This window comes from Sphingomonas sp. 2R-10 (assembly GCF_030062225.1).
In the GTDB taxonomy this organism is placed as follows: Bacteria; Pseudomonadota; Alphaproteobacteria; order Sphingomonadales; family Sphingomonadaceae; genus Sphingomonas.
Genome location: NZ_JASCXF010000011.1, coordinates 1 through 57,671, shown reverse-complemented (window position 1 = coordinate 57,671; position 57,671 = coordinate 1). Strand labels below are relative to the sequence as shown.

Sequence of the window (57,671 nt, the reverse complement as noted above, 5' to 3'; positions counted from 1 at the left end):
GGCGATGGTCAGGCCCGACAGCGCAACGCGGGCACGGGCGCCCGGCGGCTCGTTCATCTGACCATAGACCAGCGCGACCTTCGAACCCTCGCTGGTCGGATTGCCCTCGGCATCCTTGGCGATGACGCCCGCGTCGAGGAATTCGTGGTACAGGTCGTTGCCCTCGCGGGTCCGCTCACCCACGCCGGCGAACACCGACGTGCCGCCATGGCCCTTGGCGATGTTGTTGATGAGTTCCTGGATCAGCACCGTCTTGCCGACGCCCGCGCCGCCGAACAGGCCGATCTTGCCGCCCTTCGCGTACGGGGCGAGCAGGTCGATGACCTTGATGCCGGTGACGAGGATCGCGCTCTCGGTCGACTGGTCGACGAACAGCGGGGCCGATGCGTGGATCGGGGCGGTGGTTTCGGCACCGACCGGACCGCGCTCGTCGATCGGCTCGCCGACGACGTTGAGGATGCGGCCGAGCGTCTTGGGGCCGACCGGCACGCGGATCTGCGATCCGGTGTCGCGCACCGCCTGGCCACGGGTCAGGCCCTCGGTCGCGTCCATCGCGATCGTGCGCACGGTGCTCTCGCCCAGATGCTGCGCGACTTCGAGGACCAGCCGGTTGCCGTTATTGTCGGTTTCGAGCGCCGACAGGATCGCGGGCAGTTCGCCGTCGAACGTCACGTCGACGACCGCGCCGATGACCTGGCTGATCCGGCCGGTATGGTTGGTGCTGCCCTGCGGGGCGTAGGTGTCTGCGGCGGTTGCCATTACGGGTTCCTCGGGTGGCTGTCCCCGGCCGATGGCGCGGGACGGGTAAAGGTCACGACCAGACGGCGACCGCCGTCGATCGGTTCACGGGTAATCTTGTAGTCCGCGCCGGGCAGGGTGCCCGATGCGGGGCTTTCGGTGCGGATTGCCTTTTCGACAACGTCCTGCCCCGGCAGCGCCATCGATGCCAGCGGCCGGTTCACCCAGCGGATGAACTGGTCCTTCGCGAACGGGCTGGAATCGAGGTTCACGATGTCGAGCGTGAAGCGCAGCTCGCCGATCCGCTGGGCATCGCCGGTCGCGGTCAGGTTGGCGGTGTTGACCGGCTTGACCGACGGATCGCCCATCGGCGTCGGCTGTGCCGTCGCGACGAACGCGCCGCCCTTCGGCGTATAGGCCGACAGGCGGAAGCCCATGCCGTTCAGCAGCTCGATCGTGCGCGGTGCATCGCCCAGCACCGTCGCCCAGCCGCCGGTGACGAACGGCGTCGGCGTCGCGCGCGGCTTGTCCGCCGCCTTGTCGGCAGCGGGCTGACCACAGCCGGCCAGCGTGGCGACGAGCGCCAGCAGGACGGCGGCGCGGATCACAGCGCTTCGGCGCCCGAGATGATCTCGACCAGCTCGGTCGTGATCGCGGCCTGGCGGGTGCGGTTATATTCGATGGTCAGGCGGTTGATGAGGTCGCCGGCATTGCGCGTGGCATTGTCCATCGCGGTCATCTTCGACCCTTGCTCCGACGCCGCATTTTCCTTCATCGCGCGATAGATCTGCACGGCGATGTTGGTCGGCAGCAGGCTGTCGAGGATGGCTTCCTCGCTCGGCTCGTACTCGACCACCGCATCGGCGGCGGGCTGCGCCGACTGGGCGGGGATCTTGACCGGGATCAGCTGCTGCTCGGTCGGCTCCTGCGTCAGAACCGTCTTGAACGTGGCGTAGAACAGGTGCGCGACGTCGAAATCGCCCGCGGTGAAGCGGCGGATCAGGTCGTCGGCATAGCCCTTGGCATCGGCGAAGGTCAGCTTGCCGAGATCGCCGGGTTCGACCGCATGGACGAAGCCTTCGCGGAACTGGCGGGCGAGCACCGCGCGACCCTTGCGGCCGATCGTCAGGAACTTGACGGTCTTGCCCTGCTCCTGCAGCTCCAGCGCACGGCGACGCGCGAGGCGGGCGATGTTCGAGTTGAACGCGCCGGCCAGGCCCTTGTCCGACGTCGCGACCACGAACAGGTGGACCTGATCGCGGCCATGGCCGGCGAGCAGCGGCGAACTGCCCTCGGTGATCTGCGCGGTGCGCGCGAGGCTGGCGACGACCTGCTCGACCCGCTGCGCATAGGGACGGCCGGCCTCGGCCGCCTCCTGCGCACGGCGCAGCTTGGCGGCGGCGACCATCTTCATCGCCTTGGTGATCTTCTGCGTCGACTTCACCGAGCCGATGCGCAGTTTCAGGGCCTTGAGTGACGCCATGTTCTTCTTCCTGCTCCCTCTCCCCTTCAGGGGAGAGGGTCGGGGAGAGGGGGCTTCGTTACCGAGCGGCCCGTACTTCCCCTCTCCCAACCCTCTCCCCTGAAGGGGAGAGGGCTAGTGGATGTTACGCGAAGGTCTTCGCGAAGTGGTCGAGCGCGGCCTTGAGCCCCGACTTCGCCTCGTCGCCCAGGTCCTTGGTGTCGCGGATCTTCGCCAGCACCTGCGGGTGGTTGGCGCGCAGGTCCGACAGCATCGCCTGTTCGTAGCGGGTGACGTCGTTGACCGGAACGGTGTCGAGATAGCCCTGCGTACCCGCAAAGATCGACGCGACCTGCTCCTCGAACGGCATCGGCGAGAACTGTGCCTGCTTGAGCAGCTCGGTCAGGCGCGCGCCGCGGTTCAGCAACTTCTGCGTGCTGGCGTCGAGGTCCGACCCGAACTGCGCGAAGGCGGCCATTTCGCGATACTGCGCCAGCTCCAGCTTGATCGAGCCGGCGACCTTCTTCATCGCCTTGGTCTGCGCGGCGGAACCGACGCGGCTGACCGAGAGGCCGACGTTGATCGCGGGGCGGATGCCGGCGAAGAACAGGTCTGTTTCGAGGAAGATCTGGCCATCGGTGATCGAGATCACGTTGGTCGGGATGTAGGCCGACACGTCGCCCGCCTGCGTCTCGATGATCGGCAGCGCGGTCAGCGAGCCGCCGCCATTGGCGTCCGACATCTTGGCGGCGCGCTCCAGCAGGCGGCTGTGGAGATAGAACACGTCGCCGGGATAGGCTTCGCGGCCCGGCGGACGGCGCAGCAGCAGCGACATCTGGCGGTACGCGACGGCCTGCTTCGACAGGTCGTCGAACACGATCAGCGCGTGCATCGCGTTGTCGCGGAAATATTCGCCCATCGCGGTGCCGGTGTACGGCGCCAGATACTGGAGCGGGGCGGGGTCCGACGCGGTCGCGGCGACCACGATCGAATATTCCATCGCGCCGTTCTCTTCGAGCGTGCGCACCAGCTGGGCGACGGTCGAGCGCTTCTGGCCGACGGCGACATAGACGCAATAGAGCTTCTTGCTCTCGTCATCGCCCGCATTCGCGGTCTTCTGGTTGATGAAGGTGTCGATCGCGACCGCCGACTTGCCGGTCTGACGATCGCCGATGATGAGTTCGCGCTGGCCACGGCCGACCGGCACGAGGGCGTCGATCGCCTTCAGCCCCGACTGCATCGGCTCGCTGACCGACTGGCGCGGGATGATGCCCGGCGCCTTCACGTCGACGCGGGCGCGACGGTCGGACACGATCGGGCCCTTGCCGTCGATCGGGTTGCCGAGGCCATCGACCACGCGACCCAGCAGCCCCTTGCCGACGGGAACGTCGACGATGGTGCCGGTGCGCTTGACGGTGTCGCCTTCCTTGATCGACGAGTCCGACCCGAAGATCACGACGCCGACATTGTCGGCTTCGAGGTTCAGCGCCATGCCCTGGATGCCGCCACCGAACTCGACCATTTCGCCCGCCTGGACGTTGTCGAGCCCGTGGATGCGGGCGATGCCGTCACCGACCGACAGCACCTGGCCGACTTCCGAAACCTGCGCTTCGGTGCCGAAATTGGCGATCTGGTCGCGGATGACCTTCGAGATTTCTGCGGCGCGGATATCCATGTTCAGCCTTTCATCGCGTACGCGAGCGTGTTCAGTCGGGTCTTGATCGAGCTGTCGATCATCTGGCTGCCGATCTTGACGATCAGACCGCCCAAAAGCGTGGGGTCGACCTTGAGGTCGATCGCGACCTCGCGGCCGACGCGGTGGCGCAGCTGCTGCTTGAGCGCGTCCACCTGCGAATCATCCAGCGGATGCGCCGAGACGACCTCCGCATTGGTCTCACCCCGGCTGCGCGCGGCAAGGTCGCGGAACGCGCGGATGATCGCCGGCAGGTCGCCCAGCCGGCGGTTCTGCGCCAGCACGCCGAGGAAATTTGCGGTCAGCGGATCGAGGCCCAGCACCGGGACCAGCGCGGTCAGCGCGCGGCTGGCATCGTCGCGGCCGACCAGCGGGCTCTTCACCAGTGCCGCCAGATCGTCTGATTCGGCGATCGCCGCCGACAGCGTCTTCAGGCTCGATTCGACCGTGGTCAGCTGACCCTGCTGCTCGGCGAGACCGAACAGCGCGGTCGCATAGCGCCCGCCCAGGCTCGCCTGGATGGTACCGCCAGTAGTTCCGCTGGATGTCTCCACGCGCGCGTCCTTGTGAGGGGTCAACTTCAAAGTCCCATGCCGATGAGGGAGCCGCATTCCCAACCGCCGTCGCGAACCGATGTCGCGCCGCTGACCGGCCCATGCGCCCCCCGATGGGTCGTGGGGCCGCTAGCATCGGTGTCACGATTTCGCAAGCTTTGTGGGACGGTGGGCGGCGGGTTGTGATTCGTACCGAAGCTGAACGGGGGGTGACGGAAACCACGGCCCGTTCGTCCTGAGTAGCTGTTGAGCCTGTCGAAACAGCGTATCGAAGGACCGCCACGATGCTTCGATACGGGTCTTCGACTGCGCTCAGCCCCTACTCAGCACGAACGGATCGTGCAAAGATTATGGGCGATCGGCCTACTTCGCCGCGGTACAGCGATACACCAGCCGTTCGTTGGCCTGCGTCGGCAGCGCGGTGCGAATCGCCGATTGCTGCGTCGCCAGCGCGGCGCGGCCGCCGGTATCGGTGGCGCACGCCTTTTGCTGCACCTGCCCGCGCAGCGATCGCGCGCGCGTCATCGCGTCGGCCGACAGCAGGTAGCGGGTGTTGGTATAGCTGCCGCTGACCGGATCGAAGCGCAGCACCGATACCGTCGCGTCCTCGCTCGGCACGAGGATGCGTTCCCAGCCGCCGCCCGGCGCCTCGGCATATTGGGTGCGACCGTTCATGCAGCCGTCCTTGCGCCAGTCGAAGCGGACGGTTTCGACCGGCGACAGGATGATGCGGCTGCGTTCGGGCACCAGCGTGCAGGACAGCGCACCGGTGAGCGGCGCCACGCGGGTCGCGGCGGTCTGGCCCGATTCGTCGGCGGCGGCGACCGATTCCGGATCGAAATCGGGCCGCAACACGAACGTCGCGACCGCGCCGAGCAGCAGCACGCCGCCGCCGATCCCGGCGTACAGCGCCGGCCGCTTCTGCCCCCGCGTCGCCAGCAGCCCGGCCCCGCCCGCCGCCAGCACCGACAGCGCCAGCAGCAGCGCGGCCAGCGCGATCATGTTCTCGCGCGTCTCGGCATTGTCGGCGCGCGCCTGTTCCAGCGCGGTTTCGCGTTCGTCGCGCGCGCGTTCGGCGGCGGCGCGGGCGCGTTCGCGATCCTCGACGCCCTGTCGCTCGGCATCGGCACGGTCGCGCGCATCGGCATCGGCCAGCGTCAGGCAGGGGGTGGCGATGGTCGACACCGGCTGGCCCGCCTCGCGCAGGAAGGCGATCAGTTCGGAATCGGCGATGGCGAAGGCGAAGCTGGCGTCGCCTTCCTCGCCACGGGTCAGCGCCGAATTGACGCCCAGCACCCGGCCGCACCGGTCGAGCAGCGGGCCGCCCGAATTGCCGCGCGCGATGCTGGCGGTATGGACCAGCACCGCCGTCCCCTCCAGCGTGCGGTTGCCCGACATCACCCCCTGCGATCGCACCGGCGCGGTCGGCGTCACAAAGTCGTCGGCCGAGCGCGCGGTGGCGAGGTCGACATTGCCGGGATAGCCGAGCGCGATCAGCGGGTCGCTCTCGCCCAGCGCCCCGGTATAGAGGGTCAGCGGCGGCAGGCGCACGCCGCTGACCTCGATCAGCGCGAGGTCGCGCGATTTGTCGAGGCGCAGCACGCGGCCTTCGAACGACTTGTCGCCCTCCGACGGGACCACGCCGACCACCGCTTCGCCCGGATAGCGTTCCAGCAGTTCGACGACGTGCGCATTGGTGACGATCCGGCCGGGCGCGACCGCGAAGCCGGTGCCGTGCTCGACATCGACCATCTCGCCGTCGACCGTCGCGATCACCACCACGCGCACCACCCCGCGCGCCGCCGCCGATACGTCGTCGGCCCGCGCCGGCGTGGTCGACACCAGCAGCGCGGCGAGCGCCGTCAGCCAGCAGGTCAGCAATCGCATGATCGGCATTCCGTCTTTCCCCATGACCGCCGCCGTTTCGGGCAAAGCGCCGCGCGGGGCAAGGGGGGCGCGTGCCGGATACCCGTATGATCCTGCCCATCCTGCGTCATCCCGGCGGAGGCCGGGATCTCCCCGTAACGGAGCGCGCGCCCCGCCGCGCGAGATTCCAGCCTTCGCTGGGGGGACGATTCACTACGAAGGAGGCGTGGCGGGAGGTTGCTTCGTTCGACCTATGGCGCCCGTCCTCACACGAAGCTGTACGGATCGACGTCGACCGCCACCCGGACCTTCGGCCCCCATTCGACGCCGTCCAGCCAGTCGCGGATCACGTCCTGCACGTCCAGCGCGCGCGTGGCGTGGACCAGCAGGCGGAAGCGGTGGCGTCCGCGCAGCATCGCCAGCGGGGCGGGGGCGGGGCCATAGACGTGGCAGCCGTCGACCTGCGGCGCGGCGCGGCCGATCGCGCGGGCGGTGGCGTCGGCCGCGCCCTTGTCCTCCGACGACACGATGATCGCGGCATAGCGGCCGAACGGCGGCACCTCCGCCTCGCGCCGCGCCTCGGTCTCGGCGGCATAGAAGCTGTCGGCATCGCCCGAGATCAGCGCCTGCATCACCGGCGCATTGGGCTGCGTCGTCTGGATATAGACATGGCCGGGCTTGGTGCCGCGCCCCGCGCGCCCGGCGACCTGCGCGATCTGTTGAAAGGTGCGTTCAGACGCGCGCAGGTCGCCGCCCTGCAACCCCAGATCGGCGTCGATCACCCCGACACAGGTCAGGTCGGGGAAATGATATCCCTTGGTCACCAGCTGCGTGCCGACGACGATGTCGATGTCGCCCGCCTCCATCCGCCCGACGAACTCCGCCGCCCTGGCCGGGGACCAGATGGTGTCGGAGGTGACGATGGCGATCTTTGCGGTCGGCCACAGCGCGGCGGCCTCGTCGGCGATGCGTTCGACGCCGGGGCCGCACGCGACCAGCGCATCCTCGGCATGGCATTCGGGGCAGGCGCGCGGCGTCGGGATGACATGGCCGCAATGGTGGCACGACAGCCGGTGGATCAGCCGGTGTTCGACCATCCATGCGGTGCAATTGGGGCATTGGAAGCGATGCCCGCACGACCGGCACAGGGTGAGGGGCGCATAGCCGCGCCGGTTGAGGAACAGCAGCGCCTGTTCCTTGCGGCCGAGCGTCTCGTCGATCGCCTTGACCAGCGGCGCCGCGATCCAGCGGCCGCGTTCGGGCGGTTGTTCGATCAGGTCGATCGGTTCGATGGTGGGCAGCTGCGCCTTGCCGTAGCGGCCGGGCAGCTTCACCTCGGTATAGCGGCCCTGCGCGACCTGTTGCCGCGTCTCGATCGCCGGGGTCGCGCTGGCGAGGATGACTGCGCATTTCTCGAACAGCCCGCGCATCACCGCGACGTCGCGGGCGTGATAATGCACGCCCTCTTCCTGCTTGAAGCTGGTCTCGTGCGCCTCGTCGACGACGATCAGCCCCAGATCGGCATAGGGCAGGAACAGCGCGGACCGTGCGCCGACCACGACCTTCGCCTGACCGCTGGCAATCGCGCGCCACGCCCGGCGGCGCTGGGTCGAGCGCAGGTCGCTGTGCCACGGCACCGGCTCGCAGCCGAAGCGCGCGGTGAAGCGTTTCAGGAACGGTTCGGTCAGCGCGATCTCGGGCAGCAGCACCAGCACCTGCCGCCCCTGCCGGATCGCGGCTGCTACGCCCTCGAAATATACCTCGGTCTTGCCGGAGCCCGTGACGCCGTCGAGCAGGAAGGGGTGGAAGGCCCGGGCATCGACCGCCGCCGTCAGCTGGTCCGCCGCCGCCTGCTGGTCGGCGGACAGGGCGGGCTGGTGGTGATCGGGGTCGGGCACGGGATAGGGCTGGTCGATATCGACCGACACCGCCTCGATCGCGCCGAGCTTCACCAGCCCGCGGATCACCGCGTCGGACACGTCGGCGATGCTCGCCAGTTCACGCACCAGCCCGCGCCGCTCGCCGATCCGCTCCAGCGCCTGTTCGCGCTGCGGGGTCATCCGGTCGGGCACCACGCCGGTCGCGCGATATTCGATGGCGAGCTTCGCCCCCTCCAGCGCCGAATTGGACGCGAGGCACATGCGCAGGACGGAGGCGGGGGCGGCGAGATAATAGCCCGCGGTCCATTCGACCAGCCGGCGCAAGGGCGCGGCGATCGGCGGCACGTCGGCGACGGCGAGCAACGGGCGCAGCCGGTTGTCGCCGACCTCCTCGGTCGCCAGCCGTTCGGCATCCCACACCACGCCGACCAGCTGGCGGGGGCCGAGCGGGGCGGTGACGATCGAGCCCGGCTCGACCGCAAGCCCATGCGGCACACGATAGTCGAGCGGCCCGAGTGCGGCGTTGAGCAGGAGGACGCGGGCGCGGGACATGGAGGGGTAGATAGGGGCTGCCGGGCCGGAATGGAATCCGCCGCTTCCTGCCCGGGGTAACGTACCCCCGCGCAGGCGGGGGTACGATCGACGTCAGGCCGTTACAGCGCCAGCCGCGCCGTCACCCGCACGTCCCGCCCGGCCAGCGGTGCGAAGTCCTTCAGGAAGCTGGCGTGCCGCCGCGCCTCGACGTCGAAGAGGTTGTTCGCCGATACCATCAGCGTCGTCCGGCTGTCGCGGCCGAACGGGCGCAGCGATACCGATGCGTTGACCATCGTAAAGGCCGGCGTCGTCGTTTCCAGGTCGGCGACGCGGTTCTGGCGCGTCACATGCTCGACCTCGCCGCGCACCTGCACCATCCGGCCCTGCGCCTCGATCCCGCCGAGCAGGCGCAGCGGCGGGATGCGCGGGGCGGGGCCGCGGTCGACGATCGTCGCGCGGGTATAGTCGGCGAGGCCGTCGATATTGACTGCCGTCCCGCCGAACTGCGCGAGCCGCGCCGACGCCTCCGCTTCGAAACCCCATAGCCGCGCATCGGCCTGGCTGTACTGGAACACCGGCAGCTCGTCCCGTTCGGCACCGGTCGGGTTCTCGTAGATGAAGTTGCGGAACCAGTTGTGATAGGCCGACAGGCCGAAGCTGTAGCCGTCGCCCGATCCCTTCAGCGTCGCTTCGAGCCCGTCGCTGATCTCCTTGGCGAAGCCGGGATTGCCGACCTCGAACGCCTGCGTGCCGGCATGTGGCCCGTTGGCGAACAGTTCCTCGGCCGACGGCGCGCGCTCGGTATGGCTGGCGTTGATGCCGAAGCGGACATTGCCGACCACCCCGACGCTGCCGCCCAGCGAGCCCGAGAAGCTGTTGAAGCTGCGGCGGATGTCGTCGTTGCCCAGCAATGCGTCTGCGGCGGCGCGGGCGACGGTGTATTCATAGCGTCCGCCTGCTTCGGCCCGGAACGCACCCATGTCGAACGACTGGAGCGTGAAGAGGCCGAATTGCTGCGTCTCGCTCTTGGGCAGGAATTTCTCTTCGCCGACGATGTTCAGGTCGCGGATGAACATCTGCCCGCCGATCGCGCCGCGCCAGCTGCCGCGCGCCGCCTGTACCAGTTCCAGCCGCGCTTCCAGCCCCCGGTTGAAGAAGCTGGTGCCGATTTCGCCGGTATCCTCGATCTCGTCATGCCGGTAATCGGCAAAGCCCGCGCGCAGGCGGATCTTTTCGAGCAGGCCGTCGCCGGTATTCACCTCGGCGCGCATGTCGGCGCGGGTCTGCTGGACGTGCAGCGTCACCTGCTCCGCCTCGCCGCCGTCGAGCGAATAGCGGATCGGCACGCCGTAGCGATTGTCGAGATGACTGACCGAGAAGCCGAGATTGCCGGTTTCGGTGACGATCGCCGCGCCGCCCGCGACCTCCCACATCTCCGACTGCGAATTGGGCAGCTTGCCGCGCAGGTCGGCCAGCGCGCGGGTGTCGGCATTGGCGCTCGCCGCCGCCTGCGCGCGCAAGGGGCGCGAGAGGATGTAGCCGCCGGTGTCGAGGTCGTCGGTCCTGCCATAGGTGCCGTCGAGGTGGAACACGACCTTGTCGGTCACCGGCACGTCGACCGCCGCCGATGCGCTCCGTTCGTTCGCGGCCGAGCCATAGGTGGCGAGCGCGTCGATATGGACCGGTTCGGTCGGCACCTGGCGCGGGATGCGGCTGTCGATGACGTTGACGACGCCGCCGATCGCCGACGATCCAAACAGCAGCGCCGCCGGGCCGCGCAGCACCTCGATCCGGTCGGCGGTCAGCGGGTTGATCGCCACGGCATGGTCGACCGAGGTGTTCGACACGTCGAAGCTGCCGATGCCGTCGGTCAGCACGCGCACCCGCTCGCCCTGCAACCCGCGCAGCACCGGGCGCGACGCGTTGGGACCGAAGCTGGTGGCCGACACGCCCGGCTGGCGCGCCAGCGTCTCGCCGATCGTCGTGCGCAGCTCGCGGGTCAGTTCCTCGCCGCGCAGCACCGTCGTGCCCGACAGCACATCGGTCTGGTTGCGCTGATAGGGGGCGGTCACGATGATCTCGGCCGGCGCCTCACGGTGATAGCTGTCGCCTGCCGGGGCCGGATCGCTCTGGGCATGGGCGGCGACGGGCAGGATCAGGGCGGTGCTCGACAGCCACAGGGCGGGACGGAACATTGCGGGACGACTCCAAGGTTACACGGACCGGCTGCGCCTAACGTAAGATGATACAACATACCAAGTGTTTTCGCGCGCCGTGGCGGCGGTCGAACGGACGCGGCGTGCCATCGCCTTGCGCCAGCGGACATTTGCGGCAAAAGTCGCCGCCATGACGAGCCAGTTGCCCGCGCCTGCCGCCGACGCCCCCGAGGTCGATACCGCCGACGACCGCCGCTATCGCGCGCCCGCGCTGGAAAAGGGACTCGATATCCTCGAACTGCTCGCCGGCGTCGCGACGCCGCTGACGCTGACGCAGATCGTCCAGCGGCTGGGCCGGTCGCATGGCGAACTGTTCCGCATGGTGCAGGTGCTGGAATATCGCGGCTATCTGACGGCGGAGGCGGGGGGCGAGGGCTACACCCTGAGCGACCGGCTGTTCTCGCTCGGCATGAACCAGCCGCGCACCCGCTATCTGATCGAGGTCGCCTTGCCCGAAATGCGGCGGCTGGCGCAGGAAACGGGCCAGTCGTGCCATGTCGCGGTCCACACCATGGGCGACATGGCGGTGGTCGCGCGGATGGAATCGGCGGACCAGCTCGGCTTTTCGGTCCGCGTCGGCTATCGCCGGCCGCTGTTGCAGGCGGCGTCGGGGGTGGTCCTCTACGCCTTCCAGCCCGCCGACGTCCGCGCCCGCTGGGAAGCGCTGCTCGATCCCGCGCCCAGCGCCGAAGCCCTCGCCGCCTTCCGCGCCCATGCCGGGGAAGTGCAGGTCAGCGGCATCGAACGCACCCCCAGCCGCTTCGTCAGCGGCGTGACCGACCTGTCCGCCCCGATCCTGCGCGGCGGCGCGGCGGCGGCGGCGCTGACCATGCCCTATCTGTCGAAACTGGCGGAGGCGGACGCGATCGACGCCGCAGCGGCGGCGGTGCGGGCGGCGGCGGCGCGGATTTCGGCGCAACTGGTCGACGACGACCATCATCCTTGAAGGGGCACCGGTTTCCGCGCTTTCTCCGTACCCCCGCGCAGGCGGGGGTCCAGGGCGGCTGAGTAGCGACGGGTGTTCTGCTGGGCTCTGGACCCCCGCCTGCGCGGGGATGACGGAAATCGATGGGCGGCGGACATGCAGCGGGGGACATTTTCCACGCGCGTGATCCACGCTTTCCTGTTGCAAGCGAAAATCCGTTCACATATGAAAACCGTTGGGCGTCGGATGCGGCGACCGGGACGGGGCGGATCGATCATCATGGGCGCCCCATGGGGGCTGCACATGACGATCATCACCCGGCTATCGGTTCACGACATCCGGTTTCCGACTTCGGCGTTTCTCGACGGTTCGGACGCGATGAACCCCGAGCCCGATTATTCGGCGGCCTACTGCATCCTCGAAACCGATACGCCCGGCCTCGAAGGGCACGGCCTGACCTTCACCATCGGCCGCGGCAACGACCTGTGCTGTGCGGCGATCGCCACGCTGGCGCCGCTGGTCGAAGGGCTGTCGCTCGACGAGATCCGCAGCGACGGCGCGGGCTTCTGGCGGCGGATGACCGGCGACAGCCAGTTGCGCTGGGTCGGCCCGGAAAAGGGGATCATCCACCTCGCCACCGGCGCGGTGGTCAATGCGGTGTGGGACCTCTTGGCCAAGTCCGCGGGCCTGCCGCTGTGGGACTATATCGGGTCGATGTCGGCCAGCGAGATCGTCGGCCTGATCGATTTCCGCTACATGACCGACTGCATCACCCCCGACGAGGCGGTCGCGCTGCTCGAGGAACGCGCGATCGGCAAGGCGGCGCGGCGCGAGACGCTGCTGGCGGAAGGCTATCCGGCCTATACCACCTCGCCCGGCTGGCTCGGCTATTCGGATGAAAAGCTGGTCCGCCTGTGCCGCGAGGCGGTGGCCGACGGCTTCACCCATATCAAGCTGAAGGTCGGCGGCGATCCGGAGAACGACCGCCGCCGCGTCGCGCTGGCGCGCGAGACGATCGGGCCGGACATCGACCTGATGATCGACGCCAACCAGGTGTGGGAAGTCGACGACGCGATCGCGCGTGTGAACGACCTCGCCTTCGCCAAACCCCGCTTCATCGAGGAGCCGACCTCGCCCGACGATGTCGAGGGGCACCGCACGATCCGCGAGGGCGTGCGGCCAGTCCAGGTCGCCACCGGCGAGATGTGCCAGAACCGCATCGTCTTCAAACAGTTCATCATGCGCCACGCATTGGACGTCGTGCAGATCGACGCCTGCCGGCTGGGCGGCGTGAACGAGGTGCTGGCGGTGCTGCTGATGGCGGCAAAGTTCAACCTGGCGGTGTGGCCGCACGCCGGCGGCGTCGGGCTGTGCGAATATGTCCAGCACCTCTCGATGATCGACTATCTGTGCTTCTCGGGCGTGAAGCACGACCGCGCGGCCGAATTCGTCGATCACCTCCACGAACATTTCGTCGATCCCTGCATCGTCCGGAACGGCGCCTATCGCGCGCCGACGCTGCCGGGCTATTCGATCGAGATGAAGCGCGAGTCGATGGAAGCGCATCGCTGGACGGGCGGCGCGAGGGGCTGATCGACCGAATCGTCGCCCCAGCGCAGGCTGGGGCCTCACGCGGTTCCTGTCCCGCGTCGTCACCGGGAGATCCCAGCCTTCGCTGGGATGACGTTTGATGCTCCCCCCTTCGTAACCCTTCCTTGCCGGTCCGCGACAAATTGCGACAACTAGCGCATTGCGTCGATCGAAGCCGTGCGTATGAAAACATGCAATGAAACTTTCGGATGGGCCGGCGGTTACGCCCCGGCGCATCCGCGCCGTTTTTCCGTCGCAAAGGTTGCCGCCTTGATCCGATCCGCGTCGTCGCGCGTCCGCCCGTTCCTGTTGCTGTCGACCCTGCTGGCCCTGTCGGCCTGTGGCGGCGGCAGTGGGGAAAAGGCGACGAAGAACGGCCGCGGCAACCAGGGGCCGGCGCAGGTCGGCTTCGTCGTGGTGCAGGCGACCAGCGTCGCACAGACCGCCGACCTCGCCGCGCGCGTCGTCGCGTTCCAGCAGTCGGAGGTCCGCCCGCAGGTCGCCGGCCTCATCCGCAAGCGCTTCTTCACCGAAGGCGCGCTGGTCCGCGCCGGGCAGACGCTCTACGAGATCGACCCGCGCCTGTATCGCGCGCAGACCAACGAAGCGACCGCGAACCTGAACAGTGCCCGCGCCAATGCCGAGGCGACGCGGGTGCGCGCCGAACGCTTCCGCCCGCTGGCGGAGATCGAGGCGGTCAGCCGCCAGGATTATACCGACGCCGCCGCACAGGCGAGGCAAGCCGCCGCCGCCGTCGAACAGAGCCGGGCGCAGCTGGAAACGGCGCGGGTCAACCTGTCCTTCACCCGCGTCCCCGCGCCGATCACCGGGCGGATCGGGCGCAGCTATTTCACCGAAGGCGCGCTGGTCACGACCAACCAGGCCGATCCGCTGGCGGTGATCCAGCGGCTCGACCCGATCTTCGTCGATATCCAGCAATCGGCCGCCGACCTGCTGACGCTGCGCCGCGAACTGGCCAGCGGCGGCGTGATCCCGGCCTCCGCCGCGGTCCGGCTGCGGCTGGAGGACGGCAGCGATTTCGGCCAGACCGGCACCGTCCAGTTCGCCGAGGTGATGGTGAACGCGCAGACCGGCACGGTGACGCTGCGCGCCCGCTTCCCCAACCCCCAGGGCATATTGCTGCCCGGCATGTTCGTCCGCGCGCAGTTCGCGCAGGCGATCAACCAGCGCGCGATCCTCGTGCCGCAACAGGCGGTGAAGCGCGATCCCAAGGGGCAGGCGACGGTGTTCGTCGTCGGTCCGAACGACACCGCCGTGCAGAAGGTGATCGAGGCCGACCGGACGCAGGGCCAGTTCTGGGTCGTGACCGGCGGCCTCGATCCCGGCGACAAGGTGATTACGCAGGGGACCGCGAACCTGCGCCCCGGTGCGAAGATCAGGCCGGTACCCGCCAGCGCGCCGCAGTCGATCCAACCCAAGCCTGCCGGTGACCAGCCGTCCGCGCCCGCGAAAGCCGGCTAACCCATGTCCCGCATATTCATCGCCCCGGCCCGGATCGCCTGACGCATGTCACGCATCTTCATAGACCGCCCGATCTTCGCATGGGTGATCGCGATCATCGTGATGCTGGGCGGGCTGGGCGCGATCCTGTCGCTGCCGATCGCGCAATATCCCGACGTCGCGCCGCCACAGGTCAATATCCGCGCGACCTATCCCGGCGCCAATGCCGACACGATCCAGAATTCGGTCACGCAGATCATCGAACAGCAGCTGACCGGCATCGACGGGCTGCTCTATTTCAGCTCGCAAAGCTCGTCGCGCGGGCAGGTGACGATCAGCGCGACCTTCGACAAGGGCGTCGATCCCGACATCGCGCAGGTGCAGGTCCAGAACCAGGTGCAGCAGGCGCTGTCGCGACTGCCGCAGCAGGTGCAGCAACAGGGCATCCGCGTCACCAAATCGAACCCCGATTTCCTGATGATCGTCGGCATCTTCGACGAAACCGACCAGCGCACCAATGGCGACGTGTCGGATTACATGGAGGCGAACCTCGTCGAGCCGCTGGCGCGGATCAACGGGGTGGGCGAGACCAACGTGTTCGGATCGCAATATGCGATGCGCATCTGGCTCGATCCGGCGAAGCTCGCGTCGTTCTCGCTGATGCCCGGCGACGTCGTCACCGCGATCCAGAACCAGAATACCGAAGTCGCCGCGGGCGAACTCGGCGGGCAGCCGACGTCGAACGAACAGCAATTGAACGCCACCGTCACCGCCCAGTCGCGGTTGCAGACTCCGGCGCAGTTCAGGGCGATCATCCTGAAGACGCTGCCCGACGGGTCGACCGTCCGCCTGTCCGACGTGGCGCGGGTCGAACTGGGGCAGGAGAATTACAACGCGCTCAGCCGGGTGAACGCCCATCCCGGTGCCGGCCTCGCCATCAGCCTCGCCCCCGGTGCCGACGCGCTGGAGACGGCGGAACTGGTGAAGGCCGAGGTCGAGCGGCAATCGGCCAAATTCCCGACCGGCCTGACCTATGCCTATGCCAACGACACGACGGCGTTCATCAAGCTGTCGATCGAGGAAGTGGTCAAGACGCTGGTGGAGGCGGTGATCCTCGTCGTCATCGTCATGTTCGTGTTCCTGCAAAGCTGGCGCGCCACGCTGATCCCGACGATCGCGGTGCCCGTGGTGCTGCTCGGCACGTTCGGCGTCTTCTATCTCTTCGGCTTCTCGATCAACACGCTGACGCTGTTCGGGCTCGTCCTCGCCATCGGCCTGCTCGTCGACGACGCGATCGTCGTCGTCGAGAATGTCGAGCGGTTGATGGAGGAAAATCCCGACATGTCGCCGCGCGAGGCGACGATCCAGTCGATGCAGGAAATCCAGGTCGCGCTGATCGCGATCGGCATCGTCCTGTCGGCGGTGTTCCTGCCGATGGCGTTCTTCGGCGGATCGACCGGGGTCATCTACCGCCAGTTCTCGGTCACGATCGTCGCCGCCATGGTGCTGTCGGTGTTCGTCGCGCTGATCCTGAGCCCTGCGCTCACCGCGACTCTGCTCAAGCAGAAGAAGCGCGGCGAGGACGGCAGCATCGAGGGCGGCTGGCTGGAGCGGAAACTGCCCCGCGTGGCCCATTTTGGCGAACGGCTTCGGGGCGGCTTCAACCGCAATTTCGACAAGGGCGTCGACAAGTACGAGCGCGGCGTGATCCATGTCATCGACCGCAAATGGCTGTACCTGCTGCTCTATACCGCGGTGCTCGCCATCCTCGCGCTGCTGTTCTTCCGCCTGCCGACCAGCTTCCTGCCGACCGAGGATCAGGGCGCGGCGTCGATCCGGTTCCAGCTGCCCGCCGGCTCGACCCGCGGCCGCACCGAAGAGGTGCAGCGCGCGGTCGAGAAATACTTCCTGACCTATGAAAAGGACAATGTCCGCACCCTGCTGGCGGTCGCCGGCGGTGGCGGCGGTGCGTCGGGGCAGAATACGGGGCAGGGGTTCATCAACTTCGCCGACTGGGCGCAGCGCCCCGGCAAGGACAATGGCGCCGACGCGATCGTCGCGCGCGCCTCTGCCGCGTTCCGGGGGTTCCGCGATGCGCAGGTGTTCGCGATCCTGCCCCCGGCGGTCCGCGGTCTGGGACAGGCCAACGGCTTCACCATGGAGTTGCAGAACGCCAGCGGGATGAGCGCGGCCGACTTCGCCGAGGCACGCGACAAGCTGCTCGCCGCCGCCAGCGCCGATCCGATGCTGAGCGGCGTCCGACTGTCCGAGCTGCCGGACATCGCGACGCTCAACGTCGATATCGACCAGCAGCGTCTGTCGACGCTGGGGTTGAGCCAGAACGACGTCAACAACACGATCTCGACCGCCTGGGGCGGGCGCTACGTCAACGACTTCATCGATCGCGGCCGGGTGAAGCGCGTGTTCGTGCAGGGCGACGCGCCCTATCGCAGCGAACCCGGCGACCTGTCGCAATGGTTCGTGCGCGGATCCAACGGACAGATGGTGCCCTTCTCCTCCTTCTCGCGCACCGGCTGGACCGTCGCGCCGACCACGCTGTCGCGGTTTCAGGGGCTGCCCTCGTTCGAATTCCAGGGGCAGGCGGCATCGGGCGTCAGCTCGGGCGAGGCGATGGACCGCATCGCCGAACTGGCCGGCCAGATTCCGGGCACCAGCGTCGCATGGGCCGGGCTGTCGTTCCAGGAACGGCTGTCGTCGGGACAGGCGCCTTTGCTCTACGGCCTGTCGATCCTCGTCGTGTTCCTGTGCCTTGCCGCGCTGTACGAAAGCTGGTCGATCCCGATCGCGGTGCTGCTGGTCATTCCGCTGGGGTTGATCGGGGCGATCGCGTTCGTGACGCTCAGGGGGCTGGAAAACGACGTCTATCTCCAGATCGGGTTGCTGACGACGATGGGTCTGGCGGCCAAGAACGCGATCCTGATGATCGAGTTCGCCGAACAGGCGGAGCGCAAGGGCGCGCGCGTCATCGACGCCGCGCTGGAGGCGGCGCGCATCCGTCTCCGCCCGATCCTGATGACGTCGCTCGCCTTCATCTTCGGCGTGTTGCCGCTCGCCATCTCGACCGGGGCGGGCGCCAACAGCCGCATCGCGATCGGCACCGCCGTCATCGGCGGGATGTTCACCGCGACGGTGCTGGCGATCTTCTACATCCCGTTGTTCTTCGTGCTGGTCCGCCGCGGCGTGCGCGACGGCCTCGCCAAACTCCGCCATCACGAGCCAAAGGAGGTCGGGGCATGAGGCGCTTCGCTGGTCCTCTCGCGGCGGCGCTGCTCGCCGGCTGTTCGATGACCCCGACCTATGAGCGCCCGACCGCCGTCGTGCCGCCATCGTGGCCGGTCGGCGACGCCTATCTGCGGCAGAGCGAGGCGAGCCTGCCCGCGCTGACCTTCGAACAGGTGTTCACCGCGCCCGGCCTGCGCACGCTGGTGGGGCAGGCGCTGGTCAACAACCGCGATCTGCGGATCGCCGCCGCCAACATCCGGGCGGCGCGCGCGCAATATCGCATCCAGCGCGCCGACCTGTTCCCGCAACTCGATGCCTCGGCCCGCTACAGCTATCGCGGCACCGGCGACGGCGCGACCACGACGACGATTCCGGGCACGGGCACCGGCGGGACCGGCACGGGTGGCACCGGCACCGGCACGGGTGGCACCGGCGGCACGGTCGTCTCCAGCAGCCGCTCGCCCAGCAGCTTCTCGCTCGATCTCGGCGCCACCGCGTTCGAACTCGACCTGTTCGGACGCATCCGTTCGCTGACCGAGGCCGAACAGAACCGCTATTTCGCGAGCCGTGCCGGCGCGCGTGCCACCCGCCTGACGCTGGTCGGCGACATTGCCGAGGCATGGGCGACGTACGGCGCCGACCGCAGCCTGATGACCGTGGCCGAGGCGACCGCCGCCAGCGCGCGGCGCAGCGTCACGCTGACCCGTGCCCGGTTGCAGGGCGGCATCGCGCCGCGCACCGACCTGCGCCAGGCCGAACAGATCCTCGCCACCGCCGAAAGCGACCTGGCCGAACAGCGCACGCAGCTGGCGCAGGACATCAACGCGCTGCAACTGCTGGTCGGCGCGCCGATCGATCCCGCAATGCTGCCCGGTTCGATCGACGTCGCGCTGCCGACCATCGCGGACCTGCCGGCGGGGATCGATTCGGGCATCCTGCTGCGCCGTCCCGACGTGGTGCAGGCGGAATATGAACTGCTGGCGGCCAATGCCGATATCGGCGCGGCGCGCGCGGCGCTGTTCCCCCGGCTGTCGCTGACCGGGCTGGTCGGCTTCGCCAGCGACGCGCTGCGCACGCTGTTCACCGGCGGCGCGTTCAACTATTCGGTCGCGCCCTCGCTCAGCTATCCGATCTTCCGCGCCGGTGCGGGGCGGGCGGGGGTCGAATTCAGCCGTGCCCAGCGCGACGCCCTGCTCGCCACCTACGAACGCACCATCCAGTCGGCGTTCCGCGAAGTGTCCGACGCGCTCGCCCGCCAGGGGACCGTCGCCGAACAGACCCGCGCCGAACGCGCCAACCTGGTCGCCGCGCAGGACACGTTCCGCCTGACCGAGGCGCGCTATCGCGGCGGCATCGACACCTTCCTCACCAGCCTCGATGCGCAGCGCTCCTATTACAGCGCGCAGCGCCGGCTGGTCGCGACGCAACTGGTCACGGCGACCAACCGCGTGACGCTGTACCGGACGCTGGGCGGCGATTCGCTGCTGGAGGTCGGGCCGAACGGGCCGGTGGCATCTACAGAACCCGTTCGTGCTGAGTAGAGACTGAGCGAAGTCGAAGGCTCGTATCGAAGCACCCGTGATGGTCCTTCGATACGCCGCTTCGACAGGCTCAGCGGCTACTCAGGACGAACGTATTTGGAGATTACGCAGCGATCGCAACCCCGGCCGGGTCGTCGTCATTCGCCGCCTTGCGCGCCATCCGCACGCGCCGCGCCCGCCGGCTGCGCGCGCGGGGCATGATCCGCGCCACCCACAGCCGGAGCGACGCGCCGCGCACCGCACCCATCAGCGCGACCGTCGCCAGCAGCGCGTCGAGATACGCGGCGATATCGACCGCCACCAGCACCCCGACCAGCTCGGGCGTGCCCAGCGCGGACACGACGATCATGTCGCCGCCCATCCACACCACCGTCCCCGCCGCCGCCGACAGGATCACGAACAGCAGCCAGTGTCCCGGCGTCAGCGCGGCGAGCCCGCGCACCACCGGCTGCACCAGCACCGCTGCGATCGCCCGCGCGACCGGCAGGTCGGGCCAGACCCGAACGATCAGGATACAGGCGGCAAGCGTGGCGGCGACGATCAGCATATGTTCCCCTTCCGAAACGACATGGGGAGCCGACCGTCTCGCGTAAAGATCAGCCGCCGTCGACGATCAGGTCGACCGACGTGCCGCGCCCCTGGGGCGACAGGAACACGGCATAGACCGCGTTGCCGCGCGTGCCGCCCAGCACATGCTGGTCGCCCTCGGCCTGATGCTCCGCCGAATAGCCGCCCTTCCGCGCGCGGGTGTAGTACCAGTCGACCATGCGATCGACCGGCTGGGCGATGGTGAAGCTGACCACCCGCATCCGGCAGCCATCGGCGTCGGTACCGGCGGCTTCGGACAGGCGCGCATCGGGATGGAGGGCGAAGGCGGCGGGCAGGCGGGTGGCCCATGCCGCGCTGTACCCGACCTTCGCCGCGCACTGGCGGTTGCCGCCCTTCCGCACTGCGGCCAGTTCGCCCAGCGTCAGCGCCTCGCGGCCGCCCTCGCACGACGGGCACGCACCGGGCTTCGGTGCCGATTGCAGCGATTCGCTGCGCCCCGCGCTGCCCGACGCGACGTCGGCGGCCGGGGCGGCGGCGGTATAGGGCCGGTCGGGCGGGCGGACCGCGCCGTTGCCGGACTGGCCGCTCAGGGACGGGTCGACCATGATCTGGTCCTGCAACGCCGCGGTCACCGCCGGGTCGCCGGCATTGCCGCGCAGCAGATCGGCATCCAGCGTGTCGACATTGTTGGCCGGCGGCGCGCTGCCCTGGTTGCAGCCGGCCAGCAGCGCCAGCGGCGCCACGATGGAAAGGGCACGAATCATCGGCGACGCACTCCGCGAACTTCTATGGGCCGCGCGACGCTACGCCCGCGCGGTTAACAATCCATCGTATCGCAAAAACGCGCATCCGCCATTGCCGTGTGGCGTCGGCGGGGCCATGTCGTGTCCCATGTTGAACATCGTCTCGATCCTGATCGGTCTCGTCGCGCTGGTGATTGCCATTCCCGCGCTGATCCCCGTCGTCTCGCTGATGAACTGGATCGCGTTCCCGATCGCGCTGGTCGGGTTCGTGATCGGGTTGCTGTCGTCGAAGAACACCGGCCGCAACCTGAACCTCGTGATCCTGATCGTGGCCGGCCTGCGCCTGTTCCTGACCGGCGGCCTGATCTAATTCGGTGAGCGAGGGGGCGGACCGGCAGGGGCTGGCGTTCGGCGTCGGCGCCTATGTGCTGTGGGGGTTGCTGCCCCTCTATTTCCGGCTGCTGGGGCCGATCGACGCGGGTGAGATCGTCGCGCAGCGCGTGCTGTGGTCGGCGCTGCTGGTCGCGGGGATCGTCGTCGCCGCGCGGCGGGGGCGCGCCCTGCGTGCCGCCTTCGCCGACCGTCGCGCGCTGCTCAACCTGATCGCCAGCGCTGCGTGCATCGCGATCAACTGGCTGGTCTATGTCTGGGCGGTGCTGCACGGACAGGTGCTCGCCGCCAGCTTGGCCTATTTCCTCAACCCGCTCCTGAACGTCCTGCTCGGCGTCGTGCTGCTGGGCGAACGGATGAACCGGACGCAAGCCGTGGCGGTGGCGCTGGCCGGGGCGGGCGTCGCGCTGTTCGCGTTCGGATCGTCATGGGTGGCGCTGGGCATCAGCCTCAGCCTCGCGATCAGCTTCGCGCTCTACGGGCTGATCCGCAAGACGGTGTCGGTCGGCGCGCTCGAAGGGCTGATGGTCGAAACCACGCTGCTCGCCCCGTTGGCGCTCGGCTATCTGCTGTGGCTGGGGGCGGGCGAGCCGCTGGCGTTCGAACAGGGGCGGGGGATGGCCGGGATGCTGGTGCTGGCCGGCGCGGTGACCACCGCGCCGCTGCTGCTGTTCTCCGCCGCCGCGCGCCGCTTGCGCCTCGCGACGATGGGGATGCTCCAGTTCCTCGCACCCTCGCTACAATTCGTGCTGGCGATCGTCGTGTTCGGTGAACATCTGACGCCGACACGGCTCGGCTGCTTCGCGCTGATCTGGGCGGGCCTTGCCGTCTACATCCTCGGCGGGCGCAGGCCGGGGCGGCGCGAGGCCGCCCCGACCAGGGCTTAGGGATTGTTTGAAAACTCGCGGAAGAGCGAGTTTCGAGGCGGGCCGGCACCGTAAAACGTGCCTCGGGCACGTTTTCGAACAGCCTGTTAGCGGCAGACCACCTGCCCGCGATCGACCGACCGGCCGAGCAGCGCACCCGCACCGCCGCCGATCAACGTGCCCAGCAGCCGCGAATCACCGCCCGCGATCAGGTTGCCGAGCACGCCACCGCCCAGTCCACCGACGATCAGTCCGGTCGTGCCGTCGTTGCGACGGCAGTAATAGCGCCCGTTCTGCCCGCGATAGACGCGGTCGTTGCGGGTCAGCGCGCGCTGCCGGTAATATTGGCCGTCGCGATAATAGCGGTCGGCATAATAGCGGTTCTGCCCGGGCTCGAACCGGTTGTAGTTATAGTTGCGATAGCCGCGCCAGTCGCGCTGATCGCGGCGCAGGTCGCGACGCGCGTCGTTCACGTCGCGGCGATATTCGCGATCGGCGCGGCGCACGTCGCGCCGGCTGTCGGCATTGCGCAGGTCGCGGCGGTAATCGCGGCGCGCATCGCGCACCTCGTCGCGATATTCCTGGCGCGGGGTCTGCGCCATCGCCGGGGCGGCGGCGATCGTCGGCAGGGTAACGGCCGCGACCAGCGCGGCAAGGATCGGGGTACGCATCGTTTCACTCCTAATCCGTCAGGATGAAAGCAGAACGACGCGTACTCGCCCAAGTTGCGTGAACGGAAAACTACTTGCCGTTCATATTCGCGTCATGCGTAGTGCTTGCCCGGATAGGCGAACAACAGGTCGGCATCTTCGCTCGACTGCAACCGGACTTCGCCTTCGAAGGTCAGGCAGTCGCCCGCCGCCCAGCCGGTGCCGTCGGCGCTGCCGCTGCCGGTCACCGGCACGAACCAACCCCTGACGCCGGCCGGCACCGTCACGGTGCGTTCGCCGCCGGTCCAGCGCTCCAGCACGAACTTGGGGCCATCGACCAGGATCGCGCGGTCCGCGGCGATCCGGCCCGGCGCTTCCGGCGCGACGAACGGCCGCGCGTCCGACACCGCGACCCCGTCTTCCAGATGCAGCTCGCGCGGACGGCCATAGTCGTACAGGCGATAGGTGGTTTCCGAATTCTGCTGGATCTCGATCAGCGTGATGCCCGCGCCGATCGCATGGACGGTGCCCGACTTCGCATAGAAGAAATCGCCCGGCTTCACCGGCTTCCAGTCCAGCTTGCGCTCGATCGATCCGTCGAGCGCGGCGTCGCGCAGCTGTTCGGCGGTCATCGGCTCCAGCGTGCCCAGCGCGATCGTCGAATCGGGCTCGGCGGCCAGCAGCGTCCAGCATTCGTCCTTGCCGCGCGGCAGCCCGCGCGCCTGCGCCTGGCTGTCGTCGGGATGGACCTGCACCGACAGCTTTTCCGACGTGAACAGATATTTGACCAGCAGGTCGGGGGTGTCGTCGCCCGGCGTCTTGTACCATATCTCGCCGACCGGATCGGCATCGGCGGGCTGGTCGGCGAAACCGAAGCCGAGGGAATGGCGGCCCCACGGCTTTTCGACGCGATGCATTTCGAGCTTGGTGACGGGCATGAAGTCGCTCCGGAACGTCATTGAACGGGTCCGCGTGCTCATGCGCGAAAGGGACTGTTCGCGCTACCCCTGTGGCAGTAGAAGCATCGCCCATATGCGTACCGTATCGACCCGCGCGTCTGCGCTCATCCTCGTCGCCCTTGCCGGTGTCGGCCTTTCCGCCTGTGCCCGTGGCGGCGCGGGGGCGGGGCGCGACCTGCCCTATGTCGCGCGCGACGTCGGCACGCTGTATTCGGCGGCCAAGAGCCGGCTCGACCGGCACCAGTACAAGGTGGCCGCCGCGCTGTTCGACGAGGTCGAGCGCCAGCATCCCTATTCGGTCTGGGCGCGCCGTGCGCAGTTGATGGGCGCGTTCAGCTATTATCTCGACGCCGACTATACGAAGGCGATCGCCGGGGCGCAGCGCTTCCTGTCGGTCCATCCCGGCAACCGCGACGCACCCTATGCCTATTACCTGATCGCGCTGAGCTATTACGAGCAGATCAGCGACGTGACCCGTGACCAGAAGATCACGATGCAGGCGATGGACGCGCTGGGCGAGCTTTCGCGCCGCTATCCCAACACCTCCTATGCCGCCGATGCGCGGCTGAAGCTCGACCTGGTGCGCGACCACCTGGCGGGCAAGGAGATGGAGATCGGCCGCTTCTACCAGCAGCGCGGCCAGTGGCTGTCCGCATCGATGCGGTTCCGCTCGGTCATCGACCAGTATCAGACGACGACCCACGCCCCCGAGGCGCTGATGCGCCTGACCGAGACCTATCTGGCGCTGGGTGTGCCGGGCGAGGCGAAGAAGTCGGCCGCGGTGCTCGGCGCCAACTATCCCGGCACCGAGTGGTACCAGCGCGCCTACGACCTCATCAGCGACAAGTCGCCGCCGCCGCCCAAGCCGATCCCGGTCACCTATGCCAAGCCCAAGCCGCTGACCGGTGAGGTGAAGCTGGAAGACACCGAGGAACCGCCGGCCCAGCCGACCACGACCCCGCCGCCGGTCACCCCGTCGCCGGTCGGCCCGACCACCGGCGCCACCGGCGGCAGCCCCGGCGCCCCGGGCGGCGTGCCGAACTGACGGGGCGGGTAGGGGCGGCGCAACCCATCGCACTACCCGAACTGGAACGGTCGCGAACTTCCCGAGCGGTGCCTCATCCCACCGTACCCCGGCAAAGGCCGGGGTCCAGTTGGGGGACGTGGACGACGTACGGAAAAAGCCTGCCCAACTGGACCCCGGCCTTTGCCGGGGTACGGTAAGGGGGGCACAGCGGTCCTCTCGAATCCTGCCGTACCCCCGCGCAGGCGGGGGTCCAGAGCCCAACAGAACTACGGGCGCGTGAGCCACCCTGGACCCCCGCCTGCGCGGGGGTACGGCATAATCGATCCGTTCGACCCCCAAAACCCACCCCCCAACGCACGAAGCCATTTGTTCTCCGGCTGTTCCGCGGGTATGGAGGGCGCGATGCTGACGGCGCTTTCCATTCGTGACGTGGTGCTGATCGAGGCGCTCGACCTCGATTTCGCGGCCGGGCTTGGCGTGCTGACCGGCGAAACCGGCGCGGGCAAGTCGATCCTGCTCGACGCGCTGGGCTTGGCCCTCGGCGCGCGCGGCGATACCGCGCTGGTGCGCCACGGTGCGAAACAGGCGGCGGTCACCGCGATCTTCGCACCGCCGGTGCCCGACGGGCCGGTGGCGACGCTGTTCGACGACAACGGCCTCGACCTCGAACCCGGCGAGCCGCTCATCATCCGCCGCATCGTCAAGGCCGATGGCGGCAGCCGCGGCTTCGTCAACGACCAGCCTGCCTCCGCCGGATTGCTGCGCGACCTCGCCCCGCATCTGGTCGAAATCCACGGCCAGCACGACGATCGCGGCCTGCTCAACCCGCGCGGCCACCGCGCGCTGCTCGACGGTTTCGGCCGGATCGACACCGCGCCGCTCAGGAGCACCTATCGCGACTGGCGCGATGCCGAGGCCGCGCTGGGCGCGGCGCTGGCCGGGATCGAGGTGGCGCAGCGCGACCGCGACTGGCTCGAACATGCGGTCGACGAACTGACCGCGCTCGCCCCCGAAGCCGGCGAGGAAGAGACTCTGGCCGAGCGCCGCCGCGCGATGCAGCGCGCCGAAAAGGTCGCCGACGACCTGACCCAGGTCGAGGAGCGGCTGGACGGTCCCAACGGCGCGCTGTCGGCGCTGCGACAGGCGGGCCGCGCGCTCGAACGCATCGCCGAGGCGCATCCCGCGCTCACCGAATCGCTGGCTGCGGTCGACCGCGCGCTGGTCGAGGCGGAGGCGGCCGAGACTGCGTTGCGCGAGGCGACCGATGCGCTGGCGTTCGATGCCGCCGCGCTGGAGGACGACGAATCGCGCCTGTTCGCGCTCCGGGCGATGGCGCGCAAGCACCGCGTCCAGCCCGACGACCTCGCCACGCTCGCCGACGACCTTGCCGCCCGCCTCGCGCTGCTCGAATCGGGCGAGGCCGGGATCGGCGCGCTGGAAAGGAAGGTCGCCGTCGCGCGTGCCGCCTATGGCAAGGAGGCCGACCGCGTCCACGCCGCCCGCCTCGACGCGGCGCAGCGGCTCGACGCGGCGGTCGCGGGCGAACTGGCACCACTGAAACTCGACGCCGCGCGCTTCCGCACCGTCGTCGTCGAACTCGACGACGGCCAATGGTCGTCCGCCGGCCGCGACCGGGTGGAGTTCGAGATTTCGACCAACCCCGGCGCGCCCTTCGCGCCGCTCGCCAAGATCGCTAGCGGAGGCGAACTCTCGCGCTTCATCCTCGCGCTCAAGGTGGCGCTCGCCGAAGAGGGCGGGGCGGCGACGATGATCTTCGACGAAATCGATCGCGGCGTCGGCGGCGCGGTCGCCTCGGCGATCGGCGACCGCCTCCACCGCCTGTCGCGCGCCACCCAACTGCTGGTCGTCACCCACAGCCCGCAGGTCGCGGCGCGTGGGCACCGCCATCTGTTGATCGCCAAGGCGCATGACGGCATCGTCACCCGCACCGGCGTGCGCCCGCTGTCGAGCGACGAACGCCGCGAGGAGATTGCGCGGATGCTCTCGGGCGCCGAGATCACCGACGAGGCCCGCGCCCAGGCCCGCCGCCTGATCGAACCGGCATGACCGAACCGCCCCGCACGCCCGACGGCCGCTACATCGTGGTCGATGGCGTGCTGTGGCGCGCGACCCGCCCCGATCTTACCGAGGCGGAGCGCGAACGGCTGGTCCACGAGCTGATGGACGCGAGGCGCGCGGTCGGTGCCGGCAAGCGCGCGGGCGACGACGCGGCGGTGGCGAAGGCGCGCCGGTCGGTCGACGCGGCCAAGATCGCACTCGGCGAACGCGGCCCGGTCTGGTGGGACGACGGTGCGCCGGACCATGACCGGCATAAGGTGGAGAACACGCCGTACGCCGGTTGGTGGGCGGGGCGGTAGGTGACATACTGATCCCCGCGCCGGATTCAGTCGCTACCGAACGAACGGCCCGCCATCCGTCACCTCGGGCTTGATCGAGACTTCTGCGAAAAGTGCCAACCTGTACCCCGGCCAAGGCCGGGGTACGGGGAGTGCCCTGTGGCAGCGACAAGCCGCTGTCCTACAACGCTACGGTCTGCCACACTCGCCGACGCTCTTTGAAAACCGCATCCCCGCCGACGCCCGGCACGACTTGCGACGCGAAAGCGTGGCGAGTGTGACTTTCGTGACCTTTGGCGGAAAACCGCCGTTTCCGGGCCCGCCACGGGCAAAGCCCGTGCCGTCGGACGGCGCCTGTCGCGCCGCCGGCCGGGCGCGCCTCGTGCGGCTCGATGCAGCTTCGCTGCATCTTGCCCGGCGCGCCCTAAATCGCACTGTTCTTCGCCGCCTTCGTCGCCGGATCGAACATATAATGATGCCACGCGAACACCGTCGCCGCGCTGCGATGCGGACGCCAGTTCTCCGCCAGCTCGCGGATCGTCTTCTCGCTCGGCCGCTCGGGCAGGCCCAGGATGCGCCCGATCTCGACCTGCACCGCCAGGTCGCCTGCCGGCCACACGTCCAGCCGCCCCTCGGCGAACAGCAGGTAGATTTCGGCCGACCACCGCCCGATCCCCTTCACCCGCACCAGCTGCGCGATCGCTTCCTCGTCGTCGTCCGGCAGCTTGGCAAGGTCCAGCCGCCCGCTCAGCACCTCGTCGGCAAGGCTGCGGGCATAGCCGCTCTTCTGCCGCGACAGCCCGGCGGCGCGCAGTTCATCGTCGGTCCTGGTCGCGATGCGCGCCGGGTCGGCGGCATCGCCCAGCGTCGCCTCCAGCTTCTTCCACACCGCGTCCGCCGCCTTGTAGCTCACCTGCTGCCCGACGATCGTGCGCAGCAGCGTCACATAGCCGCGCTCGCGGATGCGCGGTTCGGGATAGCCGGCATAGGCGAGCGCGGTCGCGAAGCCCGGTTCGATGGCGGCAAGCGCGTCGAGCGAGGTGCGCAGCTGATCGGCGGAAAGGCCCATGGGCGGTCCTTGAAAAGCGTGCCGCCCCCCGGCATGGGACGGCGACAGGAGAATGAACGATGCCCATGCTTACCGTCGTCGACCGTGCCGGGGAAGAACGAACCGTGGACGCGGAGGTCGGGCTGTCGGTCATGGAGGTGTTGAAGATCAACGGCTTCGACGAACTGCTCGCGCTGTGCGGCGGCTGCTGTTCGTGCGCGACCTGCCACGTCCATGTCGACCCGGCCTATCTGGACCGGCTGCCGGCGATGAACGCGGACGAGGACGACCTGCTCGACGTGGCGGACGACCGCGACGCGACGTCGCGGCTGTCGTGTCAGGTGCGGGTGACGGCGGGGCTGGATGGGATGCGGGTCACCATTGCGGCGGAAGATTGAAGACGAAGCAGCGAAGCTGGTTCGCATCAATCTCCGCCCGGCCGGCGGGGCATCGCCCCGACCGACGACATGGGCTTTGCCCATGTCGGGCCATCGCTCGCGGAACCCCGTTCTCGATACGGGCTCTCGACTACGCTCGATCCCTACTCGAACCGAACGGTGTGGGCGGGAAAGGGAGTAGGAGAGGGGCAAAGGGCAGCGCCACCCCCATCTCCATCCCCACCCACCCCGTTCGGTTCGAGCAGCTTCGAGCCTGTCGAGAAGCGTCCGTCGAGAACCCGCCCGCCCCGAACGCACCCGACATGGGCAAAGCCCATGTCGTCGGACGGGCCGCCGGCCCGCCGGCCGGGCTTGGAAGGCTGCGAAATAGCTTCGCTATTCCGTCAGGCTTCCTGCGCCATCGCCACCGCATACAGCGCGATCGCCGCCGCATTCGACACGTTCAGGCTCTCCACCCGGTCCGAAATCGGCAGCTTGGCGAGGATGTCGCAATGCGCCTCGGTATTCTGCCGCATCCCCTCGCCCTCGGCGCCCAGCACCAGCGCGACCCGCTTCGGGCCCAGCGCCTGTGCCAGCGTCGTGTCGGTCTTGCCGGTCAGCCCGACGCGCCAGTATCCGGCCTCGCCCAGCTCGACCAGCGCGCGCGACAGGTTCACCACCCGCACCCACGGCACGTTCTCCAGCGCGCCGGAGGCCGAGCGTGCGACCGTGCCCGATTCGGGCGGCGCGTGCCGGTCCTGCGTGACGATGCCCAGCGCGTCGAACGCCGCCGCCGAGCGCAGGATCGCGCCGACGTTATGCGGGTCGGTCACCTGATCGAGCAGCAGGATTGGCCGGTCGTCGTCGCGCCCCTGTTCGATCAGGTCGGCCAGCCAGATATCCTCCAGCGGGTCGGCCTCGATCACGATCCCCTGGTGCGGCGCGTCGGCGGGGACGAGCCGGGCGAGGTCGGCGACCTCGGCATAGACCACCGGCACCCCCTCGGGCAGCACCAGCTGCGCACCCATTTCGTGCGTGCACCAGATCTTGCGGATCTTGCGCTCGGGATTGTCGAGCGCGGCGAAGGCGGCGTGGCGGCCCCAGAAGCGCGGACGCTGCGGCGATGCCTTGCTGGGGCGGTGTCCTTTGCGGGCCATGTCAGTCTTTCTCGGGGATGGCGTAGGGGTCGGTGGCGACCGGCCGGGTGGGCAGGGGCGGACGCGGCAGCGGCCGTTCGGCATTGGCCGCGCTCAGCAGGATCGACGCGAGGATGATCGCGTTCTGCCGCATGTCGGGCCCTTTGAGGTGGTCGTAGGTATCGATGCTCGTATGGTGCAAGCGGCTGCCATAGTCGAGCGGGTCCTGGATGAACTGATAGCCCTGCAGCCCGACCGACTGGAAGAAATAGTGATCGGTCGACCCGGTGCGCCGGTTCGCGACGGTCGTCGCGCCCATCGACGCGAACGGGGCCAGCCAGTCGCGCAGGATGGGCACGGCGGCGACGTTGCTCTCGGCATTGATCCCGCGGATCCTGCCCGACCCGTTGTCGATGTTGAAATACGCGGTCATCGCGTCATAGCCGGGCTTCTTCGTGATCGGGAAGCGGTTGGTCCAGCCATAGAAGCGGGCGAGGCCGCCGTCCTTGCCGCCCGCCGGTTCGGGCCGCGACGCGATATGCCGCTCGACATAGGCGAGGCTGCCGAGCAGCCCCTGTTCCTCGGCATTCCACAACGCGAAGCGGATCGTCCGCTTCGGCCGGACCTTCAGCGTCGACAGGATGCGCGCCGCCTCCATCACCACCGCGGTCCCTGCGGCATTGTCGGCCGCGCCGTCGCCCGCGACCCAGCTGTCGAAATGCGCGCCGGCCATGACATAGCCGGCCCCGGGGTCGGTGCCGGGCAGGTCGGCGATGATGTTGTAGGCGGTGGGGTCGCTGTCGTCGAAGCGGACCTGCGTGTCGATCTCGATCGTCGGGGCGGGGCCGCTGACCGACAGCCGGGCGAGCCGGCGATAATCCTCAGCCGCGATCTCGATCGCCGGCACCGCCGGCGCGACATCGCGGGTGAAGAGATAGCCCGATCCATGGAGCAGCTTGCCGTCGCGCGACGACATCGTCGCCATCGCCACCGCGCCTTCGCTCTTCAGGAACGCATCGAGCTTGCGCGCGAAGTCGAGCCGCCTGGCGCGGCGGTCGGTATCGGCCGGATCATAGACCGGCTCGCGCCAGCTGTCGGCCTTGGCGAGGTCCTCGCCGGTCAGGCGGCGGAACGGCGCCTCGCCGGGTTCCGATCCGTCGCCCGGCCGGGTCACCATCACCACCTTGCCGCGCAGCTTGCCGCGCCAGTCGGCGAAGTCCTTCTCGTCCGCGATCGGCGCGACGATCACCGGTGCCGACACCGGGCCGTTGGTGCCGGGCGTCCACGCGATCGGGATCGCGGTCAGCTGTACCGGCCGCGGCGTGACCATGCGTACGCTGGCGCGCTCGATCGTCCAGCCGCGCCCGAATTCGAACCCCTCGGCGGTGGTGGTCAGCCCCCATTCGCGGAACTTCGCCTGCGTCCAGCGTTCCGCCTCGCGCATCGCCGGCGAATTGGGCAGGCGCGGGCCGATGCGGTCGGTCAGGTGCTGGGCGATCGGCATGACCTGCGTCTGCGACGTGCCTTCGTCGACGATGCGGTTGACGGCGTCGCGGTCGACGCTCTGTGCGGCCAGCGGGGCGGCGATCAGGGTGGTAGCCAGCAGGATTGCGCGCAAGATCAGGTTCCTCGGACAGCGAAAGCGATGTTCGCGACGCTAAGTTGCCCAACAATATGGCGCAAGGCGTTGACAGCGCCGCTGCGGGACGGCAATGGGCGCGCTCGCTTCGGGGCTGGCCCCGCAAGTGGCGGCTGGACAGGTGGCCGAGTGGTTAAAGGCAGCAGACTGTAAATCTGCCCGGGTTTCCCGTACGCTGGTTCGAATCCAGCCCTGTCCACCACCGCCCGCGCGAACGAGCGCGGCGGTGTTTCGCGGGAAGCATGAACATTCCGACCCCGATCCTCTTCGTGTTCGCCGCGCTGTTCGAGATCGGCGGCTGCTTCGCCTTCTGGGCATGGTGGCGGCTCGACCGCTCGCCCTGGTGGCTGGTGCCCGGCATCGCCGCGCTGATCGGCTTCGCATGGATACTGGCGCACAGCGACACCGCCGGGGCGGGGCGGGCCTATGCGGCTTATGGCGGCATCTACGTGCTGGGTGCGGTGCTGTGGGGCTGGTCGGTCGAAGGGCTGGTGCCAGACCGCTTCGACCTGATCGGTGCCGCGCTGTGCATGGCGGGCTGCGGCGTGATCCTGTTCGGACCGCGATAGGGACGTACTGGAGCGGGTAGCGGGAATCGAACCCGCGTATTCAGCTTGGAAGGCTGCTGCACTACCATTGTGCTATACCCGCCCGTACGCTTGCCGCGCGAAGGCTTCGCCACTGCCACAGCCGGGCCGGACAGGTCAACCGCCGCGTGCAAGACTTTGCCCTGCCAAGAAAAACCCGTATGGCGGGTTCGAATCGTACCTGGGGAGGGTGGTTTGTTGAACGAAATGATCGCGGCGGTGGGCGATGTGCTCAGTGCGCACGGACCGGCGGTACAGGCGGCGGCGAGCTATGCGCCGTCGGACTATTCGATCCATTTCTTCCTGCAACTGGCGGTGATCCTGCTCGCCTGCCGCGTGGTCGGCTGGGCGGGCAAGCGCTTCCTGAACCAGCCGCAGGTGGTGGGGGAAATGATCGCCGGCGTCGTCCTCGGCCCTTCGCTGCTCGGCCTGTTCTTTCCGGACGTACAGGCGGCGATCTTTCCCAAGGAAACGCGCGGCGTCCTCTATGCCGGGGCGCAGCTGGGCGTGGGGCTCTACATGTTCCTCGTCGGGCTGACGCTGCGGCTCGACCATTTCCAGACCAAGGCGAAGAGCGCGGCGATGGTGTCGGCGGCGGGGATCGCCGTCCCCTTTGCCCTCGCATTCCTCGTCACCCCGCTGCTGCTGAACGTGCCGGGGCTGTTCGCCGAAGGCATCTCGACCGGCAGCGCGACGCTGTTCATGGGCGCCTGCATCGCGCTCACCGCCTTCCCGATGCTCGCGCGGATCATCCACGAACGCGGCCTCGCCGACACCGCGCTCGGCACGCTGTCGCTGACCGCCGGGGCGTTCGACGACGCGGTGTCGTGGTGCGTGCTCGCGATCGTGCTGGCGACCTTCGGTGCGGGTGCGGGCGTCGCGATCCTCGCGATCGGCGGTGCGATACTCTACGCGCTGTTCCTCGTCCTGTTCGGCAAGCGCCTGCTCGCGCCGCTCGGCCGCGCTGTCGAGGCGAAGGGCGAGATGAGCATGACCGTGCTGTCGGTCACGCTGATGCTGTTCTGCCTGTCGGCGTTCTTCATGGACGCGATCGGCATCCACGCGATCTTCGGCGGCTTCATCCTTGGCGTGTTCATGCCCCGCGGACTGTTCGTCGAGGAGCTGAAGCGCAAGGTCGAGCCGCTGGCGGTCGTGCTGCTGCTACCGATGTTCTTCACCTATTCGGGGCTGAACACGCGGATGGATACGGTCAGCTCGCTGCCGCTGCTGCTGATCGCGCTGGGCGTGCTGGCGGTGTCGATCCTCGCCAAGTTCGGCGCCTGCTGGGCCGCGGCGCGTCTTGCGGGCGAGGACAATCGTACCGCGCTCGGCATCGGCGCGCTGATGAACTCGCGCGGGCTGATGGAGCTCATCATCATCAACATCGGCCTGCAAAAGGGGATCATCGGCCCCACGCTGTTCGCGATGCTGGTGCTGATGGCGATCGTGACGACGGTGATGGCGACGCCGCTGTTCGAGGCGGTCTATGGCAAGCGGGCGCGGGCGAGCGGCGAACTGGGGACGATTGATCGCACGCAGGCCGCGTAAGCCACTGGCGTTCGCCGGGCGGACGCCATAAATCGCGCGGACAATGGCAAAGATCACGACTCCGCGTCCCGTCCGCGGCACCCAGGACATTTTCGGCGATTTCGAGCGGCGTTTCACCCACGTCGCCGAAACCTTCGAACGCGTCCGCCGGCTCTACTGCTTCGCCCGCGTCGAGGTGCCGGTGTTCGAATCGACCGCCGTCTACGCCCGCTCGCTGGGCGAGACGACCGATGTCGTGTCGAAGGAGATGTATTCGTTCGAGGATCGCGGCGGCGATTCGCTGACGCTGCGCCCCGAATTCACTGCCGGTATCGCCCGCGCGTACCTGACCGAGGGGTGGCAGCAATATGCCCCCCTCAAGCTGGCGACGCATGGCCCCGTGTTCCGCTACGAACGCCCGCAAAAGGGCCGCTATCGTCAGTTCCACCAGATCGATGCCGAAGTGATCGGCGCGGCCGAGCCGATGGCCGATGTCGAGCTGCTGGCGATGGCCGACCAGCTGCTCCACGAACTGGGCATTGCCGACGGGGTGACGCTGCAGCTCAATACGCTGGGCGATGCCGAAACGCGTGACGCATGGCGCGCGGCGCTGGTCGAGCATTTCATGGGGCATCGCGGCGACCTGTCGGAAGACAGTCTCAAGCGCCTCGACAAGAACCCGTTGCGTATCCTCGACTCAAAAGACCCCCGCGACCGCCCGATCGCCGATTCGGCACCGGGGATCGATGCGTATCTGACGGCGGAAGCGGCCGACTTCTTCGCGGCGGTCACGTCGGGGCTGGACGCGGCAGGGGTCAAATGGACCCGCAACGACCGGCTGGTGCGCGGGCTGGACTATTATCGCCACACCGCCTTCGAATTCGTCACCGACCGGCTGGGCGCGCAGGGGACCGTGCTGGCGGGCGGACGCTACGACGGGCTGATCGAGTCGCTCGGCGGGCCGGCGACGCCGGGGGTCGGCTGGGCGGCGGGGATCGAGCGGCTGGCGATGTTGCTGGAGGAGCCGGCGGTACCGCGCGCTGCCGTCTGCGTGATCCCGCGTGAGGGCGAGGCCGACGTGCCGGCCATGACGCTGTTGCAGGATCTGCGCGCCGCCGGAGCGGTGGCTGACATGGCCTATCGCGGCAATATGAAGCGGCGCATGGCCAAGGCAGATACGCAGGGTGCGTCGATGGTCGCGCTGGTCGGAGCGGATGGTGGCGTCACTGCCAAGCTGCTGGCGACCGGTCGACAGATCGACATAGCCGCCGAAGACCGGGAGGCATTTCTGCACGCGGCCACCCTGTATTCGTCGGGCGTGACCGATAGTGACGTCGAGGGCGATTCGGTGCTGGAGGAAATGATCGGCGAATGGCGCGACGGGCTCTGGCAGGCATCGGATAGCGAATGACCATCGCCCCCGAACGCATCGCCCAGATCGAGGCGCGGCGCGACGAACTTGCGGCGCAGATGGCGACCGGCGACCTGCCCGGCGACCGCTTCGTCGCGGTGTCGAAGGAATATGCCGAACTCGAACCCGTCGCACAGGCGGCGGGCGAGGTGCGGCGGTTGCGCGCCGAAAGCGATAGCCTGAGCTTCATGACGCAGGACGCCGATGACGACCTGCGCGCGATGGCGGTCGAGGAACTGCACGCGAACCGTGCGCAGCTCGACGCGGCCGAACGCGCGCTGGCGCTGGCGCTGCTGCCGCGCGATGCCGCCGACGAACGCGCGGCGATGCTCGAAATCCGCGCCGGCACCGGGGGCGACGAAGCGGCGCTGTTCGCCGGCGACCTGTTCCGCATGTACCAGCGCTATGCCGACAATCGCGGCTGGCGGGTCGAGCTGATCTCGGCATCGGTGTCCGACGCCGGCGGCTACAAGGAAGTCGTCGCCAGCGTCACCGGCGCGGGCGTGTTCGCCCGGCTGAAGTTCGAATCCGGCGTCCACCGCGTGCAGCGCGTGCCCGCGACCGAGAGCGGCGGGCGCATCCACACCAGCGCCGCGACGGTCGCCGTCCTGCCCGAGGCCGAGGATGTCGACGTGCAGATCGACGACAAGGACCTGCGCATCGACGTCTATCGTTCGTCGGGGCCCGGCGGCCAGTCGGTCAACACCACCGATTCGGCGGTCCGCATCACCCACTTGCCCACCGGGCTGGTGGTGATCCAGCAGGACGAGAAGTCGCAGCACAAGAACAAGGCCAAGGCACTGAAGGTCCTGCGCACCCGCCTGTACGAGGCCGAGCGCCAGCGGCTGGCCGACGAGCGCGCCGGCACCCGCCGCTCGATGGTCGGATCGGGCGACCGCTCGGAGCGCATCCGCACCTATAATTTCCCGCAGGGGCGGGTGACCGACCATCGCATCAACCTGACGCTCCACCGTTTGCCCGAAATCCTCGAAGGCGAGATGGGGGAACTGATCGGCGCCCTGATCGCGCAGGACGAGGCGGAGCGGCTGGCGACGCTGGATGGGTGAGGCGCGCGCGAGCGTGGGCCGGGATGAGAAGAAGGTTGTCTTCACGCGGAGGCGCGGAGACGCGAAGGGGTCGTGCTCACGGTCGGGTTCCGTGCCGCCAGGTGCCTTGTCTTGTGCAGGCGTGCGAAACGTCGGATCGCTGCGTGATCGCTATCGGCGAACGCTGATCCTCCGCGTCTTCGCGCCTCCGCGTGAGAACGATCCTTTCTTCTACCATCGGCCATGACCACGCTGCGCCACGCCCTGACCCGCGCGACCGCCCGCATCGCAAGCGTGTCCGATTCGCCCCGCCTCGACGCCGAACTGCTCGCCGCCCACGCGCTGGGTTGCAGCCGCGAGACGATGCTGCTCGCCCGCCTCGACGACCCGGTTCCCGCCGGATTCGAAACGCTGGTCGACCGCCGGCTGACCCATGAACCGGTTGCGTACATCACCGGCAGCCGCGCCTTCTGGACCATCGACCTGCTGGTCGGTCCCGGCGTGCTGGTACCGCGCGCGGACAGCGAGACGCTGATCGAGGCGGCCGTCGATCATTTCGCCGGGCGGGCGCCGGGCCGTATCCTCGACCTCGGCACAGGGCCAGGCACGCTGCTGCTGGCGGCACTGGCGGAGTGGCCGGGTGCGACCGGGCTGGGCGTCGATGCGTCGGTACAGGCGCTCGCCTATGCCCGGCGCAACGGCGACGCGCCGGGCATGGCCGACCGGGTGACCTGGGCGCAGGGCGACTGGACCGCGGGGATCGACGGACGCTTCGACCTGATCCTCGCCAATCCGCCCTATATCGGGACGGGGGAGGTGCTGCCGCGCGAGGTCGCTGGCCATGAGCCGGCCGGCGCGCTGTTCGCCGGGGCGGACGGGCTCGACGACTATCGCCGGATCGTCCCCGACCTGCCGCGCCTGCTGGCCCCCGACGGAATCGCCGCGATCGAGATCGGGCATAGGCAGGGCGACGCCGTGCTGGCGCTGGTCGCGGCCGCCGGCCTGCCCGCGCGACTGGTCCGCGATCTCGGCGGCCGGCCGCGCTGCGTTGTAGCCGGTTGATCCTGTCGTGCGGCGAACCCATCTTTCCGCTTGGAGAAGCCCGGCGCAGTCGCTAAGACCGGCTGCGGGGCAGGCACCATCGACGTAGGCGTTGATTGCGGGGCTGGCTCCTTCCATCGTCATGTGACCCACTGTCGTCCGGTGGGCATGGCAGGCGGACGGTGCCGGTGCATCGCCTCGCGGAGTTGCTCGCACCCGGGATCGCGAGATCGACGGACAGGTAAGGACAGGACAACCAACCCTTGATGAACAATCGTCAGGCCGGCCGCCGTCGCGGTCGCGGTGGACAGCGCCAGCCGGGAAGCGGCGGCGGCAACCCGCGTGATAACGGCAATCGCATCGACAATCGTGCGCGCGGCAACGCCGCGCAGTTGCTGGAGAAATACAAGAACCTCGCCGCCGACGCCCAGCGCGCCGGCGACCGGGTGAACACCGAATATTACCTCCAGTTCGCCGACCATTATTTCCGCGTGCTGGAAGCGGGACGTTCGCGCGTCGAGGAACAGCGCCGTCCCCGTGACGAGTTCGACGGCAACGACGACGAGGATTTCGACGGCGACGGCGACATGGGTGCCGACACCGGCAGCCAAGATCGCGGCCAGCGCGATGACCGTGGCCAGCGCGACGATCGCGGCAACCGTGACGACCGTGGAAATCGCGACGACCGTGGCAACCGCGACGATCGCCAGCCACGCGCCCAGCGTGAGGTCCGCGACGATCGCGGCCCGCGCGAAGAGCGTCAGCCCCGCGAGGAACGCCAGCCGCGCGAAGAACGGCAGGCTCGCGACGATCGCGGTCCGCGGGAGGATCGCCCGCAGCGCGAACGCCTGCGTCGCGACGGCGGCCGCACCGCTCCTGCCAATGACGGCGCCGAACAGCGCGGCATCGAGGGCGAAGTCGGGACGCAGCAGCACGATGTCGTAGAGGCAGCGCCCGAGGCGGCTCCCGAAGCCAAGCCGGTTCGCCGCCGCACACCGCGTACGCGTGTCGAAGCGGCACCGGCCGAGGCGGAGGTCGCGCCGTCGATCGACGCCGATCGCCTGCCGCCGGCGCTGTCGGCGAACGACGATGGCGCCGAACGCCCGCGCCGCCGTCGCCGTGTCCGCACGGACGAGGAAGAGGCCGCGCCGCCCGCCGCCTGATCGGGGCGTCGCCGATCCGCAACCGGGGCCGGTATCGCACCCAGCGATGCCGGCCCCGTTCGTTTGTGGCTCATGCTGGACAGAATTTCGTTGCCCGAGCGTCATTCCAGCGAAGGCTGGAATCTTTCGGAACAGCGCGGTCCGTCCGCCGCGGGAGACCCCAGCCTTCGCCGGGGTGACGGCTATTCGGTCTCGACCCGGTCACCCCGCCGCGAACTGCTCCGCACTCAGAGCGTACAGCCCGCCCGCGCCTGCCATCGCCGCCATCCCCAGTCCGCGCGCCTCGGGCACGATGCGGTCGAGATAGAAGCCGACCGCCGCCCGTTTGCGGGCGACGAAATCCGGATCGTCCACTGTGCCCAGCGCCCGGCCCTGCCGCTCCAGCAGCCAGCCGCAGACGCAGGTAGAGAGCATCGTCAGGAACGGATAGCTGCCCGCCAGCCGGTCGTCGACGCTCGCCTCCAGCATCCAGCGCGCGACCGCCTGGGTATCGCCCAGCAGGTCGTTCAGGGCAGCGTGCGTCACCTCGCCGCGCATTTCGGCGAACAGCGCGTCGATCGCCGCTCCGCCATCGCCCGACAGCTTGCGCCCGACCAGGTCGGCCGCCTGGATGCCGTTGGTCCCTTCGTAGATCGGGGTGATGCGCGCATCGCGGTAATGTTGGGCCGCTCCGGTTTCCTCGACATAGCCCATGCCGCCATGGACCTGCACGCCGAGGCTCGCGACCTCGCAGCCGATATCGGTACCGTGCGCCTTGGCGAGCGGGGTGACGAGGTCGAGCCGAGCCTTCGCGCCGTCGATCCCCAGCGTCGCGCGATCCACCTGCCCGGCGGCGTAATAGACCAGCGCCCGCGCCGCCATGGTCTGCGCAGTCATGCGCAGCAGCATGCGGCGGACGTCGGGATGCTCGATGATCGCGACCGGTGCGCCACCGGTCGATGCGCGCGCCGACTGGACACGCTCACGGGCATAGGCGACGGCACGCTGGGTTGCCGCTTCCGCCACCTGCACACCTTGCAGGCCGACGTTCAGGCGGGCGTTGTTCATCATCGTGAACATCGCGCGCATCCCGCCGCCCTCGGCCCCGATCAGTTCGCCGATGCAGTCGCCGTTGTCGCCGAACGACAGGACGCAGGTGGGCGAGGCGTGCAGCCCCATCTTGTGTTCGATCGACACGACGCGGACGTCGTTCGCCGCACCCGGATTGCCGTCGGCGTCCAGCCGGAACTTGGGCACGAGGAACAGCGAGATGCCCCTGGTTCCCGCAGGGGCGCCCGGCGTGCGGGCAAGGACGAGGTGGACGATATTGTCGACCATGTCATGGTCGCCGAACGAGATGTAAATCTTGGTCCCCGTGATTCGCCACGTCCCGTCGCCGACCGGTTCGGCGCGGGTGGTGAGCGCGCCCACGTCCGATCCGGCCTGCGGTTCGGTCAGGTTCATCGTGCTGGTCCATTCGCCGGTCGCGAGTCTGGGCAGGTAGCGCGCCTGCTGGTCCGCGCTGCCATGATGGGTCAGTGCCTCGATCGCCCCCACCGTCAGCGTGGGCGCGAGGGCGAAGCCGAGATCGGCGGTCCCCAGCGTCTCCAGCACCGCGGTGGCGACCGCGAAGGGCAATGCCTGCCCGCCGAAATCGGCCGGCGACCCGATCGTGCCCCAGCCGCCGGCGACATAGGCCTGATACGCCGCGCGGTAGCCGTCCGGCATGACCACGCCGTCGGGGGTCCAGCGCGCGCCGACCGTATCGCCCTTACGCGACAGCGGGCGCCATTCGCCCGCGGCGAAATCGCCGATCCCGGTCAGGATCGCATCGAGCAGGTCGGGGGTCGCATCCTCGAACCGGGGCGCGGCGGCGATCCCCTCGATCCCGGCGGCGTGGGTCAGCGCGAAACGCTGTTCGGCGGTAGCGGGGGTCAGGTCCATTTGCCCTCTCTCGATCGGCGGTTTTTACCGGTATAGCCACGCAATCATGACCGCTCCAAACGCTTCGATTCCGACCGTTCGCTTACCCTACGGCACGGCGGCGATCGCTGCGGCGGCGGAAGTGATCGGAAGGGGGGGCTGCGTCGCGGTACCGACCGAGACCGTCTATGGCCTCGCCGCCGACGCGACCGATTCGCGTGCGGTCGCCGGTATCTACGCCGCCAAGGGACGCCCGGATTTCAACCCGTTGATCGTCCATGTCCCCGATCGCGCCGCGGCCGAGGCGCTGGCGGTGTTCGACGACGCTGCGCGGCGACTGGCCGATGCCTGCTGGCCCGGCCCACTGACGCTGGTGCTGCCGATCCGCGAGGGCAGCGGCATCGCGTCGCTTGTGACCGCCGGGCTGGCGACAATCGCGCTGCGCGTGCCGGCGCACGACGCGATGCAGGCGCTGCTACGGGCGACCGGTCGACCGCTGGCGGCGCCCTCGGCCAATGCCAGCGGATCGATCAGCCCGACACGCGCCGAGCATGTCCTGCGCAGCCTGGGGGGACGGATTCCGCTGGTGATCGACGACGGCCCGACCGCTCGGGGCATCGAATCGACCATCATCGCCTGTGTCGGCGGACAGGTGCGGCAACTGCGACCCGGTCCGATCGCACGCGAGGACATCGCCAACCTGCTGGGGTGCGCGGTCGGTGGAGCCGGGGCGGGGATCGAGGCGCCGGGGCAACTGGCCAGTCACTATGCCCCGTCCCGGCCGGTGCGGCTGGAAGCGATGGCGGCGCGCGACGACGAATGGCTGATCGGGTTCGGGCCGGTCGCGGGCGATGCCACGCTGTCGGCCGATGGCGACCTGGTCGAGGCGGCGGCGCGGCTGTTCGATGCGCTGCATGTGGCCGACATGGCCGAGCGATCGGGAATCGCGGTCGCACCGGTGCCCGATACCGGGCTGGGCGTGGCGATCAACGACCGGCTGCGCCGCGCGGCAGTGCCGGGCTGAACCAGCACGGCGACCCGCAAGTATCGGGGATCGGTGGCAGTTTTCATTTTTCAAGCTACCCGACGTTAATCATTCGCCTCCTAAGGTACGTTTCGTACAAAGGGAGGGTCGGGTGAGCGGTTCGGAAGAGATCGATTTCGAGGAACGGTTGGCGGCGTTCGATTACGACGCGCGCAGCTATGGCACGTTCCCGCTGGTCCGGCGGGCTATCGAACGCCATGCGCCCGCAGCACTGACGTCGTTGTACCGGCATATCGCCGCGACGCCGTCGATCCGCGACATGTTCACCTCGCCCGCGCGGATGGACCATGCCCGCGACAAGCAGCTGGAGCATTGGCGCAAGCTGTTCTCCGGCCCGATCGACCGCAACTATGCCGCCGCCGCGTCGCATATCGGGCAGGTCCATGCCCGGATCGGCCTTGCGCCGACCTGGTATATCAGCGGCTATGCGCGGATGCTGGAGCATGTCCTGCCGCGGCTGGTGCTGGGGCGGACCGGCTGGCCGTTCGGTGCCCGTCGTCGCGCGCGCGCCGCGACCGCGCTGGTCAAGGCGTCGCTGATCGACATGGACATCGCGCTCGCCGCCTATTTCGTGGCGGAACAGGCCGGACGGCGGGCGGTCATCGAACGGTGCGGGGCGGCGTTCGAACGGATGGCGCAGGGCGACCTGACCGTATCGCTCGACGGGCTGCCGCGCGAATATCAGGCGCTGGCCGACAGTTTCGAAGCCATGCGCCGGCAGATGTGCGAGACGCTGGGCATGGTCACCCGGTCGGGCGAGCAGATCCGCATCGGTTCGGGTAATATCCGCCACGCGTCGGACGATCTGTCGCAGCGCACCGAGCAGCAGGCGGCGAGCCTCGAGGAAACCGCCGCGGCGATGGAGCAGATCACCGGCACCGTCCGTCAGACCGCCGACGGCGCGTCGCGCGCCGACCGGATCGTCGGCGAAGCGCGCAGCGAGGCCGAGGCATCGGGCAGGATCGTGCGCCGCGCGGTCGACGCCATGGACGGCATCCAGCGGTCGTCGGCAGAAATCAGCGAGATCATCTCGGTCATCGACGGCATCTCGTTCCAGACCAATTTGCTGGCGCTGAATGCGGGCGTCGAGGCGGCACGCGCGGGGGATGCCGGCAAGGGCTTCGCGGTCGTCGCCAGCGAGGTGCGCGCGCTCGCCCAGCGATCGGCCGACGCCGCGAAGGACGTGAAGACCCGCATCCTGTCCTCGTCCGAACAGGTGGAGGCCGGGGTCGATCTGGTCAACGCCACCGGAGAGGCGCTGCGGCGGATCATCGGCCGCATCGGCGAGATAAGCGAACTGGTATCGGGCATCGCCACCTCGGCAACGCAGCAGTCGATCGGGCTTCAGCAGGTGAATACCGCGGTGTCGGAAATGGATAACGTCACCCAGCGCAACGCCGCGATGGTCGAGGAAACGACCGCCGCCGCCCGCATCCTCGCGCAGGAGGCCGAAGTGCTGGCGGCCGAAGTCGCCCGGTTCCGGCTGGACGGGGCGGCCAGCGGCAATGCGGTGCACCGGATGCAGGAGCGACTGGCCGCGGCTTGAGGGGTGACCGTGGTCCCTGCGCAAGTGGGGATCCATATACGCAACGGTGCGACTCCTTTACGATCGTTGGCGGCTATCGATTCCTGCCTTCGCGGGAATGACGGCAAGAGGCTGGCGTAGAGAACCAAACGTCGCCCCAGCGCAGGCTGGAGCCTCCCGCGGCGAGGCACGCGGTCTGGCAACAGGAAGATTTCGGCCTTCGCCGGGATGACGTATGTGGCCGCCCCCCGAAGCGTACCAGACCGCAAAGCGGTTGCGCCCGGGCGGCGCGCGTGCTTGGGATTGGCGGGGATCGGGAAACTCTATGGCCAGCCGCGCAATCAACGGACGGTTCGATGCTGGCGCGACCGGTGGGCGCTGGCTCGACGAATATTGTGCTGCCGCTCGGCCGGGCGACATGCTGTGCCATGCGACCGTGCAGGATCGTGCGGCGTGGGAGGCGGCGTTCGAGGAACTGGCCGGCGTGCCGGGCAACACGCTGTCCGCCGCGCGTGAGCGGGCGCAGCGGCATTCCGACGATATCGGCACGGCGTATCGTGCGGCGGGCGAGAATGAGGAGCGCCGCTGGCCGCTGTCGCCGGTCCCGCTGCTGATCGGGGCCGACGAATGGCGCGGCATCGCCGAGGGGATGGCCGAGCGCGCCGACCTGTTCGAGGCGATCGTCGCCGACATCCACGGCGAGCAGCGGCTGGTGGCCGACGGCGTGCTGCCGGCGATGCTGGTCACCGGATCGCCGCTGTTCCTGCGGCCGATGGTCGGACTGGTGCCGCCGGGCGGGCACCAGCTGCACTTCGTGGCGGCCGATCTGTGCCGCGGACCCAACGGGCGCTGGCGGGTGCTGGCCGACCATGTCCGCGTGCCGGTGGGGGCGGGCTATGCGCTGGAGAACCGGCTGGCGATCGGCCGGACGCTGGGCGGCCTGCCCGCGCGGCTCAACATCGAACGCCATGCGCCGTTCTTCGCCGCGATGCGCGCGGGCATCGCCGCCGCGTGCCGCCGTGCCGAGCCGCGCATCGGGTTGCTGACCTCGGGCAAGCTCAACCCCAGCTATCCCGAACAGGCGCATCTGGCGCGCTATCTGGGTTTCCTGCTGGTCGAGGGGGCCGACCTGGCGGTGCGCGACGACCAGCTCTATGTCCGCACCATCGCGGGCCTCAAGCGGATCGACGCGCTGTGGCGGCGGATCGATCCGCGCCTCATCGATCCGCTGGCGTTCGATGCCAATTCGACGATCGGCGTACCCGGCCTCGTCGATGCGATGGCGGCGGGCAATGTCGTGATCGCCAATGCGCCGGGCGTCGGCGTGCTCGAATCACCGGCCTTCGCCGCGTTCCTGCCGGCGCTGGGCGAGCGGTTGCTGGGGCGGGCGCCGTCGCTGCCATCGATCGGGACATGGTGGTGCGGCCGGGCGGGCGATCGGGCGCGGGTGCTGTCGTCGCTCGATCAGCTGGTGATCGGTCCCGCCTTTGCCGGGCCGGTGGCGGAGCTGGCCGGGCCGGTGCTGGGCGCGTCGCTGGACGAAGCGGCGCGCGCGCGGCTGACGGCGGCCATGGCGCTGCGCCCGCAGGATTATGTCGGGCAGGAGGTCGCCGAACTGTCGACCATGCCGACCGTGTGCGACGGCGAGCTGCTGCCGCGGCCCTTTTCGCTCAGGGTATTCGCCGCGCGCGGCGGCGACGGGCGCTGGGTCGTGCTGCCCGGCGGCTTCGTGCGGATCGGCGACCAGCCCGACGCGCGCGCGGCGGTGATGGGCGAGGGGTCGTGGTCGGCCGACGTCGTCGTCCACGGTCCCGATCCGGTCGCGCCGGTATCGCTGCTGCAGCCGACCGACAGCGTGGAACTGCGCCGCAATCCCGGCACGCTGCCCAGCCGGGTCGCCGACAACCTGTTCTGGCTGGGCCGCTATCTGGAGCGGGGCGAGGCGTTGCTGGGCGTCATCCGCGTGCTGTTCGGCCATTCGATCTCCGCCGATACCGGCGCGGCGCTGGCGCCGGCGACGGTCGAGCGGCTGGTGACGCTGATCGTCGACACCGGCGCGGCCGCCCGCCCGCCCAGCCACCGCCGCCGCGACCTGGTCGATTTCGGGCGCGAGGCGATGGAGTCGGTCGACGGCTGGGGCAGCGTGCGCGCGATCAACCGCATGGCGACCGGCATCGGCGGCGTGTCGCGCGACCGGTTGTCGCTGGACATGGTGCGGCTGCTCGACGCGCCGCATCCGATGACCGGCACGCTGCTCGACCGGGCGGGTACGTTGCAGCGCCGCTATGCCGCGCTCGCCGGGCTGTCGGCCGAACATATGGGGCGGACCGATGCGTGGCGCTTCCACGATCTGGGACGGCGGATCGAGCGGGCGATGGCGGCGACGCGCACGCTGCTGGCGGTCGACCTGCGCCGGGCGAGCGCCGAGGACCTGTCGACGCTGCTCGACCTGGCCGACAGCCAGATCAGCTATCGCCAGCGTTACCTGATGGGGTTCGCACGGGTGCCGGTGATCGACCTGATCGCGCTGGACCCCGGCAATCCGCGCGGCATCGCGTTCCAGGTGGAGACGATCGTCGGCCATCTGGCGAAGCTGCCGGTGCTGAACGATGCCGGCATCGCCGAGCCGCAGCAGCGCATCGCCGCGCGGCTGACGGCGGGCATCGCCATGGCCTCGGCCGATCGGCTGGACCGCGGCTGGGTGCTGGAAATCAACCAGCAACTGCAAAAACTGTCCGACGCCATCGGCACCCGCTATTTCCTGCAAGGCGCGCAGCCGCTGCGCGAAGCCGGGCTGACCCTCGCATGATGCGCTATGCCATCCGCCACATCACCCGTTTCGATTACGAGGAGGCGGCGGGGTTCGCGCGCTGCAACCTGCGGCTGCGGCCGATCCTGTGGTCGGGGCAGGAGCTGGAGGAATATGCGCTGCTCGTCGAACCGGGCGGCCATACCGAACCGGCGCGGGCGCAGGCGGGGCTGGCCAACGTCACCCGGCTGGTGGTCGAGCGGCCCGAACGGACGCTGACGATCGAGAGCCGGGCGACGGTGCGCGTCGAACGCACGATCCCGCTGCCGTCGCCGACCGACCCGACGCTGGCCGACATCCGCCGGATGGTGGGCGAGGTCGCCGATGCCGGCCCCGCCAGCCCGGTCAGCTATCTCTTTCCCTCCACCCATGTGCCCATCGTGCCCGAGATCGCGGCATGGTGTGCCGAGGACCTGGCCGACGATCACGGCATCCTCGACGCCGCGATCGCGCTCGCCCGGCGCATCCAGCGCGACTTCGCCTTCGATCCGACCGCGACGCTGGTCGACACGCCGCCCGCCGAAGCCTTCGCCAAGCGCGGCGGGGTGTGTCAGGATTTCGCGCAGATCATGCTGTCGGGCTTGCGCGGCGCGGGGCTGCCCGCGGCCTATTGCTCGGGCTATCTGCGCACGCTGCCGCCGCCGGGGCAGGAACGGCTGGTCGGGGCCGATGCGACCCATGCGTGGGTATTGGTATGGGCCGGTCCCGTTCTGGGATGGACCGGGGTCGATCCGACCAACGGCATCTGGATGGCCGAGGACCATGTCGTGATGGCGATCGGCCGCGACTATGCCGACATCGCGCCGATCGATGGCGTCGTGCTGGGGTCGGGCGCGCAGACGATGCAGGTGTCGGTCGACGTGGAGCCGCTGCCGGTCGGGTAGCCGGTTCGGGAAGGCGGGTGGCGGTAATCAGGGCAGCCGGCCCGGCCGATGCCGCCCGCGAAGCGCAGCCGCCGCCGGACGATGCCCTGCCGGTGCCCGACCCGTACCGGACGTTTGCGCGTTCCCGATATTCCATGTCCGACGAACCGTTTCGGGAAAAGGCATTCGGGAACAGGTTTCGGAAACCGGACCCTGACGGAGCGTCGCCGAGTGGGTTGGCGGGTCCGTTTGTCCGTCGCGGGTTCCTATTTGGGAATGGCGAACACCTTCTGCATCTCCGCGCGATCGAAACTCTCACCGTCAATTTCGACAGTCTGATGCTCAACGATGCTGAAGCCCATCGCCGCGAATGCCGGTTGCGCCATCAAGCTCGCGTGCACCCACAATTTTCCATCGCCTCGCTCAAGGCTGCGCTGCTCAATCCATGTGTATAACTGTCGGAACAAGCCGGTCCCCTGCGCTGACGGCCTGATGTAAGCGAAATCGATATAGCCATTGGGCTCAAGGCTCATGAAGCCTGCGATCACGGTCACGGATCGAGCCAAGACAATCATCTGCCTATCAAGACGCGCGTCCCATTCCTCGCCGCTGCGGCGGTGGGGCACCCATCTCTCACGCTGCCTATCCGTATATTTGCTCGGGCCGCTTCTGACTGCCTCGAACATTACGTCGGCTAGGTCATCGTAATCGGTTTTGGTGGCCCATTGCAGCTGGTAGGAGGTGTCCATGCGCATCGGGTATCGCCGGGAATGGCCCGCTTCAATCAGGATAATTCCCGAAACTCGATCGATATCGAGAACGCCTGCGCCGTCTCGATCGTCGTTCGTTTGCAGGAATGATCGCGATCGGAGACCGGTTAGGGTATGGACGCACCATGATCTACTTCATCGGTGGAGCAAGTCGCAGCGGCAAGTCGCTGCTGGCGTCGCGGATGATGACGCAGGCCGGCGTGCCGTGGCTGTCGCTGGATGTGCTACGTATGGGACTGGTGCGTGGCGCACCGGTGCTGGGCCTGAATGCTGAAGCCGACGACTTGGAAGAAGCGGCGCGATTATGGCCGATCATACGGGCGATGACCGAGAATATGATCGACGACGGGCGAGACTATTTGATCGAGGGTGCCTGTCTGGACCCGTGTGACGTTGCCACGCTCGTGGCTGCCGGAGAAGCGCGGGCCTGTTTTCTGGGGTATCCCCGGCTATCCGCAAAGGAGAAGGCAGGTTTCGTTCTGCAATTCCGCGACGGTCCGAACGACTGGCTGACCGACGAGCCGCGGCAGGTCATGCTGGCGCACCTTCTCGATGGTTGTCGGACGAGTCGGAGGATCGAGAAATCGTGCGGCGAAGTAGACCTGCCGTTCTTCGATACCGGCTGCGACTTCGGTATCGCATTGTCGGCAGCAGAGCGATGGTTGGTGGCCGGCCAGTTCTGACCAGGCCACCCCTCTTTCCAAAATATCGATCCCAATGGGAATGCCCCGGCCGTCTCGCTCACCCTTCGTTTGTGGGAAGGAAATTAGTTGCGAAGCAATCGCGCCCCATCGTCATCTCGCCTTTTAGAATTGCGGCTGATCGCTCGGCGATGCAAAGTTGCGGTACAAGCGCCTCTGACCGGAGGCAGTTTTCTATTCGTCGCGATGCCGCCGCTCATGCCCACCGAAGGACCCGTTGATGCCAGTTGAGTTTATATCTCAAACGACTGGACGGACGTTCGGCATCGGTGAGCTTGAGCAACCACGACTGTTTTTGTGGCAGTTAGGGTCATACGCTGACGACCTTCAGCTAGGGTCGATCGACAGCTATGAGCATGAACCCGGCGTTTGGCAGGAGGGCCGGGAACAGGCTCGATGGCACGCTTGGATGCGGTATGATCGTCGTGGTGCATTGCCTGCTGAGTTAACGCCGGAGCGCTTCTATCTCGCGACGGGCCTTCGATCACTGAGCAAGATCGGGGACTATTCTGGCAGCTATGATCTTCCGGTAAAGGTTGTGTCGCAGCGGTTTTTGACGGCGCTTCAGGAAGCTGGCCAACCGGACATGCAGATTATGCCGCTGACAGTTTGGCGCAGAGCGCAGAGCGATCACGCGCCGCAGGCTGATGCCGTAGCGGAGTTCTTCGCTCTATATTGCTGGGCTGACCCAAAGGTGTTTGATCTAGAGCTTTCGTCGCTCGATCGCATCGATCTCGATAAATACGGATCGGCTTTGACCGACGACGGTTTGGACGCGCCATCCGTGTCGAAGGTTTACACCAATACATGGCAAAACATGGCACTGTCAGTCCCCACCGGTGAAGTTGATTTACCTCCATTATTCCGCATCTCAGGCGCGGGCGGTGGCAGGTATGTGTCGCCGCAGTTTGCCGCAACGATCGAGCGACAGAAACTGAAGGTAAATCTGGTCAAGCGCCCGATCGACCCTGATCGCGAAAGTGCGATCGGCGAAGCGGTGCGACAAGGGATGCTGACTGCATGGCCGCCAGAGCATCCCTTGGGCGACTGATCGACATTTTCCCGAAATTCGATCGTTTGCGGGAAAGTCGGCCGAGTTCGCCAGCGCCGGCCCGCGGGTCCCGCCCGGCTGGCCCGGCATGTCGCAGCTTCGCCAGACCGCCGCGACCATCGTCACTTCGCGCCCCGGCAGAGGCCGGTCCGGTCGGGGGACGTCCGGAACGCGCGGAAAGGCGTTGGCGATGGAATCCCGACTCGTGACGGGGTGCGGTGACGATGTGGCTCGGTTCGGGACGTTCCCGGAGATCCCGCCTCGCGGGAACACTGCGGCCAACCCGGATTGACGAACCCGTAACGGACGCGCGATAAAGAACAAATCATGAACCTAGAGTCGTCCACCCTTGTCGCGCTGAAGCGTTGCGTCGCCGCCATGGAGCGGCGCGCGCCGGTGGCCGAGGCGGTGCGGGTGGCGACCGGGCATGGCGATATCGATGCCGCGCTGTCCGGTGGAGTCGCGCGCGGACGGGTGCACGAGATTTTCGCGCTGGATATCGGCGATGCCGGCAGCGCGACCGGCTTTGCGGGCATGCTCGCGGTCCGGCTGGGCGGCGGCATCGTGTGGTTGCGCGAAGCGGCGGTGGTGCAGGGCGGCGGGCATCTGCACGCGCCGGGGCTGGTCGAGATCGGAGTCGATCCCGCGCGGCTGCTGCTGGGGCTGCTGCCCGATCCGCTGTCGGTGCTGCGCGCCGCCGCCGATGTCGTGCGCTGTGCCGGCGTCGGCGTGGCGGTGATCGAACTGCACCGCGATCCCAGGGCGCTCGACCTGACCGCCAGCCGCCGCCTCGCGCTGGCGGCGGAGGAAAGCGGGGTGACCGCGCTGCTGCTGCGCATTGCCGCGACTCCGGTGGCGAGCGCCGCCGACACGCGCTGGGCGGTGCGGTCCTGCGCCTCGCAGCCGCTGCCCGCCAACGCGCCGGGCCATCCGACCTTCGACCTCGAATTATTGCGTCAGCGCGGCCGGGGTGCCGATGGCCGCTGGCAAGTGGAGTGGAACCGTGAGCAAGCCGTCTTCGTCAGCGCCGCAGAGCGGCCGACGCCATCTGGCGCTGTGGTGGCCGTTCCTGCCGACCGACCGGTTGCGGCGCCAATCCCCCTGCGGCGTGCCGGATGACGCCCCGTTCGTCTGTGTCGAGACGGTGCGGGGTGCCTTGCGCATCGCATCGGTCGATCCACAGGCGGTGGAACAGGGGATCGCCCCGGGCATGGCGCTGGCCGATGCCCGTGCGCTGCTGCCCGACCTGGCGGTGGTCGATGCCGATCCGTTCGCCGACCATGGCTGGCTGGAGCGGATCGCCGACGCGTGCGACCGGTTCACGCCGCTGGTGGCATTCGACGGCGGCGACGGCGTGACGATGGACATCACCGGCTGCGCGCACCTGTTCGGCGGCGAAGGCGCGCTGGTGGCGGAAGTCGAGGCGCGGCTGGAACGGTTCGGCACGCTGCGCCACGCGCTGGCCGATACGCCCGACGCGGCGCAGGCGCTGGCGCGGTTCCAGAGCGCCCCGGCGGCGAGCGAGACGGCGGCGGTCCGGCGGCTGGGGGTCGCGGCGCTCAGGCTGGACGACGAGATCGCGGTGGCGCTGCGCCGCGCGGGCCTGCGCACCATCGGCGATCTCGCCAGCCGCCCGACCGCCCCGATCGCGGCGCGCTTCGGCGAGGAAACGGTGGCGGCGCTCGCGCGGTTGCTGGGCGATGCCGACCAGCGGCTGCGACCGCGGCGCGCGCTGCCCGCCTTGTTCTTCGAGCGGCGCTTCGCCGAACCGATCGCGCGCGACGCCGACGTGCTGGCGACGATCGGCGATCTGGCGGGCGAGGCCGAAGCCGAACTGACCGCGCGCGATCGCGGCGGGCGGCGCTTTGCGGTGCGGCTGTACCGGGCGGATGGCGCGCTGCGCGATCTGGCGGTCGAAAGCGGGCTGCCCTTGCGCGATCCGCCGTCGATCCTGCGACTGTTCCGCGAACGGATCGACGCGCTGTCCGACCCGATCGATCCGGGGTTCGGGTTCGACATGATCCGCATGAGCGTCCCCGCGCTCGAACCGCTCGCCGCCACCCAGTTGCAGCTGGAGGGCGGGGCGGTCAGCGAGGAGGCGATGGCGGCGCTGGTCGACCGGCTGACCACCCGGCTGGGGCGCGGGCGGATCGCGCGGATGGCACCGGGCGACAGCCATCTGCCCGAACAGGGCGTGCTGACCATCCCCGCGATCGACACGCCTGCGCCGACCGGCTGGGACGCGCCGGAGGCCGGCGAGCCGCCGCTGCGCCCGATCCACCTGTTCGACCCGCCGCAGCGGATCGAGGTGATGGCCGAGGTCCCCGACGGGCCGCCGCACCGCTTCCGCTGGCGCCGCGTGCTGCACGACGTGATCCGGTTCGAGGGGCCGGAACGGATCGCCGCGCAGTGGTGGCGGCGGGGCCAGGCGAAGGTGCGGACGCGCGATTACTACCGCGTCGAGGACGTGCGCGGGCGGCGCTACTGGATTTTCCGCCACGGGCTGTACGATCGCGAGACGCCCGATCCGATGTGGTATGTCCATGGGGTGTTCGCGTGAGGCGTGCCGCGCTTGCGACGCCGCACCGGCTGCGTCACCCCAGCGAAGGCCGGGGTCCCTCCGTTGCTGGTACAACGTGTTTGCCGCGAAAGATTCCAGCCTTCGCTGGAATGACGTTTGGGACGAAGAAGATCATGGTCGGCCTGGCCGCGTGACATGCCCTTTGCCGAACTGATCGCCGCGACGCATTTCTCGTTCCTGCGCGGGGCGTCGGCGCCGTCCGACATGGTGGCGCGTGCGAACGAACTCGAAATGGCCGGGATCGGGATCGCCGACCGCAATACCGTCGCGGGCGTGGTGCAGGCGTTTCTCGCGCTGAAAAAGGCGAATGCGGGGCTGGTCGAACAGGGATTGCAGCCGAACGATTTCGACCTCGTCGTCGGTGCCCGGCTGGTATTCGCCGACGGGACGCCGGACATCGTCGCCTATCCGGTCGACCGCGCGGCATGGGGGCGGCTGACGCGGCTGCTCAGCGCCGGGAATCTGCGGGCGAAGAAGGGCGCGTGCGAACTCGGCCTTTCCGACCTGCTCGCATGGCAGGAGGGGCTGCTGCTGATCGTCACCGCGCCCGATGCGGCGTTGCTGGCGCGGTTGCGCGATGCCTGTCCGGGGCGGGTGTGGCTGGCGGCGGCGATGCCGCGTGGCGGACGTGACCGGCGGCGGCTGGCGGCGCGGATCGCGCTGGCGCAGGCGGTGGGCGTCCCGCTGCTGGCGACCAACGATGCGCTGTACGCGACCCACGAACAGCGCCCGCTGCACGACGTGCTGACCTGTATCCGCGAAGGGACGACGATCGCCGCCGCCGGGCGCAGGCTGGCCGCCAATGCCGAGCGGCATCTGAAGGACCCGGTCGAGATGGCGCGGCTGTTCCGCGACTGTCCGCAGGCGGTGGACGAGAGCGTCGCGCTGCTCGGGCGCATCACCTTTCGCCTGACCGACCTGAAGTATGAATATCCGCACGAGCCGGTGCCGACGGGGTGGGAAGCGCAGGACTGGCTGGAGCATATGGCGACGACCGCCGCGCACGCGCGCTACGGCCCCGACCTGCCGGGCGGGGTGCAGCGGCGGCTGGACGAGGAGTTCGCGCTGATCCGCCAGCAGAAATACGCGCATTATTTCCTGACCGTCCACGACCTTGTCCGCTTCGCACGGAGCTGCGATCCGCCGATATTGTGCCAGGGGCGCGGGTCGGCGGCCAATTCGATCGTGTGCTTCCTGCTGGGCGTCACCTCGGTCGATCCGAGCGAGCACGACCTGCTGTTCTCGCGCTTCGTGTCCGAGGAACGCGACGAGCCGCCCGACATCGACGTCGATTTCGAACATGAACGGCGCGAGGAGGTGATCCAGTATATCTACGCCCGCTATGGCCGCGAACGCGCCGGCATTGCCGCGACGGTCATCCATTACCGGCCGAGGAGCGCGGTGGGCGAGGTCGGCAAGGTGCTGGGCCTGACCCGCGACGTGACGCAGCGGCTGGGCAGTACCGTGTGGGGCAGTTTCGCGGGCGCGATGGAGGCGCGGCGCTATGTCAGCGCGGGGTTCGACCTGAACAATCCCGACATCGCGCAGTTGCGCTGGCTGGTCGACCAGATCCTCGAATTCCCGCGGCACCTGTCGCAGCATGTCGGCGGGTTCGTGCTGACGCAGGGGCGGCTGGACGAAATGGTGCCGATCCACAATGGCGCGATGGAAGGGCGGACCTTCATCGAATGGGACAAGGACGATATCGACGCGCTGGGGCTGATGAAGGTCGACGTGCTGGCGCTGGGGATGCTGACCTGCATCCGCAAGGCGTTCGACCTGCTGCGCCAGCATGATCTGGGCGACCACGACCTGACCGTCGACCTGAAGGCGGACGACAGGGACGTGTATGCGATGCTGCACAAGGGCGACAGCATCGGCGTGTTCCAGGTCGAGAGCCGGGCGCAGATGAACATGCTGCCGCGCCTGAAGCCCGAAACGCTCTACGACCTGTCGGTGCAGGTGGCGATCGTGCGGCCGGGACCGATCGAGGGGGACATGGTCCACCCCTATCTGCGACGGCGCGCCGCGAAGGAGGTGGTGCAATACCCATCGCCCAAGCCGCCGCACGATCCCGATGAATTGAAGGCGCTGCTCGACAAGACCTATGGTGTGCCACTGTTCCAGGAACAGGTAATGAAGCTCGCCATCGTCGCCGCCGATTTCAAACCCGGCGAGGCGAACGAACTGCGCCGGGCGATGGCGACGTTCCGCAATCCCGGCACCATCAAGGAACTTCGGGAAAAGATGATTACGGGCATGACCCGGCGCGGCTACGAACCGGACTTTGCCGAACGCTGCTTTCGCCAGATCGAGGGGTTCGGCAGCTATGGCTTTCCCGAGAGCCACGCGCTGTCGTTCGCGCGGCTGGTCTATGTGTCGTCGTGGATCAAGTGCCACCATCCGGCGGTGTTCGCCTGCGCGCTGCTGAATTCGCAGCCGATGGGATTTTACGCGCCGGCGCAGATCGTGCGCGATGCGCGCGACCATGGGGTCGAGGTGCGCGGGATCGATGTGAATGTGAGCGACTGGCACAACAAGCTGGAAGGGGACAAGCTCGCGCTGCGGCTGGGGTTTCGCCAGATGGACGGGTTCCGCGAGAAATGGGCCGAGGCGATCGTCGCCCAGCGGCCCTTTGCCGGGGTCGAGGAACTGGCGCGGCGGGCGCGGCTGCCGCAGCGCGCGCTGCGCCTGCTGGCCGATGCCGATGCGTTCCGGTCGATCGGGTACGACCGGCGCGAGGCATTGTGGGAGGTGCGGCGGACCCCCGATGCCGAACTGCCGCTGTTCGCCCATGCCCGTGCCGCCGAACTGGGCGAGGAACCGACAATGACGCTGCCTGCCATGCCCGCGGTCGAGCATGTCGTGACCGATTACCAGACGCTGCGCCTGTCGCTGAAAGGCCATCCGCTGCAATTCCTGCGCGAACGGCTGCGGCGGATGGGGGTGGCGAGTTGTGGCGAGATCGGGTCCGCGAAGGCGGGGACGAAGGTGATCGGCGCCGGCCTCGTCCTCGTGCGGCAGCGGCCGGGCAAGGGCAATGCGATCTTCGTCACGCTGGAGGACGAGAGCGGGATCGTCAACGTCGTGCTGTGGGCGCGGCTGTTCGAGGCGTATCGCCGCGAGGTGATGGGCGCGCGGCTGATGCTGGTCGAGGGCGAGGTGCAGCGCAGCCGCGAGGGGATCGTCCACCTGATGGGCGCGCGGGTGCAGGATCGCAGCGATCTGCTCGACACGCTGGGCGAGGCCGCGCCGTCGGGGAGCGAGGCGGTACGGCCGATCGCGGCACGCCATCCGCGCGACGTGCGGCTGGTGCCCAGGTCGCGCGATTTCCACTGACAAGCGCGACCACCCCCGCGTAGGACGGCGGCCGGGGAGGCTTCATGAACGGGTTGCTGCTGTTCGTCGTCGCGATCGGCTATGCCGCTGCGCTGTTCGCGGTCGCATGGGGCGTGCGGCGGCGGGGCGTGCCGGCCCGCGACCGGCGGATCGTCTATACGCTGGGACTGGCGGTCTATTGCAGCAGCTGGACGTTCAACGGCGCGGTCGGCAGCGCGGTGGCCGATGGCTGGGCGTATCTGCCGATCTATCTGGGGCCGATCCTGTTGTTCGTCGCCGGACGGCGGTTGCTCGTGCGGCTGGTCGGCGCGGTGCAGGCCGATGGCGCGACGTCGATCGCCGACTTCATCGGCGGGCGGTTCTCGCGCAGCCGCGGGGTGGCGGCGCTGGTCACGTTGATCGCGCTGACCGGCACAATCCCCTATGTCGCGTTGCAGCTGCGGTCGGTCGCGACCAGCTATGCCGCGCTCGCCGGCACGGGCGACGCGACGCGGCCGATGATCGCGACCGCGCTGCTGCTGGCCGGGTTCGCCATCGCCTTCGGCACGCGGGGGCAGGCGAAGGGGCGGGCGGATAGCGGGCTGCTGGCGGCGGTGGCGGTCGAATCGGTGGTCAAGCTGGCGGCGTTCGCCGCGGTGGCGGGCTTCGCGGTGTGGCTGGTGGCGACGGCGGCACCGGCACAGCGCAGCGCCGGGATCGCGCGGCTGGCCGGCGGGTTCGCGAGGGCGCCGGCGATCGCCGATTTCTGCGTCGCGACCGCGCTGGCGGCGGCGGCGATGCTGTGCCTGCCGCGACAGTTCCACGTGACGGTGATCGCGGCGAGCGGTCCCGACGACCCGGCACAGGCGCGCTGGCCGTTCGTCGCCTATCTGGCGGCGACCGCGCTGCTGGTCGTGCCGATCACGCTGGCGGCGCTGGTGCAGGGCGGGATCGCGCGGCCCGACCTGCTGGTCATCGCCATGCCGCTGGCGGCGGGCGCGCCGGTCGTGGCGCTGCTGGGGTTCGTCGGCGGATTTTCGGCGGCGACGGCGATGGTGGTGGTGGAGACGGTCGCGCTGGCGACGATGGTGTCGAACGACCTGATCGCGCCGCTGCTGCTGCGCAGCCCGCGCATGGCCCGGGCGGCGCATGTCGGGCGGACGCTGCTCTGGGTGCGGCGCGCGGTGATCGGTGGGATCATCGGCGTCGCGTTGCTGACCGCGCTGCTGATCCCGGCGACGCGCGGGCTGGCGTCGATCGGCCTCGTCGCCTTTGCCGCGATGGCGCAGTTCGCGCCCGCGCTGCTGCTGGCGGTGCTGGGTGGCGGGCGCGATCCGCTGGCGGCGAAGGCGGGGCTGGCGACCGGGCTCATGGGGTGGACGCTGCTGCTGTTCGTGCCGACGCTGATGGGCGAGGCGCTGCCGGTCGCGGGCTGGGGCGGCATGGGGCCGGTCGCGGCGGCGGCGGTGGCGACGCTGATCGCCAACATCGCCGTCCATGCGATCGTCGCCGCGTCGCGCGCGCCGCGGCTGCCCTTCGTCCGCGACGACCGGGTGCCGCCGGTGCGCGACCTGCCCGAGCTGACGCAGCTGGTCGCGCGCTTCGTCGGCGCGGAACGGGCGCAGGCCGAGCTGGGGCCGGGCACCCATGTCGACGCGCGCGCTGCGCGCCGCGCCGAGCGGCTGGTCGCGCAGGTGGTCGGCGTGTCGTCCGCGCGGCGGCTGGTGGGATCGGCGCTGTCGGGCGAGGGGCTGGGCGCGGACGACGTCGCGCGGATGCTGGACGAGAGCGGCCAGAGCCTGCAATTCTCCAAGGGGCTGCTGGCCGCGACGCTGGAGCATATCGATCCGGGCGTCAGCGTGGTCGATGCCGAGCTGAACCTCGTCGCGTGGAACCAGCGCTATATCGACCTGTTCGGCTTTCCGCCGGGCATGATCCGGGTCGGTGCGCCGGTGGCCGATGCGATCGCGTTCAACGCGCTGCGCGGCGATTGCGGCCCCGGCGAGGTCGACGACCATGTCGCCCGGCGGCTGGCGCATATGCGGCGGGGCACACGGCATGGGTTCGAGCGGGTCAGGAACGACGGGCGGGTGCTCAAGACCGTCGGCGGGCCGATGCCGGGCGGCGGATACGTCATGTGCTTTTCGGACATCACCGTCGAGGCGCAGGCGCTGCGCGCGGTGGAGACGGCGCGCGCCGACCTAGAACGGCGGGTCGAGGAACGGACGCGGGCGCTGTCCGATGCCAACGCCGCGCTGGCGCGGGCGACGGCGGACAAGACGCGGTTCCTGGCGGCCGCCAGCCACGACCTGTTGCAGCCGCTGCACGCCGCGCGGCTGTTTACCGCGGCGCTGGCGCGCGGGGCGGACGATCGCGCGCGGCCGCTGGCGGCACGGATCGACCAGTCGATCGCGGCGGCCGACCAGCTGCTGCGCGCGCTGCTCGACATATCGAAGCTCGACGCCGGGGGGATCGTGCCGGTGCCGACGACCTTTGGGGCACGCGACCTGCTGGTCGAGCTGGTCGACAGCTTCGCCGACCAGGCGCGGGCCAAGGGGCTGACGCTGCGGCTGGCACCGGGCGATGCGGTGGTCGCGACCGACCGGGTGCTGCTGCGCTCGATCGTGCAGAACCTGCTGGGCAATGCGGTGCGCTATACCACGCGCGGCGGGGTGGTGGTGGGCGTGCGGCGGCGGGGCGGGATGGCGCGGATCGAGGTGGTCGACACCGGCCCCGGCATCGCGGAGGCCGACCGGGCGCGGGTGTTCGGCGAGTTCGAGCGGCTGGCCAATGCCGAGGATGCCGGGCTGGGCCTCGGCCTCGCCATCGTCGCGCGGACCGCGACGCTGCTGGGGGCGGGGGTGGAGCTCGACAGCCGGGTCGGGCG

At 69.0% G+C, this 57,671-nt stretch carries 44 protein-coding genes and 2 tRNA genes (1 of these 46 running past the window's edge); 28 read left to right on the top strand and 18 right to left on the bottom strand.

Going from position 1 to position 57,671, the window contains the following annotated elements; genetic code table 11:
- The 8 genes from atpD to QLH51_RS06945 form a co-directional block, all read right to left on the bottom strand.
- Positions 1-759 carry the 5' portion of a F0F1 ATP synthase subunit beta gene (gene atpD / locus QLH51_RS06980; protein WP_125654177.1) on the bottom strand. 714 nt of this gene lie to the left of the window's left edge, so the window shows 759 of its 1,473 coding nt (coding positions 1-759); it begins with the start codon at positions 757-759; its stop codon lies beyond the left edge, outside the window.
- The gene (locus QLH51_RS06975) at positions 759-1,346 is read right to left on the bottom strand and encodes a hypothetical protein (protein ID WP_125654179.1); all 588 of its coding nucleotides are present in this window, start codon (positions 1,344-1,346) and stop codon (positions 759-761) included. Before QLH51_RS06975 ends, atpD begins: the two co-directional genes overlap by 1 nt.
- Positions 1,343-2,221, bottom strand: a complete 879-nt coding sequence (locus QLH51_RS06970) for a F0F1 ATP synthase subunit gamma (protein ID WP_125654181.1) — start codon at positions 2,219-2,221, stop codon at positions 1,343-1,345. Before QLH51_RS06970 ends, QLH51_RS06975 begins: the two co-directional genes overlap by 4 nt.
- 124 nt (positions 2,222-2,345) lie before the next feature.
- Positions 2,346-3,875, bottom strand: coding sequence for a F0F1 ATP synthase subunit alpha (gene atpA / locus QLH51_RS06965; RefSeq protein WP_125654183.1), 1,530 nt, complete (start codon positions 3,873-3,875; stop codon positions 2,346-2,348).
- Positions 3,876-3,877: 2 nt separating this feature from the next.
- Positions 3,878-4,447, bottom strand: a complete 570-nt coding sequence (locus tag QLH51_RS06960) for a F0F1 ATP synthase subunit delta (protein WP_206428751.1) — start codon at positions 4,445-4,447, stop codon at positions 3,878-3,880.
- A 363-nt stretch (positions 4,448-4,810) separates the two neighbouring features.
- Entirely contained in the window at positions 4,811-6,334 is a 1,524-nt protein-coding gene (locus QLH51_RS06955) for a S1C family serine protease (protein WP_125654187.1), read from the bottom strand.
- A 245-nt stretch (positions 6,335-6,579) separates the two neighbouring features.
- The gene (locus QLH51_RS06950; protein WP_125654189.1) at positions 6,580-8,745 is read right to left on the bottom strand and encodes a primosomal protein N'; all 2,166 of its coding nucleotides are present in this window, start codon (positions 8,743-8,745) and stop codon (positions 6,580-6,582) included.
- Positions 8,746-8,846: 101 nt separating this feature from the next.
- A complete protein-coding gene (locus tag QLH51_RS06945; protein WP_125654191.1) occupies positions 8,847-10,922 on the bottom strand; it encodes a TonB-dependent receptor in 2,076 nt (691 codons plus the stop codon).
- A gap of 64 nt (positions 10,923-10,986) precedes the next feature.
- Here QLH51_RS06945 and QLH51_RS06940 point away from each other — a divergent pair, with 64 nt between their 5' ends.
- The 5 genes from QLH51_RS06940 to QLH51_RS06920 all read left to right on the top strand — a co-directional run bounded on the left by QLH51_RS06940 (position 10,987) and on the right by QLH51_RS06920 (position 19,703).
- On the top strand, positions 10,987-11,889 hold the full coding sequence (locus QLH51_RS06940; RefSeq protein WP_206428752.1) for an IclR family transcriptional regulator: 903 nt from the start codon (positions 10,987-10,989) through the stop codon (positions 11,887-11,889).
- Positions 11,890-12,171: 282 nt separating this feature from the next.
- Entirely contained in the window at positions 12,172-13,461 is a 1,290-nt protein-coding gene (locus QLH51_RS06935) for an L-fuconate dehydratase (protein ID WP_125654193.1), read from the top strand.
- A 267-nt stretch (positions 13,462-13,728) separates the two neighbouring features.
- Entirely contained in the window at positions 13,729-14,940 is a 1,212-nt protein-coding gene (locus tag QLH51_RS06930; RefSeq protein ID WP_206428753.1) for an efflux RND transporter periplasmic adaptor subunit, read from the top strand.
- 45 nt (positions 14,941-14,985) lie between these two features.
- Positions 14,986-18,177, top strand: coding sequence for an efflux RND transporter permease subunit (locus QLH51_RS06925; protein WP_125654197.1), 3,192 nt, complete (start codon positions 14,986-14,988; stop codon positions 18,175-18,177).
- Complete coding sequence (locus tag QLH51_RS06920; protein ID WP_125654199.1) at positions 18,174-19,703, top strand: efflux transporter outer membrane subunit; 1,530 nt, start codon at positions 18,174-18,176, stop codon at positions 19,701-19,703. The genes QLH51_RS06925 and QLH51_RS06920 overlap by 4 nt, the downstream gene beginning before the upstream one ends.
- Before the next feature lie 103 nt (positions 19,704-19,806).
- On the opposite strand, the gene QLH51_RS06915 is transcribed toward QLH51_RS06920, so the two are convergent.
- The gene (locus QLH51_RS06915; protein ID WP_125654201.1) at positions 19,807-20,250 is read right to left on the bottom strand and encodes a hypothetical protein; all 444 of its coding nucleotides are present in this window, start codon (positions 20,248-20,250) and stop codon (positions 19,807-19,809) included.
- A gap of 49 nt (positions 20,251-20,299) precedes the next feature.
- Positions 20,300-21,016, bottom strand: a complete 717-nt coding sequence (locus tag QLH51_RS06910) for a hypothetical protein (protein WP_125654203.1) — start codon at positions 21,014-21,016, stop codon at positions 20,300-20,302.
- 127 nt (positions 21,017-21,143) lie between these two features.
- Here QLH51_RS06910 and QLH51_RS06905 point away from each other — a divergent pair, with 127 nt between their 5' ends.
- Both QLH51_RS06905 and rarD read left to right on the top strand, forming a co-directional pair.
- Positions 21,144-21,365, top strand: a complete 222-nt coding sequence (locus tag QLH51_RS06905; protein ID WP_055788843.1) for a hypothetical protein — start codon at positions 21,144-21,146, stop codon at positions 21,363-21,365.
- A gap of 4 nt (positions 21,366-21,369) precedes the next feature.
- Entirely contained in the window at positions 21,370-22,272 is a 903-nt protein-coding gene (rarD, locus tag QLH51_RS06900; protein WP_125654205.1) for an EamA family transporter RarD, read from the top strand.
- Between the two features lie 86 nt (positions 22,273-22,358).
- On the opposite strand, the gene QLH51_RS06895 is transcribed toward rarD, so the two are convergent.
- Both QLH51_RS06895 and QLH51_RS06890 read right to left on the bottom strand, forming a co-directional pair.
- Positions 22,359-22,922 carry a glycine zipper 2TM domain-containing protein gene (locus QLH51_RS06895; RefSeq protein ID WP_125654207.1) on the bottom strand — a complete coding sequence of 188 codons (564 nt, stop codon included), beginning with the start codon at positions 22,920-22,922 and terminating at the stop codon, positions 22,359-22,361.
- 92 nt (positions 22,923-23,014) lie between these two features.
- On the bottom strand, positions 23,015-23,839 hold the full coding sequence (locus QLH51_RS06890) for a class I mannose-6-phosphate isomerase (protein WP_125654209.1): 825 nt from the start codon (positions 23,837-23,839) through the stop codon (positions 23,015-23,017).
- A 94-nt stretch (positions 23,840-23,933) separates the two neighbouring features.
- Here QLH51_RS06890 and QLH51_RS06885 point away from each other — a divergent pair, with 94 nt between their 5' ends.
- The 3 genes from QLH51_RS06885 to QLH51_RS06875 all read left to right on the top strand — a co-directional run bounded on the left by QLH51_RS06885 (position 23,934) and on the right by QLH51_RS06875 (position 27,265).
- Entirely contained in the window at positions 23,934-24,905 is a 972-nt protein-coding gene (locus QLH51_RS06885) for an outer membrane protein assembly factor BamD (RefSeq protein WP_125654211.1), read from the top strand.
- Between the two features lie 384 nt (positions 24,906-25,289).
- Positions 25,290-26,954: a DNA repair protein RecN gene (gene recN, locus QLH51_RS06880; RefSeq protein ID WP_125654213.1), complete on the top strand. Its 1,665-nt coding sequence runs from the start codon at positions 25,290-25,292 to the stop codon at positions 26,952-26,954.
- Positions 26,951-27,265 (top strand): hypothetical protein, encoded by a 315-nt coding sequence (locus QLH51_RS06875; RefSeq protein ID WP_125654215.1) that lies wholly within the window; start codon positions 26,951-26,953, stop codon positions 27,263-27,265. The genes recN and QLH51_RS06875 overlap by 4 nt, the downstream gene beginning before the upstream one ends.
- 403 nt (positions 27,266-27,668) lie before the next feature.
- On the opposite strand, the gene QLH51_RS06870 is transcribed toward QLH51_RS06875, so the two are convergent.
- On the bottom strand, positions 27,669-28,313 hold the full coding sequence (locus QLH51_RS06870; protein ID WP_125654217.1) for a DNA-3-methyladenine glycosylase family protein: 645 nt from the start codon (positions 28,311-28,313) through the stop codon (positions 27,669-27,671).
- A gap of 59 nt (positions 28,314-28,372) precedes the next feature.
- Between QLH51_RS06870 and QLH51_RS06865 the strand changes: the two genes are divergently transcribed.
- Entirely contained in the window at positions 28,373-28,690 is a 318-nt protein-coding gene (locus tag QLH51_RS06865; protein WP_125654219.1) for a 2Fe-2S iron-sulfur cluster-binding protein, read from the top strand.
- Between the two features lie 383 nt (positions 28,691-29,073).
- Here QLH51_RS06865 and rlmB read toward each other — a convergent pair whose 3' ends face one another.
- Both rlmB and QLH51_RS06855 read right to left on the bottom strand, forming a co-directional pair.
- The gene (gene rlmB / locus QLH51_RS06860) at positions 29,074-29,826 is read right to left on the bottom strand and encodes a 23S rRNA (guanosine(2251)-2'-O)-methyltransferase RlmB (RefSeq protein WP_125654221.1); all 753 of its coding nucleotides are present in this window, start codon (positions 29,824-29,826) and stop codon (positions 29,074-29,076) included.
- Between the two features lies 1 nt (position 29,827).
- Positions 29,828-31,423, bottom strand: coding sequence for a M20/M25/M40 family metallo-hydrolase (locus QLH51_RS06855; RefSeq protein ID WP_206428755.1), 1,596 nt, complete (start codon positions 31,421-31,423; stop codon positions 29,828-29,830).
- Between the two features lie 136 nt (positions 31,424-31,559).
- Between QLH51_RS06855 and QLH51_RS06850 the strand changes: the two genes are divergently transcribed.
- Together QLH51_RS06850 and QLH51_RS06845 are read left to right on the top strand one after the other, a co-directional pair.
- Positions 31,560-31,646 (top strand) — tRNA-Tyr (locus QLH51_RS06850).
- 40 nt (positions 31,647-31,686) lie between these two features.
- Entirely contained in the window at positions 31,687-32,013 is a 327-nt protein-coding gene (locus tag QLH51_RS06845; RefSeq protein WP_125654223.1) for a YnfA family protein, read from the top strand.
- Between the two features lie 8 nt (positions 32,014-32,021).
- Here the strand turns inward: QLH51_RS06845 and QLH51_RS06840 are convergent.
- Positions 32,022-32,095: transfer RNA gene (locus QLH51_RS06840), tRNA-Gly, on the bottom strand.
- A 143-nt stretch (positions 32,096-32,238) separates the two neighbouring features.
- Between QLH51_RS06840 and QLH51_RS06835 the strand changes: the two genes are divergently transcribed.
- The 5 genes from QLH51_RS06835 to QLH51_RS06815 all read left to right on the top strand — a co-directional run bounded on the left by QLH51_RS06835 (position 32,239) and on the right by QLH51_RS06815 (position 38,219).
- Positions 32,239-33,579, top strand: a complete 1,341-nt coding sequence (locus tag QLH51_RS06835) for a cation:proton antiporter (RefSeq protein WP_125654288.1) — start codon at positions 32,239-32,241, stop codon at positions 33,577-33,579.
- A 43-nt stretch (positions 33,580-33,622) separates the two neighbouring features.
- Positions 33,623-34,969, top strand: a complete 1,347-nt coding sequence (gene hisS, locus QLH51_RS06830) for a histidine--tRNA ligase (RefSeq protein WP_125654225.1) — start codon at positions 33,623-33,625, stop codon at positions 34,967-34,969.
- Complete coding sequence (gene prfA / locus QLH51_RS06825) at positions 34,966-36,036, top strand: peptide chain release factor 1 (protein WP_125654227.1); 1,071 nt, start codon at positions 34,966-34,968, stop codon at positions 36,034-36,036. Before hisS ends, prfA begins: the two co-directional genes overlap by 4 nt.
- Before the next feature lie 222 nt (positions 36,037-36,258).
- Positions 36,259-37,077: a peptide chain release factor N(5)-glutamine methyltransferase gene (prmC, locus tag QLH51_RS06820; RefSeq protein WP_125654229.1), complete on the top strand. Its 819-nt coding sequence runs from the start codon at positions 36,259-36,261 to the stop codon at positions 37,075-37,077.
- 245 nt (positions 37,078-37,322) lie between these two features.
- On the top strand, positions 37,323-38,219 hold the full coding sequence (locus QLH51_RS06815) for a DUF4167 domain-containing protein (RefSeq protein ID WP_206428757.1): 897 nt from the start codon (positions 37,323-37,325) through the stop codon (positions 38,217-38,219).
- A 201-nt stretch (positions 38,220-38,420) separates the two neighbouring features.
- On the opposite strand, the gene QLH51_RS06810 is transcribed toward QLH51_RS06815, so the two are convergent.
- Positions 38,421-40,142 (bottom strand): acyl-CoA dehydrogenase, encoded by a 1,722-nt coding sequence (locus QLH51_RS06810; protein ID WP_125654233.1) that lies wholly within the window; start codon positions 40,140-40,142, stop codon positions 38,421-38,423.
- A gap of 46 nt (positions 40,143-40,188) precedes the next feature.
- Here QLH51_RS06810 and QLH51_RS06805 point away from each other — a divergent pair, with 46 nt between their 5' ends.
- The 4 genes from QLH51_RS06805 (at position 40,189) to QLH51_RS06790 (ending at position 46,384) form a co-directional block, all read left to right on the top strand.
- A complete protein-coding gene (locus QLH51_RS06805) occupies positions 40,189-41,145 on the top strand; it encodes an L-threonylcarbamoyladenylate synthase (RefSeq protein ID WP_125654235.1) in 957 nt (318 codons plus the stop codon).
- Between the two features lie 112 nt (positions 41,146-41,257).
- Positions 41,258-42,712 carry a globin-coupled sensor protein gene (locus QLH51_RS06800; RefSeq protein WP_125654237.1) on the top strand — a complete coding sequence of 485 codons (1,455 nt, stop codon included), beginning with the start codon at positions 41,258-41,260 and terminating at the stop codon, positions 42,710-42,712.
- A gap of 304 nt (positions 42,713-43,016) precedes the next feature.
- Positions 43,017-45,500 (top strand): circularly permuted type 2 ATP-grasp protein, encoded by a 2,484-nt coding sequence (locus tag QLH51_RS06795; protein WP_125654239.1) that lies wholly within the window; start codon positions 43,017-43,019, stop codon positions 45,498-45,500.
- Complete coding sequence (locus QLH51_RS06790; protein ID WP_125654290.1) at positions 45,500-46,384, top strand: transglutaminase family protein; 885 nt, start codon at positions 45,500-45,502, stop codon at positions 46,382-46,384. Before QLH51_RS06795 ends, QLH51_RS06790 begins: the two co-directional genes overlap by 1 nt.
- A gap of 245 nt (positions 46,385-46,629) precedes the next feature.
- Here QLH51_RS06790 and QLH51_RS06785 read toward each other — a convergent pair whose 3' ends face one another.
- A complete protein-coding gene (locus QLH51_RS06785; RefSeq protein ID WP_164516042.1) occupies positions 46,630-47,112 on the bottom strand; it encodes a GNAT family N-acetyltransferase in 483 nt (160 codons plus the stop codon).
- Between the two features lie 146 nt (positions 47,113-47,258).
- Between QLH51_RS06785 and QLH51_RS06780 the strand changes: the two genes are divergently transcribed.
- The 6 genes from QLH51_RS06780 to QLH51_RS06755 form a co-directional block, all read left to right on the top strand.
- A complete protein-coding gene (locus tag QLH51_RS06780; RefSeq protein ID WP_125654243.1) occupies positions 47,259-47,816 on the top strand; it encodes an AAA family ATPase in 558 nt (185 codons plus the stop codon).
- 238 nt (positions 47,817-48,054) lie between these two features.
- Positions 48,055-48,885 (top strand): hypothetical protein, encoded by an 831-nt coding sequence (locus QLH51_RS06775; RefSeq protein ID WP_125654245.1) that lies wholly within the window; start codon positions 48,055-48,057, stop codon positions 48,883-48,885.
- A 327-nt stretch (positions 48,886-49,212) separates the two neighbouring features.
- Positions 49,213-50,004 (top strand): ImuA family protein, encoded by a 792-nt coding sequence (locus QLH51_RS06770; protein WP_206428760.1) that lies wholly within the window; start codon positions 49,213-49,215, stop codon positions 50,002-50,004.
- Positions 49,889-51,445, top strand: a complete 1,557-nt coding sequence (locus QLH51_RS06765; protein WP_206428761.1) for a Y-family DNA polymerase — start codon at positions 49,889-49,891, stop codon at positions 51,443-51,445. The genes QLH51_RS06770 and QLH51_RS06765 overlap by 116 nt, the downstream gene beginning before the upstream one ends.
- A 156-nt stretch (positions 51,446-51,601) precedes the next feature.
- Positions 51,602-54,805, top strand: coding sequence for an error-prone DNA polymerase (locus QLH51_RS06760; protein WP_125654250.1), 3,204 nt, complete (start codon positions 51,602-51,604; stop codon positions 54,803-54,805).
- 44 nt (positions 54,806-54,849) lie between these two features.
- Positions 54,850-57,671, top strand: a 2,822-nt coding sequence (locus QLH51_RS06755) for a PAS-domain containing protein (RefSeq protein WP_206428762.1), incomplete at its 3' end; no start/stop codon positions are given.

Excerpts from the sequence above, each read along its gene's own strand:
- QLH51_RS06970 (WP_125654181.1), bottom strand. The coding sequence starts at position 2,221 with ATGGCGTCACTCAAGGCCCTGAAACTGCGCATCGGCTCGGTGAAGTCG.
- atpA (WP_125654183.1), bottom strand. The coding sequence starts at position 3,875 with ATGGATATCCGCGCCGCAGAAATCTCGAAGGTCATCCGCGACCAGATC.
- QLH51_RS06955 (WP_125654187.1), bottom strand. The coding sequence starts at position 6,334 with ATGCGATTGCTGACCTGCTGGCTGACGGCGCTCGCCGCGCTGCTGGTG.
- QLH51_RS06950 (WP_125654189.1), bottom strand. The coding sequence starts at position 8,745 with ATGTCCCGCGCCCGCGTCCTCCTGCTCAACGCCGCACTCGGGCCGCTC.
- QLH51_RS06945 (WP_125654191.1), bottom strand. The coding sequence starts at position 10,922 with ATGTTCCGTCCCGCCCTGTGGCTGTCGAGCACCGCCCTGATCCTGCCC.
- QLH51_RS06935 (WP_125654193.1), top strand. The coding sequence starts at position 12,172 with ATGACGATCATCACCCGGCTATCGGTTCACGACATCCGGTTTCCGACT.
- QLH51_RS06925 (WP_125654197.1), top strand. The coding sequence starts at position 14,986 with ATGTCACGCATCTTCATAGACCGCCCGATCTTCGCATGGGTGATCGCG.
- QLH51_RS06920 (WP_125654199.1), top strand. The coding sequence starts at position 18,174 with ATGAGGCGCTTCGCTGGTCCTCTCGCGGCGGCGCTGCTCGCCGGCTGT.
- QLH51_RS06915 (WP_125654201.1), bottom strand. The coding sequence starts at position 20,250 with ATGCTGATCGTCGCCGCCACGCTTGCCGCCTGTATCCTGATCGTTCGG.
- QLH51_RS06910 (WP_125654203.1), bottom strand. The coding sequence starts at position 21,016 with ATGATTCGTGCCCTTTCCATCGTGGCGCCGCTGGCGCTGCTGGCCGGC.
- QLH51_RS06905 (WP_055788843.1), top strand. The coding sequence starts at position 21,144 with ATGTTGAACATCGTCTCGATCCTGATCGGTCTCGTCGCGCTGGTGATT.
- QLH51_RS06895 (WP_125654207.1), bottom strand. The coding sequence starts at position 22,922 with ATGCGTACCCCGATCCTTGCCGCGCTGGTCGCGGCCGTTACCCTGCCG.
- QLH51_RS06890 (WP_125654209.1), bottom strand. The coding sequence starts at position 23,839 with ATGCCCGTCACCAAGCTCGAAATGCATCGCGTCGAAAAGCCGTGGGGC.
- QLH51_RS06885 (WP_125654211.1), top strand. The coding sequence starts at position 23,934 with ATGCGTACCGTATCGACCCGCGCGTCTGCGCTCATCCTCGTCGCCCTT.
- recN (WP_125654213.1), top strand. The coding sequence starts at position 25,290 with ATGCTGACGGCGCTTTCCATTCGTGACGTGGTGCTGATCGAGGCGCTC.
- QLH51_RS06875 (WP_125654215.1), top strand. The coding sequence starts at position 26,951 with ATGACCGAACCGCCCCGCACGCCCGACGGCCGCTACATCGTGGTCGAT.
- QLH51_RS06870 (WP_125654217.1), bottom strand. The coding sequence starts at position 28,313 with ATGGGCCTTTCCGCCGATCAGCTGCGCACCTCGCTCGACGCGCTTGCC.
- QLH51_RS06865 (WP_125654219.1), top strand. The coding sequence starts at position 28,373 with ATGCCCATGCTTACCGTCGTCGACCGTGCCGGGGAAGAACGAACCGTG.
- rlmB (WP_125654221.1), bottom strand. The coding sequence starts at position 29,826 with ATGGCCCGCAAAGGACACCGCCCCAGCAAGGCATCGCCGCAGCGTCCG.
- QLH51_RS06845 (WP_125654223.1), top strand. The coding sequence starts at position 31,687 with ATGAACATTCCGACCCCGATCCTCTTCGTGTTCGCCGCGCTGTTCGAG.
- QLH51_RS06835 (WP_125654288.1), top strand. The coding sequence starts at position 32,239 with ATGATCGCGGCGGTGGGCGATGTGCTCAGTGCGCACGGACCGGCGGTA.
- hisS (WP_125654225.1), top strand. The coding sequence starts at position 33,623 with ATGGCAAAGATCACGACTCCGCGTCCCGTCCGCGGCACCCAGGACATT.
- prfA (WP_125654227.1), top strand. The coding sequence starts at position 34,966 with ATGACCATCGCCCCCGAACGCATCGCCCAGATCGAGGCGCGGCGCGAC.
- prmC (WP_125654229.1), top strand. The coding sequence starts at position 36,259 with ATGACCACGCTGCGCCACGCCCTGACCCGCGCGACCGCCCGCATCGCA.
- QLH51_RS06815 (WP_206428757.1), top strand. The coding sequence starts at position 37,323 with ATGAACAATCGTCAGGCCGGCCGCCGTCGCGGTCGCGGTGGACAGCGC.
- QLH51_RS06810 (WP_125654233.1), bottom strand. The coding sequence starts at position 40,142 with ATGGACCTGACCCCCGCTACCGCCGAACAGCGTTTCGCGCTGACCCAC.
- QLH51_RS06805 (WP_125654235.1), top strand. The coding sequence starts at position 40,189 with ATGACCGCTCCAAACGCTTCGATTCCGACCGTTCGCTTACCCTACGGC.
- QLH51_RS06795 (WP_125654239.1), top strand. The coding sequence starts at position 43,017 with ATGGCCAGCCGCGCAATCAACGGACGGTTCGATGCTGGCGCGACCGGT.
- QLH51_RS06790 (WP_125654290.1), top strand. The coding sequence starts at position 45,500 with ATGCGCTATGCCATCCGCCACATCACCCGTTTCGATTACGAGGAGGCG.
- QLH51_RS06785 (WP_164516042.1), bottom strand. The coding sequence starts at position 47,112 with ATGGACACCTCCTACCAGCTGCAATGGGCCACCAAAACCGATTACGAT.
- QLH51_RS06780 (WP_125654243.1), top strand. The coding sequence starts at position 47,259 with ATGATCTACTTCATCGGTGGAGCAAGTCGCAGCGGCAAGTCGCTGCTG.
- QLH51_RS06775 (WP_125654245.1), top strand. The coding sequence starts at position 48,055 with ATGCCAGTTGAGTTTATATCTCAAACGACTGGACGGACGTTCGGCATC.
- QLH51_RS06770 (WP_206428760.1), top strand. The coding sequence starts at position 49,213 with ATGAACCTAGAGTCGTCCACCCTTGTCGCGCTGAAGCGTTGCGTCGCC.
- QLH51_RS06760 (WP_125654250.1), top strand. The coding sequence starts at position 51,602 with ATGCCCTTTGCCGAACTGATCGCCGCGACGCATTTCTCGTTCCTGCGC.